The organism is Parabacteroides distasonis (assembly GCF_004793765.1).
Taxonomy (GTDB): Bacteria; Bacteroidota; Bacteroidia; order Bacteroidales; family Tannerellaceae; genus Parabacteroides; species Parabacteroides distasonis_A.
In genome coordinates this window covers 1-57,671 of record NZ_SRYM01000023.1, presented here as the reverse complement: position 1 = coordinate 57,671, position 57,671 = coordinate 1, and the positions used below count along the sequence as shown (strand labels likewise).

Annotated in this window: 37 protein-coding genes (1 of these 37 running past the window's edge); 21 read left to right on the top strand and 16 right to left on the bottom strand. The window is 47.3% G+C overall.

Features of this window, described 5'->3' with window-relative positions:
• From E5342_RS09780 to E5342_RS09745, 8 genes are all read right to left on the bottom strand, one after another.
• Positions 1 to 636: the 5' portion of a hypothetical protein gene (locus E5342_RS09780; RefSeq protein ID WP_135959302.1), read on the bottom strand. 321 nt of this gene lie to the left of the window's left edge; only the first 636 of its 957 coding nucleotides appear in the window; the start codon lies at positions 634 to 636; the stop codon falls past the left edge of the window.
• Between the two features lie 162 nt (positions 637 to 798).
• Positions 799 to 6,738, bottom strand: a complete 5,940-nt coding sequence (locus tag E5342_RS09775; RefSeq protein ID WP_135959301.1) for a hypothetical protein — start codon at positions 6,736 to 6,738, stop codon at positions 799 to 801.
• Positions 6,739 to 6,784: 46 nt separating this feature from the next.
• Positions 6,785 to 8,416: a hypothetical protein gene (locus E5342_RS09770; RefSeq protein WP_210434965.1), complete on the bottom strand. Its 1,632-nt coding sequence runs from the start codon at positions 8,414 to 8,416 to the stop codon at positions 6,785 to 6,787.
• 24 nt (positions 8,417 to 8,440) lie between these two features.
• The gene (locus E5342_RS09765) at positions 8,441 to 9,568 is read right to left on the bottom strand and encodes a FimB/Mfa2 family fimbrial subunit (protein WP_135959300.1); all 1,128 of its coding nucleotides are present in this window, start codon (positions 9,566 to 9,568) and stop codon (positions 8,441 to 8,443) included.
• Positions 9,569 to 9,689: 121 nt separating this feature from the next.
• Entirely contained in the window at positions 9,690 to 11,777 is a 2,088-nt protein-coding gene (locus tag E5342_RS09760; protein ID WP_135959299.1) for an Mfa1 family fimbria major subunit, read from the bottom strand.
• Between the two features lie 37 nt (positions 11,778 to 11,814).
• Positions 11,815 to 13,275 (bottom strand): DUF3868 domain-containing protein, encoded by a 1,461-nt coding sequence (locus E5342_RS09755; protein WP_135959298.1) that lies wholly within the window; start codon positions 13,273 to 13,275, stop codon positions 11,815 to 11,817.
• A 19-nt stretch (positions 13,276 to 13,294) separates the two neighbouring features.
• Complete coding sequence (locus tag E5342_RS09750) at positions 13,295 to 13,885, bottom strand: DUF3575 domain-containing protein (RefSeq protein ID WP_135959297.1); 591 nt, start codon at positions 13,883 to 13,885, stop codon at positions 13,295 to 13,297.
• A gap of 666 nt (positions 13,886 to 14,551) precedes the next feature.
• On the bottom strand, positions 14,552 to 15,511 hold the full coding sequence (locus tag E5342_RS09745; protein WP_121736577.1) for a tyrosine-type recombinase/integrase: 960 nt from the start codon (positions 15,509 to 15,511) through the stop codon (positions 14,552 to 14,554).
• A gap of 118 nt (positions 15,512 to 15,629) precedes the next feature.
• On the opposite strand from E5342_RS09745, the gene E5342_RS09740 reads away from it, so the two are divergent.
• The 8 genes from E5342_RS09740 (at position 15,630) to E5342_RS09705 (ending at position 28,861) form a co-directional block, all read left to right on the top strand.
• A complete protein-coding gene (locus tag E5342_RS09740) occupies positions 15,630 to 16,994 on the top strand; it encodes a sodium-dependent transporter (protein WP_121736578.1) in 1,365 nt (454 codons plus the stop codon).
• Positions 16,995 to 17,071: 77 nt separating this feature from the next.
• Positions 17,072 to 17,800, top strand: coding sequence for a ComEA family DNA-binding protein (locus E5342_RS09735; RefSeq protein ID WP_135959296.1), 729 nt, complete (start codon positions 17,072 to 17,074; stop codon positions 17,798 to 17,800).
• Between the two features lie 35 nt (positions 17,801 to 17,835).
• A complete protein-coding gene (locus E5342_RS09730; RefSeq protein ID WP_135959295.1) occupies positions 17,836 to 18,081 on the top strand; it encodes a hypothetical protein in 246 nt (81 codons plus the stop codon).
• A gap of 67 nt (positions 18,082 to 18,148) precedes the next feature.
• A complete protein-coding gene (locus E5342_RS09725; protein ID WP_160217494.1) occupies positions 18,149 to 19,783 on the top strand; it encodes a helix-turn-helix domain-containing protein in 1,635 nt (544 codons plus the stop codon).
• 137 nt (positions 19,784 to 19,920) lie between these two features.
• Positions 19,921 to 22,896, top strand: coding sequence for a hypothetical protein (locus E5342_RS09720; RefSeq protein WP_121736582.1), 2,976 nt, complete (start codon positions 19,921 to 19,923; stop codon positions 22,894 to 22,896).
• Between the two features lie 29 nt (positions 22,897 to 22,925).
• The gene (locus tag E5342_RS09715; RefSeq protein ID WP_135959294.1) at positions 22,926 to 25,892 is read left to right on the top strand and encodes a hypothetical protein; all 2,967 of its coding nucleotides are present in this window, start codon (positions 22,926 to 22,928) and stop codon (positions 25,890 to 25,892) included.
• A gap of 8 nt (positions 25,893 to 25,900) precedes the next feature.
• Positions 25,901 to 27,202: a hypothetical protein gene (locus E5342_RS19680; RefSeq protein WP_168354474.1), complete on the top strand. Its 1,302-nt coding sequence runs from the start codon at positions 25,901 to 25,903 to the stop codon at positions 27,200 to 27,202.
• 12 nt (positions 27,203 to 27,214) lie between these two features.
• Positions 27,215 to 28,861, top strand: coding sequence for a hypothetical protein (locus tag E5342_RS09705; protein ID WP_121736584.1), 1,647 nt, complete (start codon positions 27,215 to 27,217; stop codon positions 28,859 to 28,861).
• Positions 28,862 to 28,884: 23 nt separating this feature from the next.
• On the opposite strand, the gene E5342_RS09700 is transcribed toward E5342_RS09705, so the two are convergent.
• Together E5342_RS09700 and E5342_RS09695 are read right to left on the bottom strand one after the other, a co-directional pair.
• Positions 28,885 to 29,391, bottom strand: coding sequence for a flavin reductase family protein (locus tag E5342_RS09700; protein WP_121736585.1), 507 nt, complete (start codon positions 29,389 to 29,391; stop codon positions 28,885 to 28,887).
• Between the two features lie 39 nt (positions 29,392 to 29,430).
• Positions 29,431 to 31,758, bottom strand: coding sequence for a TonB-dependent receptor (locus E5342_RS09695; protein ID WP_135959293.1), 2,328 nt, complete (start codon positions 31,756 to 31,758; stop codon positions 29,431 to 29,433).
• A gap of 175 nt (positions 31,759 to 31,933) precedes the next feature.
• Here E5342_RS09695 and E5342_RS09690 point away from each other — a divergent pair, with 175 nt between their 5' ends.
• Together E5342_RS09690 and E5342_RS09685 are read left to right on the top strand one after the other, a co-directional pair.
• Positions 31,934 to 33,334, top strand: coding sequence for an alanine/glycine:cation symporter family protein (locus tag E5342_RS09690; protein WP_135959292.1), 1,401 nt, complete (start codon positions 31,934 to 31,936; stop codon positions 33,332 to 33,334).
• Between the two features lie 20 nt (positions 33,335 to 33,354).
• Positions 33,355 to 34,566 carry an acyloxyacyl hydrolase gene (locus E5342_RS09685; protein WP_135959291.1) on the top strand — a complete coding sequence of 404 codons (1,212 nt, stop codon included), beginning with the start codon at positions 33,355 to 33,357 and terminating at the stop codon, positions 34,564 to 34,566.
• A gap of 224 nt (positions 34,567 to 34,790) precedes the next feature.
• Here E5342_RS09685 and E5342_RS09680 read toward each other — a convergent pair whose 3' ends face one another.
• The gene (locus tag E5342_RS09680) at positions 34,791 to 36,179 is read right to left on the bottom strand and encodes an outer membrane beta-barrel protein (RefSeq protein ID WP_135959290.1); all 1,389 of its coding nucleotides are present in this window, start codon (positions 36,177 to 36,179) and stop codon (positions 34,791 to 34,793) included.
• A 42-nt stretch (positions 36,180 to 36,221) separates the two neighbouring features.
• On the opposite strand from E5342_RS09680, the gene E5342_RS09675 reads away from it, so the two are divergent.
• Positions 36,222 to 36,917, top strand: a complete 696-nt coding sequence (locus tag E5342_RS09675) for a response regulator transcription factor (RefSeq protein ID WP_121736589.1) — start codon at positions 36,222 to 36,224, stop codon at positions 36,915 to 36,917.
• Positions 36,918 to 37,101: 184 nt separating this feature from the next.
• On the opposite strand, the gene E5342_RS09670 is transcribed toward E5342_RS09675, so the two are convergent.
• Positions 37,102 to 38,322 (bottom strand): M16 family metallopeptidase, encoded by a 1,221-nt coding sequence (locus E5342_RS09670; RefSeq protein WP_135959289.1) that lies wholly within the window; start codon positions 38,320 to 38,322, stop codon positions 37,102 to 37,104.
• A gap of 174 nt (positions 38,323 to 38,496) precedes the next feature.
• On the opposite strand from E5342_RS09670, the gene E5342_RS20335 reads away from it, so the two are divergent.
• The 8 genes from E5342_RS20335 to E5342_RS09630 all read left to right on the top strand — a co-directional run bounded on the left by E5342_RS20335 (position 38,497) and on the right by E5342_RS09630 (position 48,239).
• Positions 38,497 to 38,967 (top strand): AAA family ATPase, encoded by a 471-nt coding sequence (locus tag E5342_RS20335; RefSeq protein ID WP_135959288.1) that lies wholly within the window; start codon positions 38,497 to 38,499, stop codon positions 38,965 to 38,967.
• Between the two features lie 4 nt (positions 38,968 to 38,971).
• Complete coding sequence (locus E5342_RS09660) at positions 38,972 to 40,618, top strand: M20/M25/M40 family metallo-hydrolase (RefSeq protein WP_135959287.1); 1,647 nt, start codon at positions 38,972 to 38,974, stop codon at positions 40,616 to 40,618.
• An 89-nt stretch (positions 40,619 to 40,707) separates the two neighbouring features.
• The gene (locus E5342_RS09655; RefSeq protein ID WP_121736593.1) at positions 40,708 to 41,319 is read left to right on the top strand and encodes an SIS domain-containing protein; all 612 of its coding nucleotides are present in this window, start codon (positions 40,708 to 40,710) and stop codon (positions 41,317 to 41,319) included.
• 18 nt (positions 41,320 to 41,337) lie between these two features.
• On the top strand, positions 41,338 to 42,267 hold the full coding sequence (locus E5342_RS09650; RefSeq protein ID WP_121736594.1) for a carbohydrate kinase family protein: 930 nt from the start codon (positions 41,338 to 41,340) through the stop codon (positions 42,265 to 42,267).
• Positions 42,268 to 42,340: 73 nt separating this feature from the next.
• On the top strand, positions 42,341 to 43,396 hold the full coding sequence (locus E5342_RS09645) for a tyrosine-protein phosphatase (protein WP_121736595.1): 1,056 nt from the start codon (positions 42,341 to 42,343) through the stop codon (positions 43,394 to 43,396).
• 123 nt (positions 43,397 to 43,519) lie between these two features.
• Positions 43,520 to 45,274, top strand: a complete 1,755-nt coding sequence (locus E5342_RS09640; RefSeq protein ID WP_121736596.1) for a DEAD/DEAH box helicase — start codon at positions 43,520 to 43,522, stop codon at positions 45,272 to 45,274.
• Positions 45,275 to 45,383: 109 nt separating this feature from the next.
• Positions 45,384 to 46,994: a dipeptidase gene (locus E5342_RS09635; protein ID WP_135959286.1), complete on the top strand. Its 1,611-nt coding sequence runs from the start codon at positions 45,384 to 45,386 to the stop codon at positions 46,992 to 46,994.
• A 75-nt stretch (positions 46,995 to 47,069) separates the two neighbouring features.
• On the top strand, positions 47,070 to 48,239 hold the full coding sequence (locus E5342_RS09630; protein ID WP_121736598.1) for an aminopeptidase C: 1,170 nt from the start codon (positions 47,070 to 47,072) through the stop codon (positions 48,237 to 48,239).
• 139 nt (positions 48,240 to 48,378) lie between these two features.
• On the opposite strand, the gene E5342_RS09625 is transcribed toward E5342_RS09630, so the two are convergent.
• Genes E5342_RS09625 through ruvB form a run of 4 tightly spaced genes read right to left on the bottom strand, consistent with a single transcriptional unit; the run spans position 48,379 to position 54,474 of the window.
• Positions 48,379 to 50,511, bottom strand: coding sequence for a S46 family peptidase (locus E5342_RS09625; protein WP_349237387.1), 2,133 nt, complete (start codon positions 50,509 to 50,511; stop codon positions 48,379 to 48,381).
• A gap of 29 nt (positions 50,512 to 50,540) precedes the next feature.
• A complete protein-coding gene (locus E5342_RS09620; protein ID WP_135959285.1) occupies positions 50,541 to 51,899 on the bottom strand; it encodes a TIGR00341 family protein in 1,359 nt (452 codons plus the stop codon).
• A gap of 41 nt (positions 51,900 to 51,940) precedes the next feature.
• On the bottom strand, positions 51,941 to 53,437 hold the full coding sequence (locus tag E5342_RS09615; protein ID WP_135959284.1) for a lipopolysaccharide biosynthesis protein: 1,497 nt from the start codon (positions 53,435 to 53,437) through the stop codon (positions 51,941 to 51,943).
• 11 nt (positions 53,438 to 53,448) lie between these two features.
• Complete coding sequence (ruvB, locus tag E5342_RS09610) at positions 53,449 to 54,474, bottom strand: Holliday junction branch migration DNA helicase RuvB (RefSeq protein ID WP_011967062.1); 1,026 nt, start codon at positions 54,472 to 54,474, stop codon at positions 53,449 to 53,451.
• A 128-nt stretch (positions 54,475 to 54,602) separates the two neighbouring features.
• Here ruvB and E5342_RS09605 point away from each other — a divergent pair, with 128 nt between their 5' ends.
• Positions 54,603 to 55,778, top strand: coding sequence for a 6-bladed beta-propeller (locus tag E5342_RS09605; protein ID WP_135959283.1), 1,176 nt, complete (start codon positions 54,603 to 54,605; stop codon positions 55,776 to 55,778).
• Between the two features lie 282 nt (positions 55,779 to 56,060).
• Positions 56,061 to 57,650 (top strand): ATP-binding protein, encoded by a 1,590-nt coding sequence (locus E5342_RS09600; RefSeq protein WP_135959282.1) that lies wholly within the window; start codon positions 56,061 to 56,063, stop codon positions 57,648 to 57,650.
• Positions 57,651 to 57,671 lie beyond the last annotated feature (21 nt).

The following is a 57,671-nucleotide window of genomic DNA, read 5'->3' as shown; positions in this document are numbered from 1 at the left end:
CTCTTCCAACTCCATCTTCCCCTCATCTATATTAAGCAAATGATCGTCGGACGACATACGCAAGCCCTGGTCGAAAATAGCAAGGATACGTTCAAGATGATTCCGGGCATTCTTTTTCAGATACGGTATTTGCACGATGATACTGTCATGGGTAAGGCTCTCGATAAACGGGTCGGGAACCCCCTTACAGATTTCATTATCGTCATAATCCAAGTAACGACGACGCACGTAAACCACCGGTTGCTCCAAATCACCTACCTTGTGACCCAAAATATAGATGGAGATGATCGGCAAGCCAAAACCGCCCGGGGTACTCTCTTCCACGATATTCTCCTTACTCAGATACTGGGTTCCCAAGTATTGACGGAAACGAAGTGTCTCGGTGGCAAGCCACGTCTTTTGCAACTCGATCAAGACAAGACGCTCCGTACCGGAGGTATCCACGATTTTCGCCGAGAAATCGACCCGGAAAAGAGATATACGGGTCTGTTGTAAATTGGTGTATTCGTTCCGGCGCATTTTCAAATCGCGGACTTCCTGCCTCAACAAGGCGGAGAGCAGGATCTTGGCGGCACGTTCATCCTCCAAGAGAAACTTGAACACGGAGTCGTAAATCGGATTGGCTATCAGTGTCATGACGATATGTTTTATGTAATGTCTCGTTTCGGGCAAAGGTAGGGATTTATATCAGATTGCCAAAAAAGATGGAACAAATAAGAAACGTTCCTATTACATACGATCTGTCTAAGGTCATTCGGCAGCACTGTCTAAGGTCGTACGACAGTGCTGCCGGATGTGTTATTGAACCCGTAGTTTCACCGTCTTCTGGTCGCGGGCGATCTCCGCGCGGATGATGTAGATGCCTGCCGGGAGATCGAACGTATAAGTCGGACGGGCGGGATATAAGGTACGTACCAAACGACCCATCGGCGTAAACACCTGTATCCGCTTCAATGCCTCGCTTGCGCTGGCCACTACCCTACCCGATACGGCGGAATAGACAGAGATAGATTCTACGTTGTCTACCCCCTCATTGCCGGTAGGCGAGCCTGCGCTTAGGAAGTAACGTCCATGGCTGCTGCCGTCCAGACGCAGGGTGTAGGTATCGCCCGACAGCTCCGTACTTTTACGGGTCACGGCATCGTACAGGTAAAGCGTCTCCGCCCAATCGCCAATACCCTCTATCGTCAGCGTAACCTCGCCCTTACCCTCGCCGGCATATACGCCAAGGGGCACTTGGTCGATCCGTCGTACTACGTTCACGCCTACGGCACGAGTCCCGGCAATGGTGTACACTTGCGGGATCTCCTCCAGTTCCGTATCCAGCAAGATTACGGCATCCTTATCTGCCTCATAACTATTCGCAGCATCATCCTGCCGCGTCAGCAAGGCCGTGCTGCGATATGCATCTCGCTCCGCTGTCAGCCTCAATACCGGGTTCTTGGCCGTAGCGGTACGCAAGGAAGAAGAGACCTTCTCCGGCTCTCCTTGCATCATGGAGGGATCGAAATGAACCACCTTCAGATCGGTACCGGTTGCCGTACCTTCCGCTTTTGTTTGAGCCGCATCTTTCAGCTCTACGAAGAAGGCTTGCATGGGGGCGATAACGGCTCCGGATGTAGCATCAGTAACATTTCCACCTTCCCATTCCACATCAGGTGTACCGACAACAAGCCCCTCCTTCACATCCAATGTCCAATATTTTTGCGCTAAGATAGCCTCATTCTCTTTCAAGAAACGAACGATATCCAACGGATACATATACGGATTACCCAACAGGAAGTGCTTACCGTCACCATCGGCGATGACACGGACGGTTCCATTATCCGTATTCCACCATTCTTCCGTTCCATTCGTATCTGTCAATACCACCTCGATCGGCTTCTCATCCGCCAGCTTGCCGGCATTGATCCGTTCCGCCAAAGTCGGGGCTTTGGTCATGGCTTTGGTCAATGGCTCGTATTTGTACTCCGTATCCGCTTTCGGTAAGCGTACCAATACTTTCTCGCCCAAGCCGGTCGCATTCTTCTTTTCTACGCTGGCATAGAATCCCTTTCCCAAAGCGTAGGGGACGTTCACATCATTGTATTCACGGCTCCAATTGGATTGGACTATCTCGTAATTCTTCTTGTCTAATTCATCGTTCCCCAAAATCAGATTGAGATCTACCGGATCGACCTCACTCTTCGGCACGTACATCGTGATCGCCTTGTCCCAGGCTTTCTGGTAGAAGGCAGGGGCTTGGCGGTCGTTGTTGGCCGTGCGGTAAGTGATATCGTCGAAAGCATAGGTGTTCTGACGGCCCGTGTTCTTTACGGTGTACATATCGCCGGCGAATACGCTTTGCAGGGGCGATGCCATCCAATATTTCGCGTCAGGTGTCATCTCGAATTCCACACGGGCGGTGTCGTACGTCAGGAATTGCTGACGGCGTAACTGCGCCTCGGGTTTGAAATAGATAGCCTTTACCTTATTTATATAGTACGGAGCTACGATCGTATTATCTTCCTTTTTGTCTACCGCCATATCGTATTGGATATATTGGGTAGCCTTTGTTTCAGATGTCGTATCAATTCCTTGCAGTAAATTCTTATCCTCTTTCAAGTCTTCCAATTCCAGTGTCTGCCCTCCCGGGATCGTGATACGGGTGAAATGAAGCGGGGCGAAGGCGGCGGTCACATCATCGTTACCATTGGCATCCTCATCGCTTGCTCCCGTTTGAATGTACAATTCCCCTTTCGTAGACTGCTGCCAGTTCGCATCATTATACCATGCCGCAGCATCCTCACCGATGTTCTTACCCGTCCAAGTCAAGTATTCCGGCACGATCTTGATAAGTAAGGTAGCATATCCCTCGCAAGAGCCTGCTACGAAATTTCCATCCTTATATTCACCGAATGGGATATAAAGTGAATAGATTTGGCCTTCGGCAAATTCTTTATAGGCATCCTTCTTAAAGGTCATCGAGAATAACCCGCCGCCATTATCAGTTTCAGTTTCAGTTTTAGCTTTCGCAAACAAAGCCGTCAAATCACCTACCTCTATATAAGTCTGCCCTTGCCGCAAGAATATAGTCTTAGCATTACCATCAGGCAGACCCAATTGGTTAGATTCTTTCATACCCATCGTCAAACCTTTTCCTTGAATAGGAATATTCTCTATGCTTCCTTCTACGATATTCGGCAAGCCGATACGCAGGGGAACATTGGGATAGTGCTCCATTCCTTCCGGATACTCCACATCCGGGAAACCAACAAGTAGTTTCGGGGCGGGAGCAGCTTCCAATACTTTTTCCTGAGGTTTGTCGCAGAAGAGCCATTTGCGTTGTTCACCCTCAAGAATACTCTCCGGTAGATAAGGAATCGCTACCACTTTTTTTACCCAACGGAATTCCGCATATCCAAACTTCCCGCCAATCACTAATTTCGGCTCTGTGTCCACATCACCTAAGAGCAATGTCTTCAATTCCTCAATTAAATCAAGAGCCTTATATTCGTCATTGTTTTTACAATACTCAATCAAAGCTTCTGCTTGGAAAGGCAAAGCATTATTTCCATTAGAAAGTTGATTTCTATAAGAGCTCAATATCTCTTCTAATGATACCCCATGCCTCTCATGGAACGCCGCAAATTCCAGCGAGTCGCCCAAGAACCAATCGAACGTATATGAATGATCTTTGAAAGCGTCTATCTTTTCAAACTCCGTCAGTTCCCCGGTTGGATTTTGGTCACCATCCAACTGTTCAACCCATACGGTCGCTTTCTCGATCTGACTGATCCGTCCCTCGCAAGCGATCATGCCCTCCGGCAAATCACTTTTGGTATTCGCTACGACCGTGAAGGAAGGGAGTACGGTGAAAGGGGTAGTCAGCAAGCAAGGATCTTGGAAACTATCTCCCGCAGAGGCATTCGGGAAATCCACCCCTTGATTACTAGTAACTGTCGCGGTCGCACTAAAGATTACCACATCATACTTACCGGAGGCAGGCTCTACCTTCGTCCCGCTTCCGTAAGGTTTCTCACCTTTATATCTCAACTCAGTCTTGTCCACATCAATGGCACTCAAATGGATGGTATTGCTATTTTCTTCATCCCACCAAGGCACACGAGGACGAGAAATACCCACCACGGAACATACGGCTCGTATCAGTTCTTCATATCTATTGTCATATCCATTCATTATTTGATCTATCTGATTCTCCAGGTCTTTCGGATCAGGAATCTTATAGTCCCACTCTGATTTGTCACAAAGATCTCTCAAATGTTGTTTCAAATATGCGATATACTCTTCTTTCGGGAACGATTCCCCATTTGTTTGTTGGGCATGTGCGGTTATGTCTTCATCCCAAACTCCTCGCTTAGCTGCATCATATAAGAAATCATTGACCATACGCAGGTTTACGACAATTTGTCGTCGCATCGCAGTTTCATAATTTGTCAGATCCTCAAATCCTTGATGCTTCAACCCTTCTTTAGTCGGAACGATAATACGATACACCTTGCTTCGGTTGTTATAGCGCTCATTACTATAATCCTTCAAATCCGTATTTAATGTAATCCAATCTTCAGGATCCTTTATATTCCCTTTTTCCTTTTTATCGGTAGCTCCAATATAAACGTTTCCGATCGTTTTATTAAGATTATCTTTTCTTTTCGTTGGATCTCCACCCATCAAACCATAGCGGTATTTCCATATATGCTTTGAATCTTCCGTTATTTCATTCCCCATATTCAGATCGGACAATACATCCGGATTAATGCTCCAACCCATATTCTTGAGCAGAAGTTCGTAATCCGTGGCAACGGTCAGGTTGGCAGAAGAACACACGTCTACTCGCTTCACGTCGATCTGCGGCTTGGTACGATAGATACGCAAGCCGTCGATAGCGTAATCGGAACCATTCGCATGAATGGTGTTGTTTTGTACCTCTAAATAGAACTCTTTATAGTTACTCAAATCCCCTAATAGGTTGAAAGAATAAACCAACTGTTGCCATTTGCCGATGTATTCATTGGTCTCATACGAATGAGGCTGATTATCTGAAATATTAGTCGTAACATTATAGGGATCCTTCATCGAATAGTACGTAAGCGCATCTCCTGAAGTAAAACGGTGCAAGACAACATCATTTCCTTGATTATCCCGTCCAATGAAATTCATATTGATATTTGGAGGAAGAGGCTTACCTCCTTTTGAACCTGAATGAGTCTCATTCGCTCTTGTTGTCATATCATTTACCCAAAAGTTTACTAGGATACCCGTATGAGCGCACATAATACCATCCAATTTAATCTTCACCAAACGTCCCGGCAAATTTGCCGCATCCACATAAAAGAAATACCCTAATGATTTTTTATCCGTATTATAATAAGTCCGGTCATATATTTCTGGCGAGTTTTTGAAATCGTTATTAGTATATTTTTTGGCTACAAACCAATAATACTTATTTGTATTGCCAAACGATAGACCATCCCTAGAACAATCTTTCAAATTGGCCGTACGGAACAATCCATATTGGTTCTGCAGTGTTTGTATACGAGAATATTGTTCATATTGTGTATTATAATTATACGGTGCATAACCCGTAACTTCCGGATCCAACCATTTGCTTTTATCTGATGCATTTTCTGCGAAACTGCAGGATACGATATTCTTTGATTTATCAGCCATTAATTCGCTAAGGGTTATCGAATCATTCCTATCGAAATTAATATAACCAATCATTTCATATACATCCTTATGTTTATCCGGTTCCCGCCTCATATCCAGCCGATTCTCTTGTTGCTGTACCAACATGCTATCTTCCAGCATAAAGCCTGAACCACTGATTGGAGCAAGTGTATACTTATAAAGCAAAGGGCTTATTTCCGTATCATTAATAGCCCAAATTTGCAATGTCGTTTCATTCGTAATCTTTAAAGAATCTATTATCTGCTCCCAAGATTTCAGAGTCTGATACGATCCTCCATTTATCTGATATCGATAAGAGTCTCCTACCACAATTTGAGTAGTTCCATCTTTATACCACGCATAATTATTAGCAGTCATTCCCAATTGTACGTTAATATTCTCATCACCCTCACTAGTCCATATATTTTCCTCAATAAAAGGAGAGCCACTCATTGCCGCTATTCGCTTAGCTATATTTTCTGCACGCTGAATGACAAATTTGTAACGCATGGAAATCACTGGTTCTGTAATTGTAGATCCTGAAACGTTCACCTTATTTAAACTAACATCACATACAACAATGTCACCATCTTCCACTTTAGATGAGAAGTATGAAACCGTAGATGCTCCTGTTGCGGTGGATGTAAACTCCTTGTAAAATCCATCATACCAAAATAACGATTTACCATTATTTGCTAATTTTAATGAAGCATTATGGAATCCTACTTTTGCAGTACCTCCTTTCACTAGTTTATCGGTGGTAACGTCAACCGGTGTTGATTTTAGTGAAGAGCTTACATCCTTTCCATTTCCCAAATACCAACGTACATACCATTTATAACGTGAATCGACATTACCCCCATCATTATTCCTCAACTCCGGCACAAACAACTCCCTCTCTACCCCATCTTTTACATACACTGTATCCACACGTTCAGTGACTTTAGTTTGTGTACTAGGAATAATCGTGTACTGTTGCCCCCACGCCGGCGCAACCGCACCGGCGGACAGGATCAGCAAGCAAGTTAATAACAGGGATTTATATCGTAGGTTGATTGATGGTCTCATCCGTCAGGTCCTCCTTTTTTAGTTTATTGTTGTTATATTATGGTTGTTATTTGTAGTTTCTTATCTTGATGGTGTAGGGGATTTGCATCTCTTGCTTCTCCTGACCCACATAATAGTTTATAATGAGCGTGAGGATGACTGTAGCATCCACGTTTCCACCCAGTTCCCGAGTGCGGATCGTGAAGGAACCTTTCTTTCCTTCCTTGACCGAAGCCTCGGGAAGGTAGAAACGCTGTTTCTTGTCACAATCCTCTCCGTTTACGGCCGTAATGAGACGTTTCTCGTCGCTTTTTACTTGGATCGAACTAATTTTCGCTGTTTCCGTAACCGTTTCATCCTGCGGGAGACCTTTGATCGTGAAATCTCCTGTCACGCCTTCTATGCTAGATATCTCGAAACGGATCGACAAGTCGCCGGCGGCTTGCAGGGTATGCTCAACAGGCGTCAGTATTTGCACGCCCGTCTTCTCACCATAGACCAAGGCGGTCGGGTAGACCCCGATGGGGAGGCGTTGCTCGGCTACTTCCAATTTCGTCGTGATGTTGGTTATCACGACAGGGATGACCAGCAGGTCATTGCGGCGTACGAAGTCGAAGCCCGTGAGGTGTTCCGTACGAGGGCGGCCTTCGATCTCTACACCGAGGTGGATGCCACCGCCGTTCTCTCCGACGGCCGCGTTGGTCTCGGGGATATAGCGGGTGTAAACTTTTACATTACCATCCGCACTACCGTCCGTTTTACCCGGTATTTGTTTTTCATCTGCCCCAGGCAAGATCTCTTCTGCAAAAAGATCCTTCGAGTTTACCGTCGGAGGAGTCGCGTCATTCGGAAAATTGGGCGCCAAAGGCTGCTCCAAGTCCACGTCGCCCTCAAATTCCAAATACTTATCCGCTCCCCAAGGCAAGAGCCAGATCGGCAGGCTTCCCTTGCGGAGGTTCATGATGTCCAGTTTGCTTACGATTATCGCTTGGGGCAAGTTATTCGTTATCTCTACTCGTACCTTGCCGATCATGCGGATCAAGGGGATCCCGAATGTGTTCTCTGCCGGAGCGGGTCGCAGCGTATGCTCTTGGGCATAGCTGCTCATGGGGATACGCAATCTATTTCCGATACCATCCGCTCCACCGAACTTGCCCGGTGTACCATTCCGCCCATCTATGCTGCTATTGCCCGAGGCCAGGATGTTCACCGCCCTTACCAAAGCCTTTTCCGACAAGCCCAGATCTCCCGAGGCGGGGTTCGTGTTTTTGATCTGTTCAAGAAGCGCTTCGCCACCTTCCAACGACTCCAAGTTGGCGAACGCATAAAAACGGTACGTGCCGACCGGCAACCTCATATCCACCGACGTGCAGGAATCAACATCATCCTTATTATAGGTACCTTCGCTGGAGGTATATCCCGCCAATACGCCACTCTCATCATACGCCACCACCAGCCAGTTCGTGATGTCTCGCTCGTATTCATCATCATTTTCCCAAGTAATTGTCTCGCCGGCCTTCGTCTGCGGCGGTCGTACCGAGCGGGAAGTCCGCAAAGTGATGGTTACGACACAATGGTTCGGGTCGTCATCCGGGAAATCGCCACCCCGGTCTTCGCCGCAGGCCGTAAAAAGCCCACAGAGGCAAAGGCCGGAGACGACCGCCGTCAATAAGTTATATATGGTATAGCGTCTCATCATTAGCGATATTTAATAAATCTCAGTTTACAATATGCCATCGTTGATACGAATCACCCAATCCTTCACCTGTATCTTGAAGCAGGCGTACCCCACGATCGTAGGATCTTCCGGATCAGGGCCATCGGGGTTATCCGGGTTATTCGGATTGTCAGGGTTGTCAGGATTATCCGGTCCCGGTGGGTCCGGAGGCGTAGGCTTATCCGGACAATCGGGGCATACCTTCGGCGTAAGGAAAAAGATGATAGAGTACTCATCCTGCCGATCCAGATACTCTTGCGCAGAGATACGATGTCCCTCCATCTTGGTGAGGAGGAGGTAATCGTTAAGGTTCACGTTCAGCACGTCTTTCTCCCATCCGTGGTGACGGATGATAAGACGGTAATTGCGTCCCGCCATCAGGCGCATGGTGTTCATCTCGGCCACGGCCACGTATTGCCCGCCCACGGTAGCTCCCGGGGTAGGATCCGCCCCGATCTCCACGTTCTCCGTATAATAGGGCAGGTAGTGGATGGTGGGATCTTGCAGCAAGGAGTTGTCGAAATCCATATACCCGTTGTCGGCCACGATCCGGAAGGAGAAGTTATTCACGTCCATGTCCTCGCCCATCACGTTTTGCAGCACGACCCGCAGCTTGTTGGTATTCTTGGCGAGTGAGATGGTGTCGGCCTCGGGCCTATCGCGCGTCACGGTGAAGGTATCAAGGCTATGCCAAAGCGGGTGCAGCTCGTTGGGCTGTGTCGTATTGGCCTCGCGCAAGGTACGTACCTTGACGTCTTGCGCCCTCCCGACAGCCTGCGACGTCTCGGCAGGGTCGTTCCATGCGTAACTGCCCTTGTCCAGCCCGGCCCAAGTGACTACCTGATAGGTACCCGGCTCCATGTCGAGGGCGATGGAGTTCCGCTCGTCCAGCTCGCTCTTCTCGATCCGCCGCTGGAAAAGGAAGTTTCCTTCTTGGTCGCAGAAGAAGAGCGTAACGAAGTCTACCTCATGCTGGAAAGCGTCGGCGAATTTCATATTATAGTCGTACTTGAAATACAGGCGGAACTCGCAAAGCGGCAGCGAGTCGTCGTGTATCCAATCGCAAGCGTATAGCCCCACGGACAAGGCAGCTATGCCAATCAACTGTTTGCAGGTATGAAATAAACGGTTCATAATCATTTTATTAAAATACACAGTAATCCTCCGCCCGTACTACCGGGGATGGAGGTAAACCATGATGCCCATTATAAGGTTCTTAGAATGGGCATCGTAAGAATCCCCCGAAGGGGTAGGGTTATAGGATAATGTCTTTGTTCGTACGTTTTACCCAATCCTTCACGTAGATAGTGACGTCGATGGTGACATCATCACTCTCATCCGGCGTACCGGGATCATCCTTACCCGGGGTATAAGGTAACGGATCGCCCAAGCCGCGAATACCTTTCACATACAACTGGTACACGTTATTGCGTACGATACAGAATTCCATCACGCCCATCAGACCATCGTTTCCGTTATCATCATGACGGATCCAAAACTTGTGATAGCTTCTTCCGCTTTTGTATAGGGAAACATTATAGAATTGGTATAAATTGCCGATCTGCTCTGAGCTGAATTGAGATACAGGGGTAACATTAGAAGGAAGATGATCAGCTTGTCTCCTAAAAGCCGCATAAGTCAATTTCTGTTTAAGATCCTCATCAAGAGTAGCGTTATCAGCCAAAGCCTTCTCCAAATATTCCTTAAACGCACTTTCTAATCCATTTTGGGAAGACATACCTTGAATCGCATTCTTCATAGCATCGACATTCACAGTCATACCATCCCAACCATCCATAAAGCCTTTCAACAAATTTGCCTTGTCGTTTTCCAAATTGAACGCACGGGCGGCAACGCTCTTCACATCTTTATAAACAAGACGTGACACAGAACCATTACTATTATAATGAGCCGCGGAAAGAAACGTTTTATCACCATTAGGCAAATTCACAGACTTGATCTCCCCATTTTCATAGGAACTCACCTTAAAGTTGTTACTCGGAGTAAATTCAGACTCGAAGATTACACCGGTAGTATAGCCATGTACCTGCGAGTTCAGATCCAACGTATTTTCCTTGGTATAAACAACCGGGTAATATGTCCGACTATCACCACTTACTTCCTGTGTATAGCTTAATCCGGAAGTAGGCATAGACACCATCTTATCCAAGTTATTCAAATCAGTTGAATTGCTCGGATTAAAATAATTGACATATGAATCTTTAAATTGATCCCAAGAAGAACTTTCCCCTTCCGGCAATTTCTTTTCCCGGATATTCGGATCTAACACATAATTGTACGATCCGGCACCAGTGTCATTATTCCTCCATATCCATTTCTCATCACCTAAATATCGAACAGGATCGTTGGTACCATCTGCCGGCAATACCGCATTAGCACCATAGTTATACTGTACCGTAGGAGAAACTTGCTTAAAAAGATAACTCTCGCCCTTCCACTGATTCACTACCTTATACCTCTTCAACGTGAACGTACCCTTATTCTTTACAGGAGAAGTTCCCGGTATATTAGTCAGATCTAAATTCGAGGAGTATGCCAAATCAATACGAGCGGCTAAACGTTCTACGAACACCGTTGTCTGAGCCGGATTTGTCTCATCCATATTCGCAGCAGAAAGTTCAACGATAGAACTGCCGTTAGAAGGAATAGCACCACTTATCATCTTATGTGTAGACATTACAAAATGATGGTACTCCGCCATATTACTAGCAGGAGTCCACAATGCCCTATCGTTTGCGGCAACTCTATCGCGCAAGTCTGCCAACGTAATAATACCGGTCAACCTTCCTCCCGCATTAATAACGGCAAATACCTGATAATTGCTCTTATCTTGTGTCAGAGGATTCTTCATGGTTACTTTCATCGTAACCTTTCCGTCACCATGACCAGGCTCACTTCCACCTAGACTCGCATCAATACCTTCCAGATTCGAATAATAACCTTGGCCTGCGATCTGTATACTACTACCATTGTTAGTATTCAGTAACTCCAGCTGATTGTTAGCCTCCAAAACCTCTTCTTTTGTTGGCACCAAGAATATATTAACATCATATACCATACCCTCTTTAGAGCCAGAAAGCTCACCAAGAGAACCATTACCATCTTCGCCCCAACCGGCTCCCCCCGAATTAGGATTAGAAGGAGTAGGATCTGCTTTCGTTAGCGTTCCTTGCGAAACCGTAGAGACGTTCACCGTCATATAGACCTTCTCGCCATCCTCTTCCGCCCCGGTGTTATTTTTCCCGTTGTCGAGATCATCGGAACAACCGGCCGCCAATAAAAGCGCCGTTGCCATCGCTACGTACCATTTTTTCTTTTTCATAATATTAAAATTTATGTCTGTTATCTTATTCCTATTTTTACTCTTGCCGTTTCTCAGCGATCTGCCTCAAGTTCTCCTCCACCTGTGAGGCTACGGAAGGATCACCGGACAGCTTGCCCAGCAGGGCCTCCGCCTCGTCCAAGCGGTTCTCCAGCATGGCGATGGCCGCCTCTGCCAAGGTACGCTCCGCAGAATCGGAAGTCTTCGCCAAATAACGGCGAGCCGATTCCAAGCGACCTGCGTCGATCGCCGTAAGGGCGGCGTTCAGATTCGACACCGGATCGTCCGGATACATACGCACAGCGATCTCGAAGACCTCGCGGTAAGCGTCGCTACCCGGTTCCATCGTCTGCGCCACCTGAAACATCTCGTTCAGGCTCAACTGCCTGGGGTCCTTGTAGATCAAGTCTTGCGCCTCCTCCACCGTGAACGAACGGATCGTATAGCGCACCGCGTAATCCGAATGGCGCAAGGCGGGATAAATATCACGCAAGAGTACCCGATACGAGGCTCCTCCGTTCAACGCCTTCAGCTTCGCCTCGCGGCGGTCGTAATCCTTCGGCTCGTCCGCACGGATGATGGCCAGCAGCTCCTCCTTGTCCGCAAGCGAGGAGTTCTCCACCCGTTTCTCCAATCCGGCCCAGTCCTCCGGCTCGAAATCCACCGTGAAACGGGCCTGCTCGAAGTGGTAAAGGCCCTTCACGTATTCGATCAACGCCTTGGCGCGATGCTCGGCCAAATAAGTGTTATGCTTATAGGTACCTTCCGGCGATGCGAAACCCTTGATATATACCTCCGTGATGGTAGCGTAAGGATCCTCCTTCACCGACGACACGGTCTCGAGGATCTTACGTAACTCCGAGGGATTGTCGCGATACTCGGGATATATCTCCGTGCGGTTTACCGGGAAGTCGAGGAAGGCGCTTCCTTCCTTCACACGCTCTTTCACACGTTCCGCCTCCGGCGTGACGTAGGCCAAAAGCGGACGCAATACCACAGGCTCCGCGATTCGGATCGGGAAAAGCGGCGACTTATCATTACTCAACGCCTCCCAGCCGCAACCGCAAAAATCGGCTACCAGCGACACCTCCGAACGCTCCATCCACTTGACGAAAGGAATGGAGGCATGGTAATCGAACGTCTGCTCCTTCCCGTTGTAACGGCGTAAGACAAACTCTTCGTTCGCCATCGCATCACGCTTGGATCGCTCGTACTGGATCTGGCGGTTGCGCCCGTTCACGATCACAGGAGGCAAAGCCCTTACGCTATCGTCCCGCTCGATCAGCGGCGTACAAACCAAACTCCGGTTGGCAGGTAGCGACAACTCGTCCAACGCTAGTTTCATATCAATTATCAAGCGATCGCCCACATGTTCCACCAACCGCTCCTTCACGACGATGGCGGTAGCCGCCTGCTGCGCCTGTACGGGAATCGTAGAGCCAACACAACCGGCCAAACAGGCGATCCCAAGTATCATCCATCCTTGTAGATTCTTCATTTTTCAGTCCTCCATCGATTTAAAATTGGTAAATGAGATTGATCGCCGCCTGCGTAGGCCCGAAGTAATGCTTCTTGATCCCTTCTTGCTTGCGGCCGCAATTCGCACAGGGATACTTATCCGACTTCAAGAACAGATAGCCTACGCCCACCGTGGCCTCCAAGTTCCAATGGCGAGACAGCAGCCAAGAGTATCCATAACTGACACCAGCTCCCGCGCCCCATCCCTGATGACGCTCGCCCTCTGTACCCAGCCATTTGATATCGGCTACATTATATAATAGGTACGGCGTATGCACACCGAGGAAATGGCCGTTAAACGTCTCGCAAAACCAATACCTCAACTCCGGGTGCAGACGCAAATGCTTCAGTGAGCGGCCATAACTCCCATCATCGTTCTTGCCGCTGAACGGATTCAAGCCTGCCTCCAACTCAAGTGTCCAATGACGGGCGAGATAAACCTCGGCCCCCAAATTAAACGTGGCAGTAGCCCAATAAGGAATATTGCTCTTGATCCCAATCATAGAGCCTTTCCCTTCGACCGGCACCCCCTGCGCTCTCGAAAGAAACGGGACTGCCAACAAGAATAGCATGAAAATCGTCTTCTTCATTCTTTCTTATTCATTATGGTTGTTAATCTTAATATCTTCTCACCCTTCTGCCCCTCAAGGCCCAACCTCCTAAAATCAACTAACGGCAAGAATGGCCCGTGGACTTATTTATGGAATAAGGAGCCTCATAGAACTTATTTATGGAATAAGGAGTTTTTAGCGTTAAAGTTATAGCTTCCTCCTCATTAGTTTACAAAAGTACATAATAAATATTTTATTGTCACAACTTTTTTGTGTTAAAATTGTTAAGTCCCTTCCACTGAATAAGGGATTTAGGGGAAGATATGCCTCTAAAACTAGCCATGTCTACCCTCGTGATTCACATTCTAAACTAAGATAGAATTTCTACACTTTAATATACTCATCTTGAATATCAAAAATAAATAATACAATAAGTTCGTTTGGGCAGGTCTATATTTAAGCCATTGATTGATAACTGTGTAGAGACACGATACTATTTACTGGATTTCATATACGTGTTTTTCAAAAAACATGTACGTCTTTTCAGAAAAACACGTACATGTTTTTCCAATACGTTTCGTATGATCTATGATATACTATAAAAATGACAATAAGATGCCGCTTAATGTTTATTCTTCACTAACATTAATGCTAAACCTTATTCCATAAATAAGTTCTATGAGGCTCCTTATTCCATAAATAAGTTCACAAACCATCCATCCTTTTCTCTAGAATCCGATTTACAGAACCTATCACCTTCATGTTCGCATGAGCCAAACGTGATATATCCAGTTCTTCCAGATAAAAACGAGTCGTCTTCTCCGAAGAATGCCCCAACGCTTGGCTGATCAAGGCCATCGGCATATCGCAACGTAAAGCTTCCGATGCCCAGCTATGGCGAACAACATACGACGTAAACGGATTCGGTAACCGTAAAGCTTGCCCGATCCGTTTCAGCCGGGCATTATGTCGAGCCAAGCTACGCTTATACCTCAAATGGTCCGGATTCCTGGGCGGAAGAATCGGGAACAAATACGGCGATCCGGTCGTTCGTTGCCGATCTGCGTATTTCCGGATCAGCTGCCACATACTACTGGTTATCTCCAATCGGATCATACGTCCTGTCTTATGACGGTGATATACCAACTCATTACCCCGGATATTCTGCCTCGTCAAGTACGCTATATCCACAAAAGGCATCCCGCAAGCCATAAAACTGAATAGGGAAAGATCTATCGATAATTCCACTTGCGGGTCATCCGCCACCTTGATCTGGGCGATTTGCTGGAACAAAGATGCGGGAATCGCACGCCTCGCCGTCATCGCACGCCGGAGTTTCAAATTCTCAAACGGATAATACGACGCAGGAATCAACGACTCTTGGCATGCCGTATTATAAAGTGCCCGCAAACTACTGATATACGTATTTACCGTATTAGTAGCCAATCCTTTTCCCTGAAGATACGTGATGAAATCTATCACCAACGCACGATTCAAATCGGCCAAACAGAACCCCGGGTTCTTCACGAATCTTAAAAAATGCCTTACGGCCACCTCATACAACTCGGCCGTCCCTTCTTTCTTTAACTGCCGTTTCATGTCTCTTCGTTTTCCCATATAATCCATCAATGAGATTGCTAACTTTTTCTTACGTCCTCGTTTCATACTCCTTTCACTAAATTATTTATACTTTGCATGAACAAATTAATTCAAATTATTACTTTTGTCCCCGAAAATAAGAAAATAGGTAACAATTAAAAGCATAAAAGCAACAATAAATAATATGGCAAACAATCGAGTCACATTCGGTAGTAAATTGGGCGTAGTACTAGCTACCGTAGGATGCGCCGTCGGACTGGGAAGCGTATGGCGCTTTCCCTATATGCTAGGAGCTAATGGAGGTGCGGCATTCCTACTGGTCTACATACTTTTCATGATATTTCTAGGTATTCCTGTAATGATAACCGAGTTTTTCATCGGTCGGTATTCCCGTAGTAATACGGTGGGTTCTTTCAAGAAGATGGCTCCCGGTACAAAATGGTGCTGGATCGGATACAATGGAATCTTGGCCGCGTTTTTGATCTTAAGTTATTACTCGGTTGTCTCCGGTTGGACGCTCGAATATGTTTGGCAAACGCTAAGTGGCCGTTTGTATGGACAGCCGGATATAGACTATACGGCCGATTTTCAAGATTTCGCTTCCAATGTCTTCCGTCCGATCTTTTGGATGGGGACTTTTATCGGATTGACTCACTTCGTGATTATTTCGGGTGTAGAGAAAGGTATCGAGCGAGCCTCTAAGATCATGATGCCGCTTCTATTCTTGATCTTATTGGTAATGTGCGTACGTTCCGTGACCTTACCAAACGCTGAGGCTGGATTACTTTTCCTTTTCAAGCCGGATTTTAGCAAATTGACTTCCTCGGTAGTCTTGAGCGCACTCGGACAGGCGTTCTTCTCATTGAGTTTGGGCATGGGCTGCCTGATCACTTATTCCTCTTACTTCGGGAAAGATACGGATATGCAAGCCACCGCTTGGCAGGTGACAATCATTAATACGTTTGTCGCCGTATTGGCCGGTATCATGATATTCCCGGCGGTATTCAGTTTCGGTATCACCCCTTCCGCCGGTGCGGAACTCGTGTTTATCACGTTACCGAACGTATTCGGGCAATTACCGTTAAGTGGCTTATGGTCTTGTATTTTCTATATTTTACTGGCGATGGCGGCACTGACTTCCACGATCTCCCTGCATGAGGTGGCTACGGCCTACGTTCTCGAGGAGTTTCATATGACACGGAAGAAAGCGGCTTGGATCGTTTCCTTAGGAGTCTTTTTCTTAGGTATTTTCAGTTCACTCTCATTCGGGGTGATGAAAGGGTTCACGATCGGAGGCTTGCCCTTTTTCGACGCGCTGGATTATCTGACCGCTAAGATCATGCTGCCGCTGGGAGGTATGCTCACTTGTATCTTCGTAGGTACACGTGTCGATAAAAAAGTATTGAAAGCCGAGTTGACCAATGAGGGAACTCTTAAGTTCCGTCTTTTCGGCGCTTACGTATTCTTTATGAAATATGTGGCCCCAATCGCCATCGGTATCGTATTCCTGAACGAATTAGGGGTCCTGAGATGGATTACCAGTAAATAATACCGACAATCCCTTGCTTATAAAAACGGAACTTCTACCTTTGCCGGCAGAAGTTCCACAAATCAAAACATAAGACTATGAAATGGCGTGATTTACTTTATTTTTCCAAGGGGGAAAGACAAGCTCTTACCCTACTCCTTTCCTTGATAACGATGGCATGGATCGCAATTATCGGGACGGATTTTTACCGTTCCCAAATTCAAACAGTCCCATTGGCAAACACCGGAATCAAACAAGATTCCACACGGATCTATCCGAATAAAACAACTTCAAATTCCATTCGGAAAGAAAACGAATCCCACTCGAAAGAAACTAAAATCCCTTCCGAATGGAAATCCAAACGCATCCGAAGGGAGTCAAAGTCCGATTCCCCCCCTTATCCCAAGGTAGAAAAATGGCCGCAAGGAACGGTTGTCGAACTAAATTCGGCCGATACCACCACCCTTAAGAAAGTTCCGGGAATTGGTAGTGTTTTTGCTAAGCGGATCATTAAATACAGAGACTTATTAGGAGGCTTTTATTCCGTGGAACAACTGGGAGAAGTATATGGCATCGACGAGGAACGCTATGAAGCGATGAAATCGTGGTTTTCCGTAGATCTGTCAGCTATCCGTCAGCTACTTGTCAACCAACTGTCAGCTAAAGAACTGGCCAGTCACCCATATATCAGCTATAAACAAGCTAGGATCATCGAGAAAATGATCCGGAAAAAAGGAAAATTACAGGGCTGGGAGGATTTATCCCTATTGGAAGAGTTTCCGGAGCATGAACAACAACGATTACAATATTATCTTTTATTCCATTGATATTTTCATTATGTTTGCAACAAAACATATCCTGTATGATCTATCTGAAGCAAGTAAAATTACTAGACCCGGACTTGGTAACCGGTAATCCCGAGGAGTTAAAGCATCCTTATAAAGCTCCGGCTGTACGTTTCGCAGAATCGAAGCATACAAGATTTACGCCAATGTCTTACCCGAAATTTCCTCACGCATATGGAGCAAATGATGAAGGAACAGCTTGGATAACTTCAACGGGTTTGCCCCAGACAAATTATTCTTATATTCGTATTAGGAAATCATGAACTTCATTTCGTCATGCCATATTATATATATGTAAAACATTGCCTTTCCATCATAGTCCTTTTATTCATGGGGCTTTCATGTATAAAAGCACAACGTGTAGAGACCAATCAACGTGACTCTTTTGAGATACTGAAGAAAAAGGCCCAGGAAAGCGAAGCATTCGAAGATTGGAAAAAAGTGATCCATAATGCGGAATCGCGAAAAGACACTGCTGATATAGGCTACGCCTACATCTTGTATGCCCAAGCTTTCGCAAACAAGTGTCCGACCGGAGACTTGGATAAAGAGTTACGCCCAATCTTATCCTTCCTGTATGAAACCCGGCAATACGATTACTATTTCGCTTCTTACAACTTGCTCATAAGCCGGTTATTCTCAAACCAAGCCTACCGGAAGGCAGAACAAGAGGCGGCACGAATGTATTCGCAAGCTAAACAGTTAGACTTGCCGATTTGCGTAGCCATGGCCCTTCGGGTACAAGGACAGATCTTCTATAAACTCAACCTATACGAGAAGGCGTATGCCACCTTGCAAGAAAGTCTGGAAACCTGTCCTCCTTATCAAGAAAATCTTAACGCATTCTCTACGGCGCAAAGTGTATGTGAATGGTTAATGATGACTTGCATAAAGCGAGAAGCGTACAATGAGATACTTCCCCTTGCCGACCTATACGGAGAGATGCTGGACTACTGGAACGGACAAGGCTGGAAGGATCCCAGCGGACATTATCCCGTTACTCATCTTTCTTTCCGTGCTATCGGCTTACTGAAAACCGGCCGGACCGGAGAAGCAAGCGACTGCCTGAATAAGGCACTCTCCTATATGCGCCCCGACTTTCCCGCCCGAGCCTATGAGCATTTCTACGAGGCACGTTATATGCTCCGATACGACGAAGGAAAATACAAAGAAGCGATCGCTGATATCGATACGTTATTGAATACACATCAATACTATTTCTCCTTTTATCTACAAGATTTACTCTCCAAAGCCGAATTATTGTCATTAAGCGGTCAATCCCAACAAAGTATAGGGCTTTACCGCACTTATATCCATGCGAACGATTCCATCGCCAAAGAGGAGATCGCCCGCCAGCTAAACGAATTACAAGTCCAATACCAAGTGGAGAAGACACAACAAGAGAACCTGCGAAAAACACGTTATCTGCAATTCGCCTTTATCATCATTGCCCTTATTACCCTTCTATTATCTTTATATATCATATATGCCCATACATTGAATGCCAAAAACCACTTACTCGTCACTCGGCTGGAGGAACGTGATAAATGGGCCCAGTATTTTTTGCCTTTGGAACAAAACGATCAAGAACAACCGGCAGATAGTACCTCGGCAAAATCAGTATCCCTTGAAATTATACAGCGTTTAAATACGTTCATGATCAACGAGCAACCTTACCGAAACCCGGCCTTAGACCGCAAGGAACTGGCCAAAGCCCTGCAATTGAACGAACGTGCCTTAGCGAATGCACTACGGGAAGTGAACAATCAAACTGTATTAGAGTATATCACCATGTACCGCCTCGAGAATGCCCGACACCTGATTTCACTGAGAAACACCGATACGTTAAAGGAAATTGCCGAGCGAAGCGGATTCGGAACCTTACGTACTTTCCAACGTTATTTTCGGGAAAGATATGGAATGCCTCCTTCACGATACCGGGAGATCATTGCTGGAAAAGAATAAAAAAGAACGAATCCATCGCACTTTTCGCAAAGAATCAAATTTGTCGCTTGCTTCCGTCAGAATTGTCGCCACCCTTTCCTTGTGCGAATTTCCCATCCCAAATATCTTTGACCCACAAAAATAAATTCTTCTTAATCATGAGAAAAACAAACTGGCCGTTTTACCTCTATAGCTTATGCGCTATTTTATTGTTCGCTTGTCAAAACGATAACGATCCAAAAATCACGCCTTCGGAAAACGAGGACACATTCGTAGGTGACCAGCATGTCATCACCTTACGGGATGAGACGGAGGATTTCCGTTATTCCAACTTCACTTGCACAATGAGTACCGAGGATGGTACAATCATCTCCCGCAAAGGAGAACATATACGCATAGAAGGCAAGTCTATCTTAACACTCGATACCGGCTTGAAAAAAGGTATTTACCGGCTACTTTACCTCATGGCCCCAATCATGCCGGAAACCGGGGCAGACACGACTTGGATCGAATACGGGTTGGGATGCCGGGTAGAAATCTCGGAGATAGATACGGCAAAAATACTTGATCTATACAGCAAGGCCATGAAACTGTCCGGGAGCGGGACAGAAGAGGATCCTTTTATCGTATCCAGTTCCGATCACCTGAAACGAATCCGAAACGTGACAAACGACCAAACGAAAAATAATCTCCTACTGCCCAAGACCCATTTCTTGCAAACCGCAGATATCGACATGGACAAAGCATCTTGGGATAGTGACCACGAGTTTGGCTGGCTATCGATCGGTAATCTCCCGAACAATCCGTTCCGCGGTATCTACAACGGCAACGGACACATGATTAAGAACCTTTGGGCCAAACGGAAAAACTCCGCCGGCATCGCCCTGTTCGGCTATACGGAAAAAGCGATTCTTAAAAATATCCAGATAGAGAATCCCCGGATGGAAGGCAATTTCGCCGTAGGGGCATTAGTAGGAGGAGCGGTATCGGCCGGAGATAACCGAGATAAAACCTCCCTTTTCAACTGCACGACCCGGGAAGGCTACATCGCCGCAAGCGACGGGAGTGTAGGAGCCGGAGGATTGGTCGGCGAGGTAGACACCTATGGTATGATCTTACTGGATAGTTGCGTAAACGTTAGCACCACCGTATCCGGAGCCTACGGTATAGGCGGGTTACTCGGAGTCGGATCGCTTTATTCCCAGTCCTATTTGCAACGATGTGAAAACCACGCCACCGTAACGTCCGACTATACGGGAGCAGGCGGGCTGGTAGGCTCGGTCGATTCCCTTTTCGTATTAGGATGCTTGAATACCGGCTACATCACCGGAGCGAGAGCTTATAGCGGAACGGATGAGAGTCAGGGAGGCTTCGGCACTGGAGGCATCGCCGGAGGAACGGGAATATCTTACATCTACGCAAGTTACAACCGGGGGAACATCAGCGGGCATACCGGTGTAGGAGGTCTTATCGGAAGTACCCGACTGGGGTCGGATGAATTGCTTTTCAATAACACGTTGGTAAAATCATGCGGCAATACCGGCCATGTCGAAGGAGAATCGGCTGTAGGCGGCATATGCGGCGAGGCGCAGTTCGGATGCTATGCCGTGTACAACACCGGGGAAGTAACTGCCCATGCCCATAACTCATACATAGGGGGTATTGTAGGCAACTCCTCGATCGCCGTAGTCCACAACGCATTGAACACGGGAAAGATGTATGGACAAAACGCCGAGAGTGCCGGCGGGGTGGTAGGAAAGACCACATGGGGCGCTATCTTCGCCACCCAAAACTTCGGAGACATGAACGCAAATGCCAATTACGCCGGTGGTATCATCGGACTAGCGGGTAATTATACAATGATCAATTATTGTTGCAACACGGGTTTCATACAAAACGGTGGTAAAGGGCCGACAGGAGGATTGGTCGGCGAGATCGGTGATCCGAGAGAATGGTCGGCGATGAACATCGTGAGTTGCGTTTTGGGTAGCGTAGAATGCGTATTGGGACTCTTAGGTCCTGTGATAGCCGTAACGGGAGAAGCGTTGGAGAAAGCGACCACGACCGCAGGAAAAGCCTTCGGGAAACTCGTTCACGTCTTACATATAGCGGAAACCGGGGTAGACTGGTCGCTTATGATTACTGACAAAGTCATCCTCCGGGAAGGGATCGTAGAGATGCTAACCGAGAAGGAGACCGAACTCTTACAAGCGTCCCTCGACGCGAAAGTATCGGAGATCGACACATCCGTCAAGGCCGAAATGGAAAGCCTACGAGGAGGCTTCAGCCTAGCCGCCGGGCTGTTACCCCCCGGACTGGATGCGGGGACGCTCCCAGCCTACATGGGCAATCTCGGCAAGGTACTCACCTTTTACGAGACCTCGGACGACAATAACGCAACGATCAATTACAATATCAACCATAAGCGAGAAGAGCGTTACGAGCATATCGAGCATAGCAAGCACATACAGGAGATCATCCAAAAAGTAATCGCCGGAGCCTGTATCTGCGTAGCCGCAACCACCGCCGTAGCCTCGGGATTCGTAACAGGGGGCACCTCGACAGCCATCGCACTCACCGCCATCGGATCCATGGCCACGATCATCGGGGGAGCGAACGCCATTGTAGAAGGAGCGACTGATTACCAGAATAACGCAGTCATCATCTCCCAATGCGTCAACATGGGAAAAGTGAAGGCCGACAACTCCGACCGTGTCGGAGGCATAGCGGGCCACTTGCAACAATATTGCCTCATCAAGGACTGCCTCAACGCCGGATCTTATGAAGGCAACTCCAGCAAGACTGGAGGAATCATCGGACGAGGGGACTCACGATTCGGGATGGAGCGCTGCCTAAGTGTAGGAAATAGATGGGGAGATCCTATGAAACATAGCAGCGGTGATTTCCCGGAGCATTCCGATCTCTATTATTACGATACGCTTTATCCGGGGATAGACGATAACAGTGTCAATTACTTACGAGGCCTTTCCATTGACGAGCTCAAGAACCCCGGAAGCTATAGGAACTGGGATATAAACGGTACAAATTCCCGCTGGCACGTAACGGAGAGTGCCGGACACTTCCCGGTTCCCCACCACTCGGAGATGGAGGAAGCTATTGACGAAGAAAATTAGATTTTAATCATTAACACGACATATTTATAATGAAAAGAACAGCAATATATATACTAGGGCTATCCATGGTCCTGTCAACCTTTCTCTGGACAGGTTGCGCTGACGATGAGCTATATCGCTCGAACCATTTAGGCTCCCTGCTCACGGAAAATAACAATTTTAAGCTAAGTACCTTCCCGCTGACCAAAGGTATCTGGGTAATTCCCGATACAGACCGGCTAATCAAGATCCGCTTGCAATCGCATACGGATAATTCCGTACAGGAATATGACGCCTCCGTGGAAAATAGGGACAACGCTCTCTCGATCTGCCTCTATATTCCCAAAAACCGGGAAATACCCAACAGCGATTACGACCTGACCGCCTTCCTCTCGAACGGCAAGGGATTAGGCACCAAGCTAAAGGTAACCTTCCGGGATGAGATGTTGCACAGGATCATATCTTCCGCCATCGAGTTTTCCCTACAAGGAGAAGGTACGGCAGAAAACCCTTACCTGATCGGCTCGAAAGAGGACTTCGATATCTTCGAGTATGACCTCAGCCGCGACTCCATCGCACATGGAGTGGGGCTTTATTTCCGGCAAACCGCCGATTTCGAGGCACCACCCCGCAGCGACGCATACGAGGGGCGTTATTACGCAGGATGCCGATTCGCAGGATACTACGATGGGACAGGTCACAGCATCACGCTCCCCTACATCGGATCCCGGGAAGAAAGCGACAACTCGATCGGCCTTTTCAAAAAATTGTACAACGGGGCAGTGATCAAGGATCTTATCCTTAAACCCCGTATGCAAGGCATCAAGTCCAATGGCGGGGCGTTAGCCGGTATCTCGCAAGACTCCGTATCGATCAGCAACGTCACCGTAGACGGCAGCATCACCGGTTCCGGTGAGCGTATCGGCGGTTTCATCGGCTACGCTACAGGTTATCTCTCCATCAGCGGATGCCGACTCTTCGCCGAGATAAACGGCGAGAGATACGTAGGTGGACTCGTCGGCTTTATGGAGAACGGGCAACTGAAAGTGAACGATTTCTCCAACCTACGCAACGACTACTCTCCTTCCCTCTTCACGATCAATGCAAGTGCGCAAGGAGCTGGAGGCATAGCCGGAGCAATCATCAATAGCGGTTGCGAACTTAGCGATATCACGCTCCAGCACGCTATTTCCGAGGAAGAGGTCAATCTGCGAGTCATCTATTCCGGCTCCGGCCTAGCGGGAGGCATCGCTGGCGAGGCGAGAATCAGCCAACCCAGCTCCCTGCGTAACATCAAGATACTCGCCCCAGTCCGGTCGGAGCAAAACGAGGTCGGAGGGCTTATGGGAAAAACTGATTTATCCGCTGACCTAACTATACAAATCTGCACCGTAGGTTCCTTGGTCAAAGGAAAAGATAATATCGGCGGATTCTTCGGTAATCTTAACAGTCGGAATCATTTGGTTCTGAATGGGAGAGATAAGGCAAACCGCATCGTGCAAATAGACAATGGCTATATCGCCATAGAGGGTACGAAATACGTAGGAGGTATGTTCGGCCTTCTGGAAGGCGACATACAGGCAAAGTCGATTAGCCTCATCAACGCAAATGTCACCGCCAACGAGAATTTCGGTGGAGGCGTGATAGGGAAACAACAGAATAATACGTTGGAAGGAAAATCCTTCGAGATCGATGCGAACATGCGTGTGCAAGGAGCGGATGCCATCGGGGGATTAGTCGGTTTTGCCGAGTCGAGTACCATTCGGGGAAGCGTGGTGAAGGCGATAGATCTCTCCTCCATCCCATCTCCCGATAGCTTTAAGAGCGATTTCGCTGGTACGGTCTGCTCCGGGAAGACGAAAGACAACGACGGAAACGCCGAGGCGGAGAATGGGACTTCCATGGGAGGTATCGTAGGATACGCCCTAGATACCTACTTAGAGAACCTTTGCGTAACCGGAAAGGTATTCGGTCGCGAGAAAGTAGGCGGAATCGTGGGACACCTGCGGAACAAGAGCCGGGGCCACGTGAAGAACTGCGTGGGCAACACGGCTGCCGTAAAGAACCTGCAAGGTATCTACACGGGGGGTGTCATAGGGCGACTCAGCATGTCGACCGGCTCATATGAGGGTATCATCAATTACGGAAATGTAGATGGCGGCAACCTCACTGGCGGCATCGTAGGCTATATAGAGTTCGAGAGCGCTCCCTCCGACTTCAAGCTGGAGTTTGCCGTGAACGTAGGGGATATTACCGGCGGACAGGTCGTAGGAGGCTGTGTCGGGCTTCTAAGGCATGACAAGAGCATCAAGCATACGATCGCCTATTCCGCCAATTATGGGAAAGTAACCAACTCTGGTGACGATGGTAACATCGGCGGTATTATCGGGCAAGGAGACGCTTCCCGCATGGCCGTCATGTATTGCGCCAACCACGGCGAGATAGCCGGAAGCAACGGAGCATCTAAAGTGGGCGGTATCGCCGGAAGGCTGGGCAAAGACCCGGGAGGGGTCGGCTTCACGATCGGTGAAAACATGGAACTGGCTTATTGTTGTAACCGGGGAACAATCTCTTCGGGCAACAAAGACTCACACGTAGGGGGACTCTTGGGCTATCAGGAAGAGGGAAACGATTACGACGACCAGCGCTGGATGACCCATGATTGCTACAATACCGGAACTGTCACTTCCGACCAGAACGCAGACAACGGGGGAATCCTCGGCTGCGTAGACCATTACGGGGAAGTGGTTCGATGCATTAATATCGGCAAGGTATCATACGGGAACGGAGTAGTAGGCACCCACCACGGGACTATCTGGCACCATCACGACCTGTACTATCTGGAAAATTCCGGAAAAGGCTGGTGCGCCGACTCCTTCCCGGAAAGCAAGAAGAAAGATAAGAGCACGTTCCACGGCTTCAACTTCAACGACGATTGGGTCACCGACGATACGAACAGCATAAACAACGGCTATCCCTATCTAAGGAATTGCCCGTTCCAATCCATCTATAAATGAAATTTTCCATGAAACAAAAAAGAATGAAATCAATCTTATTCACGGCTCTCTTATGTGCGGCTTTCGCCGCTTGTTCCGATGACGCTAAAGAGAACAAAGAAATTATCAACCCCAAAGAGCAATGGAGCGCCACCTTGCGAGGGGATGGCGAAATCTTGGGAGCGTATCCGGATCTGTTCAGTAACTATTGGGAATATACGTATAACATGACCGAATATCCGGATGTCGCCCTACGTATCGAAGGACACTTCCCCCACGCCCGCTATTTCAGTTTCTCATTTTACGATGACGAGACCGGCTCCGCCATCGGCGGTATCAATGATTACGAGATCCAGCCGGACGATACCGACGAGAATCCTTTCGTGGTGACCTCGGCGAAAGAGAACCGCTTTACCCTATATGTCGTACCCGCTTCTATGGATGAGTCGCAGGTAGCAAAACTCCCCTCGGGAAACGTTCGCAGGGTGGCTGCCGGTGTCAATCGGCTTGCCATTTGCATCCGGCATTATCTCGGAACGGACATGAACGGGGAGAAAGATGAATATGGAGGTGTCGAGCTACCCGTAATAAAAGGCATCGATATCCATTCTCTGGAAGAGATAGAAGCTCCGGAACGTACTCAATCGAATATAGACAAAGTGACGGGCAAATCCTTCACGCAAAAGTCTGACGACAACCGCAACGTTCCCTTTCTTCTTGCGCCACGCAGTGAATACTACCCCAATAACTCCACCAGCTATCTCTATGCACGTACTCGCCTCGCTGCCGACTCGGTATTGATATTCAGTTTTATCCCGGTGCCGATCCCTCAAAAAGTGGAAGCGTATGAGAACGCCAAAGCTCGCTATTGGTCGATCTGCCTCGGCGCTGCCTCTAACACACGTTCTTACTACTCCGTTTACGACCAAGCGGCGAATACGCAGGAGAATGAAAAAACCTCTTTCATAATCTGTCGAAAACAGAACTCCAGACTAGAGGCGATAAAGAGCAAGGTGGATTCTTTAAACAAATTAGGCGGTCATTGGAATCTTTTTATCTGGGATAGCGAGAAAACAGACATAGACGGGAAGCCGATCGGAGATGTCATTGCGATCATGTATCGCAATATCTTGCCGGACAAAGACTGGGAACATTCCATTGCCCGGATGACACCCACGAATTACGCAGACGAAGAAGGCGAGCCGCTGGAGAAAGTGACAGACCCGGACAAGCAATTGGCGCACCAAGCGCTCGGCGATTACGGTCCCCACGGGTTCAAGTACGCCGCAAACGATTTTCTGGATGAGAAATTCAAGGAGAAAACTTATTAATTCAAATGACATATGACACTACGACAAAAAGAAAGTAAATGGAGAATGGCACTTTGCCTGTTCGCGGCCTATGCCCTATCCGCTTGTTCAGACGACAACGATGTTCCGAAGATAGATGACGAGGAACCTCCGGTAACGGAAATCTCCGTCCCGACTCCCAATCCCTATTTGGCAGCCGAGCATTACAGCATCACCCACTTCAACTCGGCGCAAACAGACGCTTTCCCCTATGCGGTAAAAAGCGGCACTTACCCTATAAATCCGGATGAATGCGACGGGATATGGAGCGGCCCCGTCAACCTGATGACGCTCTCCTCCACCGACCCCGATTATATGTGGGGAATGTGTAGCGACCGGGTATCTTATATCCGGATCGCAGACGGCGGTTTCAAGCGGGTAGCCGAAGCGGCATTACCCAATGGAATCCAGATGAACTCGGAAGAGGGTCTAAAGAAACTAGTGAACACGCAGTACACCTCGACAGAGCAATTATACGCTGACGCCACGGAAATCTTGGGGCGTTATCCGCAAATGGCCATGTCCAACGGAAATTACGTACTTTGCGACAAGGACAACTACGCATACACGAATGCCCGGACAGTCATTTGCCGTTATAAGCTAAAAGAGGCGGGAAATCCTGCGGCAGGCATCATCCTTGATAAACAAATCGATATGTCTCCCTACATGGAGAACCCTCAGACATTGGTCGGAATGGTAATGACATACGATGGCTATCTCGTGGTAGCGGCAGGAAACGGTATCGCTATAATCGATCGAGAGTTCAGCAAAACTCCCGTCGTCAAGCTACTTCCCGACGATCAAGTGATCACCAACTCGGCCTCTGTCGACGAACAGAATGGCATCTACATCGCCAGCAACAGCCGTACGCCCGGGGGCAAAGGCATTATGCACAAATATATCTGGAAAGACGGCAAGCTGTCTGAAGACGAGAACGACGGGGCATGGACGGCACACTACGACGGAGGTCCCGAGGCTCCCGCCATCAAGATGGGATACGGTACGGGGTCGACCCCTACCTTAATGGGGTTTGGCGACGACGAGGATAAGCTAGTCGTGATCACCGACGGCTCCAAACGAATGAAGCTAGTCGCTTTCTGGCGGGACGAGATTCCGGAAGACGCCGTCAGCGTCGATGCTGGGAATCCGCGTATCGCCGGGCAACTGGAAATTTCTTGCGGACTGCCCTCGTCAACCGAATGGGTCCAGTCCGAGCAGTCCGTGGCAGTCTCCGGCTATGGCGCTTTTGTCGTGAACAACGTGATCCCGAATACCGTAGCCGATAAGATCGTTGCCGTATTATCCATCGGCCCGCTCGTAACACCCCCTTACGGAGTGGAACGAGTCCAATGGGATACGGAAAAGAACCAATGGAACTCAGTATGGACACGGCCAGACGTAAGCTCGATCAGCATGATACCTTCCGTAAGCTCGATATCCAATATGGTATTCGTAAACGGCTATACAACAGCCAACGGCTGGGAAGTAAGCGGCTTGGATTGGGATACGGGCGCCACTATCCACCGGGTGGTCTTCGGACAGGGCAACCGTGGAAACGGCGCCTACGCCATCATCCAATACTTAGAAGACGGGGATTTGTTATTCAACTCCGTGGGAGGTCCTTTCCGCGTGAAATTATAACCGGATGAACGGCTTGGGAGATATCATTTCTCCCAAGCGTTCACGATCTCGGCGATATATACGAGATGCGCGTTACCGTTCTTCTCATCATACCAACGAGGGAAAACGCTAGGATCTAAAAACTTGGCCTCCTCGATCTCGGACTTATAGACCACTTTGCATTCCAACGTAAGGCGAGCTTCTTCGAATACAGGATTACCAGCCTCCGTAAAGAACGGTGTCAATCCCGTGGCGGCTACCTTATCAATCTCCCTGCCGGATTTAGAGCCACAAATGCTATGGGCTTTCCGGTGCTCCGGTCCTAGGAAAGTAATCGTGAACTCATTCCTAGCGTCGATAAACTCACGGGTATAACGCTCCGGACGAATAAAAGCAAACACTACCGGACGGTTCCACAAAACGCCCATGCCGCCCCAACTGGCGGTCATCATATTGAACTTCTCCTTGTCGCCGGCACTTACCAGCATCCATTCCTTACCGATAAGTTCGATAAAGTTGTCTTTGATCTCATTCGGATTAATCGCTTTCATATCTCATTTTATTTTTCCTCAAAGATATAAAATATTCCCTTACTTACCGGTACTCATCACACCGGAGTCATTATCAGCGTTATTCACCTTCTTCTGGCCGGCGCTGAACTTACGGCCGAAGGAGAAATTATAGGAGATCGTCGCGATGAATAAGCGAGAACTTTCCTTGATATAATTCGAACGGCGGAAAGAGGCGTATTGGTTCCAGTTCTCCGTCTCTTGCTTATAATTATCCGTAAACGGATTGATGACACGCAGGCCAACCATCAAGTCCTTATGCCGATAACCGAGTTGAATTCCTTGGATATTCTCACCCCCACTCATCGTCTCGCCCTTAAACCAGTTCCAATTTGTCATTACCATATACCAAAGCGACCATTTCTTCCATGTAGCGGAAACATTCGCCTCGCACCACCAATTCGTATATCGATGCGTGTAGGTATTGCCGTTACTCATATAATGGTTCATACCACCATTGACAGAAAATTGCAAGATGTCCTTGATCGGACCGACCCGCAAGTTGACGGAAGCGACAACCCGTTGCCAGTTTTTCTGATTATCCCAAGTCTGGATGATCTTATTTCCTTCCAAATATTTCTCGTCCATGATAGCGTCCGGCTGATACTCATAAGCACCCAAGGCATTCACGTAAAACAGACCTTTGCGAAACTCGTAATTCAATTCCGTATAATAACTCATATAAGACTTCAAATTAGGATTACCCCGCTGTATTTGCAAGGAATCGATCACTTGGTCGATAGCGCTCAACTCACCCAAAGAAGGAGTCACATTCCCCATCGTTGATTTCAAACGGATGGAAGATTCCCCGGGCAAAGCATAAAACAAGGTCAACCGAGGACTCACCGTATAACGTTCATAATCCGCATCCTCACCCCGTTGGCTATAAGACGATCGATTCACGGTCACACCCAACGAGTAATCCAGTTTTTTCACCTTTCCCTTGAATTCCGCATATACGGAACTCTCCATCTGTTCCATATGCGTCTTATAGTTATGCCCATTGATATAACTGTTATCCGAGAAAGATTGGTTATGGCGTAAACCGCCGCTCAACCGATTACCGTTCGTTAATTTCTTCTCGTAGATAGCCTCGCCGATAATCGAGTATTTATCACCATCCACTATATTATTTACGTCGGTCAACAATTGTTCTTGCTTACTCTCTTGATAGATACGGGTAGATTTCGTTTGGTTGTAAGTTCCAACCACGTTAAATACCAAGATTTGATTATGCTTCAAATCCCGTTGGTAATACAAATCCAGCGCAGGAGCTTGATAAGCGGATCCCGATAAGTCAATCATATCCACCTTGTCCTCCGGATTCGCCTTATTCATCAAGACCCCTTGATAATCCCAATGCGGTTGGTGATTATTCCGGTAGCGGAACGTAGCGTTAAACAGATACTTATCCGGCTTTTGATAGCTATAGTTCACATTCAGGTTATGCATGAATAAACGAGCGCGCGAAGGTTCGCCTACTTCCACACGGTTCAAGGTCGTTCCATTCGCTAAATGAAACTCCTCCTCATTATTCCGTTTCATTCCATAAAAATCACGAGGACCGATCCGATAAGAAGCACCCCATTCCGAATTCTTATGATTGATCTTTCCCCGGACATTATGTTCGCCCCACATAGAATTGATACCTTGCGCCATATCCAGGCCGAAGCTACCCCCCGTATCCGGACGGCGAACGATATAATCCAGCACGATATCGGCATTGCCATAACGTAAACCCGGATTATCATGATATTCTATACGGATGATATCCGAAGGATTCAAAGCCTTGACCTCATCCTGTTCCACCTTCACGCCGTTGATACGTACCTGAACGACTCCATTTCCAGCCATCTTGATCTCGCTGTTCAACAAGTCCACCTGCACTCTCGGCAGCATCATCTGTTGCAACAAATCCATACCGTTTCCCGAAGCCTTCACCTGACGATCCGAAGGGAAGACCACTTTTTTATCGGCATGGCTCGTCTGGGCAGAGGCACTAACCGTTACGCCTTCTAAAGATACCGCATCATCATGTAAGGATATTTCTCCCAAAGAAGTATTCTCGGACAAGCCTTCCAAGAAAATATACTCTGTCTTAAAGCCTAAACTAGAGACAGATAGAATATAGCTCCCTTTTCTAATCTTATTTAATAAAAAATGGCCCTTCATATCCGTAGTCGTGCCTGCCACAAAGGAAGAATCCATCGTTTGTAATACCACATTCGCGAATTCCAGGATTTCCTTGTTGCGAGCATCCCGCACCATTCCTTTTATCTCCAAGTTTTGAGCAAAAGCTCCCTGTATCATACCACCTAGTAGTATGATCCAAATCATCATCCGTTTCATTTTTATCGTATTTTTTCCGAATATAGCAGGGTGGCCTTTCCCGCTTATCATTTGTTTCTATCTATAAGACGAAAGTAGTTTGGAAAACGTTACAAGAAAATAATAAAAAAATAATATTTCGATGATTTTGCCTCGTAGATACGTATCTTTGTAACCAAACAACATATTATAAGTCATGGAGCTATTGAATAATTGGATCAGCGGAATCAACGATATATTATGGTCATACATCCTTATCATCATGCTATTGGGATGCGCCGTATGGTTTACGATACGGAGCAGGTTCGTACAATTCCGCATGATTGGTGAGATGATCCGGTTATTAGGCGATTCTGCCGGAAAAGGGGAAAAAGGGGAAAAGCATATCTCCTCTTTCCAAGCCTTCGCCGTATCTTTAGCCAGCCGTGTAGGGACCGGGAACTTGGCAGGAGTAGCGACAGCTGTAGCGATTGGCGGACCGGGGTCCGTATTTTGGATGTGGCTGATCGCTTTACTTGGTTCCTCCAGCGCATTCGTGGAGTCTACGTTAGCGCAATTATATAAGGTAAAAGGGAAAGATTCGTTCATCGGTGGTCCCGCTTACTATATGTTACACGGTTTAGGATTACGATGGATGGGGATTTTGTTTGCCGCATTGATCTCCATCACTTTTGGTTTCGCTTTCAATTCCGTGCAGAGTAATACGATCTGCGCCGCATGGGAAGGTGCTTTCGGTATCGATCATGCCTGGATCGGAGCGATTCTTACGGTACTAACACTGATCGTCATATTCGGAGGCATTCATCGTATCGCAAGAGTAAGTAGTATTGTCGTACCAGTCATGGCATTAGGATATATAGCATTGGCGGTGGGAATTGTACTGTTTAATATTACCCGCCTACCTGCTGTTATAGAAACCATTCTGTCAAACGCATTCGGTTGGGAACAGGCGATAGGCGGCAGTGTCGGAGCGGCGTTGATGCAAGGGATTAAACGAGGTTTGTTCAGTAACGAGGCGGGTATGGGATCGGCACCGAACGTAGCGGCTACCGCACATGTCTCCCACCCGGTCAAACAAGGGTTGATCCAAGCGTTAGGCGTATTTACCGACACGTTGATTATCTGTACCTGTACGGCGTTTATTATTTTATTTAGCGGAGTGCCATTAGACGGCTCCATCAATGGAGTCCAGCTCACACAACAAGCTTTAAGCAACGAGGTGGGCAGCACTGGCAGTACGTTTGTCGCTTTAGCGATCCTTTTGTTCGCATTCAGCAGTATTATCGGCAATTACTATTACGGGGAAGCGAACATTCGTTTTATCACATCCAAAAGAAGCGTCTTGTTTATTTATCGTATATTAGTCGGTGGAATGGTCATGTTCGGTGCGTTGGCTAGTTTAGACTTGGCTTGGAGCCTAGCGGACGTGACTATGGGACTTATGACGATCTGCAATTTGATTGCGATCTCATTGTTGAGCCGTCAGGCATTCCTATTATTACAGGATTACGTAGCCCAAAAGAAAGCGGGTATCAAAAGCCCTGTATTCGATAAGAACAAGATACCCGAGTTGAAAGACAAAGCGCAGTGTTGGTGATCAGACAAACGTATTGAAGTATGATAAAAAGCAAGATGATAAGCTTTTACATAACGGTCCTGATGATATGGGCCTGTACGGTAAAAGCTCAAGATGACGATAAATCCCTAGTCCACAAAATAGGATTCGACATACGTCCCTCGTATGTCGCCCCTACTAGCAAATTCCTCAAAGATGACGGCTATGGAAACAGGCTTACTTTACGAAAGGCGGCTTCATTCCATTTGAAATACGGGTTCCAACAGAATCCGAACTCTAAGGAGGGCCTGCTCTATCCGCACACGTACCAAGGAATAGGCGTTTCTTATAATACCTTTGGGAACCGGCAGGAAGTAGGTAATCCTTGGGCGGCGTATGTTTTCCAAAGCTCCCGCATCGCCCAAATATCTTCCCGGCTATCTTTCGATTATGAATGGAATTTCGGAGCCTCATTCAGGTGGCATCCGTATGATGAAAACAATAATTACCGTAATAAGATCATCGGTTCTAAGATCAATGCCTATATCAATCTGGGATTTTTCCTCAACGCGAAACTATCTCGTTATTGCAACCTGCTCGTCGGGGCGGATTTAACGCACTACTCAAACGGAAATACTCATCTTCCGAATGCGGGATTGAATACGATTGGTGGCCGGATCGGACTCGTCTACACGCTCAATCCGATCGAGGAAAGCCATCATGAGATAGGTACCGCACGTTCCTTACCGGCAAATCAATTATACCTCTCCAGCTTTTGGCAACGTGTCAGTTACGATGTCATCCTATACGGTGCGACCCGTGCTAAGGGGGTTATGCTAGGTGATGAGGCCCATATTTTTCCAGGTCAGTTCGGCATCCTTGGATTCAACCTCAACCCAATGTACAGATTCAACCGATTCCTAAAAGCAGGTATCTCTCTAGACGGCCAATATGACGAAAGTGCCAATATTTATTCCGACGAGATCATCCAAATCGGCGAAGAACCCCGATTCTACCGTCCGCCCCTACACGAGCAAATCGGTATCGGTCTCTCTGCCCGTGGCGAATTCACCATGCCCTTCTTCTCGATCAATATAGGAGTCGGACATAATTTATTTTACAACAAGGGCGACCTGAAAGGATTATACCAGATCCTAGCCCTCAAGGTATCGGTCACACGAAATTTATTCCTGCATGTCGGATACCAACTGCACAAATTCCATAATCCGAATAACTTGATGCTGGGAGTTGGGTATAGGTTCCATAATAAATAGCTCACTCGCTTATAGAAAACAGGTAAAATTTGCCTTCCGCACAAAATAAGATCCTGTCCCCCGCTTGTAGTATCTCATCCACATGGTTATTACGGACAGGAAGTTCCGGAATCTCAAAACTCCCTACATACTCACCAGTAGCCATGGAATACTTATCCAACACTACGTTATCCCAATCATCGGAACGATAAGAAAGAACATATATAAAATCATTGATATATATCCTATTTCGTTATAATATCCGAATTGTCGATCACGGAACCAGTTGAGCCATTATTACTGAATTTCTTGCCAAACAAGTAACGTACAGAAAAGGTGAAATTCATGACCTTATTCCTCGTGACCGCATCTTGCTCAAACGACTCCCCGCATACCGACGAGCGAGTCGTGGTTGACCAGCCGCCCAAATCCATGCAATACAGCCCCAACTTCAATTTATCTTTCAACAGACTGGCCTCAACATTGAGGTTCACCATCGGACGCATCTTCACGGTACTTACCAATTGATACATACGGGAGTTATGGCTATAGTCTAGATCAATGGTCAGGAAGTCCTTGATCGTAGTACCCACACCCAAATAACTCATAAATGACCAACCCCCGTTCTCACGCACCAACGCAGTCCCTGACGGTGCCGCATACTTATGATGGCTGGGTCCCAACATCACATTCAGATAAAACGATTTGGGCAACGAGGCGAACCAGCTCAAACTCACGCCGCTCACGCACATCTTGCCGATATTGTCATAGCTGTAAAACGTACGGTCGCCCTCTTCACAGATTACCTCGCCTATCACTTTGTTGTTGAAAAGATGATAACCGTTCAACGAGAGTGTATGCTGATGGGGAAGGCTACGACTTACCCGCAACGACACCTCATTATTTACCTGCGTATCCAACCCCGGATTACCAGTCCGGATATAAAGCGGACTGAAAACATAGGCCTCCGGATTCAGATAATCGATGCTAGGACGGGTGATCTTGCGAGAATAATTCGCACTTAAGTCGAACAACGTGGGATTCTTATAGAGCAATGAGGCCACCGGAAGGACGGAATGACGATCGATCGAGGTTCCCCCCTCCAACTTTTGATGCATGTAATCATACGAGAGGGAGAGGTACCCCGACAGGTTACCTACCCCATACGAGGCCGAGGCGTTGACGGCATGGATCCATTGCGTGGAGAGCCACTCTCGCTCCTTGCCCGTAAAATTCTTACGATAGATGCCCTTATAGTCGAAAGTCAAGTCCAGCGGATTTTCCCAAAGGTCGATAGCACGCCGTTGATACAGGATCTCGCCACTCCCCTCACGCATCTTCGAGCGTGAATCAATCTCGCTCTTATAATCCGAAGAATAATCGAAGTAACGAGCCTTCACGTCAAGCAGGGAGGTTTTCGAGAAGGAATGCCGATAGAGTAAATTGCCCCGATACTTGCCCAACCGCTCAATATTATCATAGCTCAATGGCGTGACACGATCGTCTGTACGGAGCATACCGTTATAATGGTGATCAAACTTATAATGCGTGGCAGATCCGGAGAGGTACAGCCAGTTAGCGTCATCGAAATCAATAAAGGTAAGCAGCGAGGAAAATAAAGGTAGCCTATTCACCTTTACGGTCCCACTTCAATAAATCAAGAAAAACAATCGATCATGGGAAAAATAAAAGTCTTATTCATCGATGATGATATAGCATTGGGAAATGTCGTTACGGTAGCATTGAATAGCCTTGGTTATGAGACTTATTACCAGACATCCCTTGTAGCCATCCAATCTGTCATTAAAGAATTATGTCCGGATATCCTCATACTGGATGTAGAGATCGGGCAAAAGAATGGTATCGAAGCTACGTCCGAATTGAGACTTATCCTACCGGATATACCCGTCCTTTTCGTATCGTCGCATACCGAAAGCTCTTTTGTGACACAGGCATTGGATGCCGGTGGGATCGCATACCTGAAGAAACCTTTCGAGATCGATGAGTTAGTGGCTTATATCAAGAGACATACGAATACCTCATCACAGGCGTCCTATCTACAGGTAGGACAGCTCACTCTATATACGCAAGACCATATCCTGATGAAGGGAGAACAGATCGTAAAGAAGCTCTCCCTATCCGAGGGTAAATTATTGACACTCCTCGCCAATCATCCGGATGAAACCATCAGCCGACAAGAAATGGAACAGGAACTCTGGGACGATGGCTATACGAATGAACAGAGCTTGAATAACTTTATAGCGAAACTTCGCAAGTACCTGTCCGAAGACGATACCCTGGAACTAACCACGATTCCCAAGGTAGGTTATAGGCTGACAACCAAAGAATTTCCGTATACCACCGATATATAAAGTCGATCACAACCTAATCTATTCTATATTCGACGCCGCCGAATGATCGTTCAGTACCGTTGAATGATCGTTCGCCGGCGTTGAATGATCGTTCGGTGCCAGCGAACGAAGGATATATACTTATCCGACAGAGAATAAGAGGGTTACAAAAGATGTATATACATAAAGGAACGGACTTTTAGCCTCACTCATAAATCAAGCAAAACAACTGTTCCGGAGCGAACACCTCATTCGCTACGTCTAGGATTTGCTCGGCGGTCAGTTTCTCGATCTGGGCAAAAACCTCGGGGAGAGTATCGTAACGGTTGTAATGGAGATAGCTTTTTCCTAAGCCAAGGAAAAGGCCCTCCCGGTTATCGCCCGACACGCCCAGCTGACCGGTTACCTGCTTCTTGGCGGCGGCTAATTGAGTGGAGGAAAGCTTTACGTCGCGTAAACGGGCCAGTTCCTTATGCACCAAACGCATCGCTTTCTCTCGGTTCTTCGGATCTGTACCGAAATAGATACTGGCTAGTCCGGTATCGGTATAAGAGGTTATGCTGGATTCTACGTTATAGACCAAGCCATGCTTTTCCCGCAAGGAGACATTCAAGCGGTTGTTCATTCCCGGGCCGCCTAAGATATTGTTCAACAAGAATAAAGGGATGCGCTTTTTGTCGTGCATACTGAAAGCCCGGCCACCGATCAGTACGTGGGCTTGATGGGTATCTTTAGGAATCTGGCGTACGCGAGCCTCGATGGGGTCCGGAGCTCTCCGGTTCCGTTCGGCCATCGGGAAAGAGATATCGCTTAAAACGGCTTCCGCCAATTTCAGGATCTTCTTGAAGTCCTTTCGTCCCATCGAGAAGAACACCATATTCTCCGGAGCGTAAAAACGACGCATGAAAGAACGACCGGACTCAGAGTCAAAACGAAGGAGAGATTGCTCATCCCCTAAAATATTATGCCCGAGGGCATGACCCTTATAAAGCAAGTTCTCAAACTCGTCGAATATAAGTTCCGAGGGGCTATCCTCATACGAATTGATCTCGTCCAAGATAACGTCTACCTCCTTCTCGATCTCCTGCTTCGGAAACTGGGAATGGAAAACCAAATCGGTCAATAGCTCAAACGCCCGGCCGAAATCCTCCTCCATAAAAATGGAATAAACAAAAGTCTCTTCCTTCGTAGTATAGGCATTCAACTCCCCTCCTACGTTCTCCATACGGTTCAGGATATGCCACGCTTTCCGTTTCTCCGTACCTTTGAAGATCATGTGCTCAACGAAATGCGCCAAGCCAAATTCATCCTCGTTCTCATCCCGTGTACCGGCGTTCACAGCGAAACCGCAGTAAGAGACCGGGGAATTAACCGGGAGATGTACCATGCGAAGTCCATTCGGCAATGTATGAGCGATATAATCCATTTTCCTTCTTGTTTGTATCAGCCCGCAAAGGTACGAAAGACTTTCCGGAAAAACATGTACGTCTTTTTCAAAAAACATGTACGTGTTTCCGGAAAAAGACGTACGTGTTTTTTTCGATCTATTTGCCTCCTTGGAAAAAATACCTACATTTGTGTAAATTAAACAGATAAGGCTATGGGATATATCGTCCGGAAATTACCGATCGGCATACAGAGTTTTGACAAACTACGTACAGAGAATTATTTGTATGTTGACAAGACCGAGTTCATTTATCAAATGGCATACCAAGGTGTCCCTTATTTCCTAAGCCGCCCCCGGCGATTCGGGAAAAGCTTGCTGCTATCGACATTCAAGGCTCATTTCGAGGGGAAGAAAGAATTGTTCCGGGGATTAGCCATAGAGAAACTAGAGGCCGAGGTACGTTCGGCCCAAGGACGTGCCGAGGCCATCGTAAAAACTCCTCGCTACATCTACGTATTCGAGTTTAAGCTGAGAGGTACGGCGGAAGAGGCGATCCGGCAAATCGACGATCGAGGCTATCTGATTCCTTATACGGCCGACGAACGGGAAGTAGTCAAAGTGGGGGTCGCTTTCGACGCAGCCACTCGCAACTTAGGTGAATGGCTGATTGAAAAAACATTGTAATTCTATGAGAAACATGAAAATAGCAACCTGTTTACTAACGATCACCTCCTTGGTTCTTTCCGCCTGTGGAGGAGGAGGCAACGATATAGAGAAAGCGAAAAGCCTTGCGACCACGGAACATCTAAAGCAATACACCGAGGCCATCTCGCATGACTCCTGCCAAGGCCGTAAACCATTCTCGGAAGGGGCCGACCGTGCGGTGAACTATATCGCTCGCCAGATGAAAGAGGTTGGGCTGAAACCCATAGACGGCGATTCTTATTTCCAACAGGTTAATATCATATCCTCACGCACACGATGCCCGAACCCGATGGTCCTAAAGACCCCGAAAGGGAAAATCCCCTTAGATTGGTTGGAAGGTTACACCGCTTTCTCCGCACGGATCGAGCCGGAGATCGATATAGACAACGCGGAACTGGTATTCGCCGGCTATGGGATCGTAGCCCCCGAGTATGGGAAAAATGATTTCGAGGGAATCGAGAACCCGCGGGATAAAGTAGCGGTCGTTATCGTTAACGATCCGGGGCTCGGAAGCGACAACACGGATTATTTCAACGGTGATATCATGACCTATTACGGACGTTGGATGTATAAATTCGAGGAAGGAGCCCGGCAGGGATTGAAAGGAGTCTTGATCATCCATGAAGACCGGGGAGCGGGCTACCCTTGGTCGGTCGTACGAGCTTCCGCCCAATCTAAGATGTATGTGGACAGCGATAGCGATGCTTATCATTGCCCGCTAAACGGCTGGATCCAATTCAATGCCGCCAAGCAATTGCTAGCCGATAATGGCTACGACATTGACCAACTGATCGAGCAATCTAAATCGCCAGACTTCAAGCCCATCTCCTTGAAATCTACGGTAACCGTCTCGATGAGGAACACCTTCGACCGCCAACAAAGCCCCAACGTAATCGGTTATATTCCCGGTAGCGGGAACACGGATGAGAGTGTTATTTATCTAGGCCATTGGGACCATCTAGGCTATGGAGTACCGATCAACGGCGACAGTATCATCAACGGCGCTACCGATAACGCCGTAGCCATCGCATGGATGCTCGAGATGGCACGTTGTTTCAATGCCTTGAAAGAGAAACCCCGCCGGAATATCGTCTTCCTCTCCCCTACTTGCGAGGAGACCGGATTCCTCGGTACGAAATACTATGTGGAGCACCCGTTGTTCCCGATCGATAAGATAGCCGCCGTAATCAATCTGGATGTCTTCCCGCTATGGGGCGAGAACAACGATGTCACGATCACCGGATACGGCAACTCCGAGCTGGATGATACCTTAGCCGAGCTAGCGAAGAAATACAACCGTTACATCATGCCCGACCCCGACGCTTACAACGGGATGTTCTACCGCTCCGACCATTTCCCTTTCGTACAAAAAGGCATCCCGGCCATGTTCGCCAAAGGTTGGAACGACAACCGCAAACAGGGCAAGGAGTGGGCCAAAGAGCATATCGCACGCTATTGGGCGGAAACTTACCACAAACCGACCGACCAGACCTATCCCGACACGGATGATTACAGTGGTCTGTTACAAGAAGTACAATTATTCTTCGACCTCGGTTATAAACTGGCACAAGATACCGGATACCCGAAATGGAAGCCGAAGTCAGAGTTCGCAAACGTCTTAAAAAGATAAATTGTCTGAAATAGATGATGCCAATATCAGTAAATATAAATACTTTCGCGATCGTTATTCAGGCAGGAATGCCGTAAACAATCAACAATATGGTAAACGAAAATATCACCTCTTTATTGGAGCAGGAAGCGGAAGCGGTTCGCAACATACCCGTTACGCCCGGATATGAGGAAGCGGTATCGCTTATAGTGAAACATGTACACGACCTAGGTGGAAAACTGATCATGAGTGGAATGGGGAAAGCCGGGCAAATCGCCTTGAATATAGCTACCACCTTTAGCTCGACCGGTACGCCTGCCTTCTTCTTGCACCCTAGCGAGGCACAACACGGAGATCTGGGAATCGTACGCGAAAACGATATCATGTTATTGATCTCCAACTCAGGAAAGACACGCGAGCTGGTGGAACTGGTAGATCTCACGAGAGGTTTGGTGCCGGACATGAAATTTATCGTCATCACCAGCAACCCCGATAGTCCCCTAGCTGCTGAGGCAAACGTATGCCTGTTGACCGGCGCCCCCAAGGAAGTTTGTCCGCTGGGCCTTACGCCCACTACCTCCACGACCGTCATGACGGTAATAGGTGATATCCTCGTGGTCGGAACCATGAAGCGTATCCATTTCACCAACAAGGATTACGCCAAGCGCCATCACGGGGGCTACTTAGGCTCCAAGAGCCGTGAGCAAAGCAAGAATGAATAATAAACCAGTGTATAGATCATGAGAAAAGTCTTTGGTATAGGAGAAACCATCCTCGATATCATTTTCAGGAACGACCAACCACAGAAGGCCGTTCCCGGTGGCTCCGTCTTCAACGGATTGATATCATTAGGTCGATTGAATGTCCCCGTGTCTTTTATCAGCGAGCTGGGCAACGACCGGGTGGGCGACATGATTCGGGATTTCATGGAGGATAACCACATCACGACCGAGTTTGTAGACCGTTTTCCCGATGGGAAAAGTCCTATATCACTCGCTTTCCTAGACGATGATAAAAACGCCAATTATATCTTCTACAAGGATTACCCGGCGCAACGGCTGGAAGTGCCCCTGCCAAAGATCGAGAAAGACGATATTTTCGTATTCGGCTCCTATTATTCCCTGAATCCGGTCTTACGGGCCCGTATGGTAGAATTTCTGCAATACGCCCAAGAACGGAAAGCGATCATCTATTACGACCCCAATTTCCGCAAGGCGCACGCTCATGAGGCGATCCGCCTCATGCCTACCGTACTGGAAAACCTGGAATTCGCCGACATCGTCCGAGGCTCGGACGAGGACTTCCAGAACCTCTATGGCAAGACCGACGCAGAGAAGATCTACAAGGAGCATATCCAGTTTTATTGTGATCGTTTCTTAACAACTCACGGGGCGAACGGAGTCAATCTCCACACCCGTAATTTCACACGGCATTTCGATTCCCCGCAAATCCAGCCGCTTAGTACCATCGGCGCCGGCGACAATTTTAACGCGGGTATTGTCTATGGACTTCTAAAGTATGACGTACGCCATGCGGACCTTCCGTCTTTGGATCAGGAAACTTGGGAAAAAATCATCCGTTGCGGAATGGACCTCGCCTCCGAGGTTTGCCAAAGCTATGATAATTATATATCCAAGGAGTTCGCAGCGAAGTATGTTAGCCAGTCTTAAATATCATTAATGAGGAAGCGGGGAAAACTTGTTTTACTATCTTTGTAAGGAAAGCTTATTATCATAGAAGACAATGTTAGGAAAGATTCTCTCTCTATTCGCCAGTGTAACCATGTTGGTGGGTTGTTCCTCTAACGCACCCGACATACGAGCTATTTGCCTACGCGATGACATCGGAAATTACGTGATAAAATGGGAAACCGATCCGGTAACGGAGGGGATTGTCAAGATGACCGTGTCCGACAACCCGGATCTTTTCACCAACGAGTCCCCGATCATTTACGCCAACATCAAGGATGGTGTGGCTACTTACATCACGAACGATAATATATCACGTAAGTATTTCCGCCTTTCTTTTAATGATAAATACGCACGGATTATCGGGGCACGCTCGGCGGTTATGGATAGCGTACAGAATTTCCGGGATCTAGGCGGTTATACCTCTACAAACGGGAAGACGGTGAAATGGGGCAAGGTATTTCGCTCCGGCGAGTTAAGCAGTTTAAGCGAATGGGACTCCATCCGATTGGATAACCTAGGGATCAAGACCATCATCGACCTCCGCACGAACCAAGAAACTCTCACTGCCCCTATCAAATATACAAAAGCAAATATCCTGCAAATCCCCATCCCGGTCGGCAAGATCGCCGATGCCCCCCAACGTGTTATCGAGGGACGAATGCGGAAAGGAGACGCCGGGGTATATATGGAAGACGAGTACCTGCAATTCGTGACAGATAATACCGATCAGTTCGCCAAGGTACTGGAACAGTTCCAGAACGAGGATAATTACCCCATTCTCATCAGTTGTTCCTACGGAAAGGATCGTACCGGGTTTCTCACCGCCATGTTACTCGCCGCCTTGGATATTCCCCGGGATGCCATCATGGAAGACTACTTGACTTCCAATCAATATATCGATACGAGTCATTTAGCTGATATCGTGAAACATCTCTCCACAGACGCCCAAGAAAGCATTACGGTATTCCTTACGGCCAACGAGGGGCTCATGGACCTAGCTTTCCATAAAATCAAGAAAGAGTACGGTTCCACCGAGAAATATTTGTCGAAAGGATTACGTCTTACTGATAAGAAACGTGAAAGGCTAAAAGATATATTACTTTATTGATATGAATCCGAATTATTTACGTACCTTTGCGGCCACTGAATATTATCATATATACACAATCGCATTTTGAAAACATTTGAAGAATTAGGAGTTGCCGCACCGATATTAAAGGCAATTCAAGAGATGGGCTACGAATCGCCCATGCCCGTACAGGAAGAAGTGATTCCTTTCTTACTGGGAGAAGATAACGACGTAATCGCATTGGCACAAACAGGAACCGGCAAGACAGCCGCTTACGGCCTGCCGATCCTGCAAAAGATCAATGTCTCTCAATATCAGCCTCAAGCGCTTATCCTTTGTCCGACACGCGAGCTTTGCCTACAAATAGCGGACGATTTGAACGATTATTCTAAATACATCGATAACCTGAAGGTTCTCCCTGTATACGGAGGTTCTAGTATAGAGAGTCAGATCAAGACACTGAAGAGAGGCGTACACGTGGTAGTGGCTACCCCGGGACGTCTGATCGACTTGATGAACCGCAAGACGGTTGATCTGGGGAACGTGAAGAACGTCATTCTCGATGAGGCGGACGAAATGTTGAACATGGGTTTCACCGACAGTATCAACGAGATCTTGGCAGCTGTACCTGAGAACCGCAATATGCTGCTCTTCTCTGCAACCATGCCGAAAGAGATCGCCTCTATCACCAAGAAATACATGAAGGATCCGAAAGAGATCGTCATTGGCAGGAAGAACGAGGGAAACAAGAATATCCGCGACATTTATTATATGGTTCGTGCGCAGGATAAATATCTCGCCTTAAAACGTCTAGCCGATTATTACCCGAACATCTACGGTATCATCTTCTGCCGTACCCGTAAGGAGACACAAGAGATTGCCGATAAATTGATTCAAGACGGCTATAACGCCGATTCCTTGCACGGCGAGCTGAGCCAAGCGCAACGTGATTACGTGATGCAGAAGTTCCGTATCAAGAATATCCAGTTATTGGTCGCTACGGACGTAGCCGCACGTGGTTTGGACGTGGATGACTTAACCCATGTAATCAATTACGGTCTGCCGGATGAGGTAGAATCTTATACCCACCGCCGCGGACGTACGGGCCGTGCGGGAAAAACGGGTATCGCTATCTCTATCTGCCACGTAAGGGAAAAAGGCAAGATTCGCGAGATCGAACGGATCATCAACAAGAAATTCGACAGGGGCGAGATGCCTACCGGTGAGCAAATCTGTGAGAAGCAATTGTTCAACTTGGTAGACCAAATCGAGAAAGTGAAAGTGAACGAGGAGGAAATCGCCAGTTTGATGCCTTCTATCTACCGTAAATTGGAATGGCTGGATAAGGAAGATATCATCAAACGTGTCGTATCCTTGGAGTTCAACCGGATGATCGACTATTATAAAGATAACGATGATATCGAGGTCGTAGACGAGAACGCTCCCCGAGAGAGAGGCAAACGGGGCGGCAAAGGCGAAGCGGAAGAAGGTTACACCCGTTTCTTTATCAACTTTGGAAAGACAGACGAACTTACGCCTCCTCAACTCATCGAGTTAGTCAACAAGTGCGTACCGGGCAAGATTCGTATCGGTCGTATCGACTTACGTGATAATTTCTCATTCTTCGAGGTAGAAGAGAGAGAAGCCAACCGTGTCATGGACTTGATGAACGGCTTCGAGATAGACGGACGACGTATCTCCGTGGAACCGGCGCAAGCGAAAGGTGAAGGCGGCAAAGGCGGTCGTGGAGGTAGCCGTAGCGGAAACGGTTTCAGAGATAGACGGGATAGCGGTAGAAGAGGCAAAAATAGCCGTCGGGAAAGAGACCGTGGCGGCAAACGTTCCGACCGTGGCGATGATAAACCGAAGCGTAAATTCTACGAGGACGTTCCTCGCAATAAGAAGAAACGTAAGTAACATACAACTTATACATACATTTATCAAAGAAGCGTGGTTCGTTTATTACGGATCACGCTTCTTTTATTGTATATTTACAGCCGAAAAACATCTAGATAACACAAGAAATATGAAGAAACTTTTTACCTATGTTCTTATGCTTTGCGCCAGCCTATCCGTTTCCGTGGCGCAACAGATCCAGTATCCGGAGCCGGTGTTGAACCCGGAGAGTTGTACAAGTATCATGGTCGGGAAAAAAGCCTCGACGGATGGCTCCGTGATGACCAGCCACACCTGCGATAGTAATTACCGTACTTGGATGGATATAGTACCTTCCACCTCGTACGATCACGATACGACAACAACGGTCTATACCGGGCGTATGCACACCGAATACGCCGAGGGAACCCGGGGGATGATCGCGAAAGGAACGCTGCCCGAAGCCCGGTCTACGTATCAATTCCTAAACACCGCTTATCCTTGCCTGAACGAGAAGCAACTGGGTATCGGCGAGACTACGATCACCGGACGGAAAGCCCTCGTCAATAAGAAAGGAATGTTCATGATCGAAGAACTTCAGCGAATCGTCTTACAACGTTGCACAACCGCCCGTGATGCCATCCGTTTGATGGGCGAGTTGATCGAGAAATACGGATATGGCGACTGGGGCGAGTGCCTTACGATAGCGGATCCGAAAGAGGTATGGCATTTCGAGGTCTTCGGCGAGGGTCCGGATAAGATCGGTGGCGTATGGGCGGCGATCCGTATCCCCGACGATCATGTAGGCGTATCGGCGAATATCCCGCGTATCTCTAAGGTCGATCCGAAAGATACGGACAATTGCATGGCTTCCGCCAACGTATTCGAGGTAGCCAAGCGCATAGGCTTCTGGGACGGAAAGAAACCGTTCCGCTTTTGGGAAGCGTATGGAGGCGGAAATTATTCCGGTGAGATGAAATCCTTCAGTATCCGTGAATTCTTTATATTGAATAAATTAGCTCCTTCTTTACATTTATCGTATGACGCGGAAGAACTTCCCATCAGCGTAAAACCGGATCAGCAAGTATCCGTAACGGATGTGATGGCTCTCCTCTCCGAAACGTACGAGGGTACGGAATACGACATGACCCGAAACTTGAAAGTAGCCGTAAAGAAAAAAGATAGTAACGAGACTGATACGGTTATCAGTCCGGTAGCCAATCCTTGGATGACCCGGGATATGGTAAACATGTTGAATGGGTTAAAACCGGATGCCGTAAAAAGCTACCGTTTGGTTGCCGTGCCACAATGCTCCTACTCTACCGTGATCCAGTTACGTGACTGGTTACCCGACGCGATAGGCGGTGTGGTTTGGATGGCCTATGATAATCCCGGACAAAGCCCCCGTATCCCTATCTTCTGTGGCACGAAAGACCTCCCGGCCTGTTTCAAGGTTTGCGGACAGCACCGTTATCGGGAAGATGCCGCCGTATGGACTTTCCGTCGTGCCAACAAACTCGCTACCGTACGTTGGGGAGCGACTAAAGATCGTATGAAAACATCTATCGCTCACTTTACAGAGAAAGGGCAGACAGAGCTTCCTTTCATAGAGAGCCGTTACAAAGAGATTCTTACCCAACAAGGTGAGGAGGCCGCAAAAGAATACCTGACCGGATATACCGCCGATTTCGCCGGAGCCACGATGCTACGCTGGAGAGAAATGGGAGACTCATTCTGGACCCAATTCGAAAGAGGCTTTTAACCACCCATCCGATAGTAGAGGCAGGGCATGCCCCGTCTCTATAACAATAATAATATAAACTTAAATTCATATACGATGAGAACATTCATTCTATCATGCGCCTTAGCGTTAGGTTCTTTGAGCGCATTCGCACAAGGTTACCAATTTACGGATGTAGTAAAGGTACCTGCCACGCCAGTCAAGAATCAAGCATCCACGGGAACCTGTTGGTGCTTTGCCACGACCTCTTTCATGGAGTCGGAATTACTCCGTATGGGAAAAGGGACGTACGATCTCTCCGAGATGTTTATCGTCCGCCAAAAATACATGAACCAGTTACAGGATAATTACATCCGCCACGGTAGAGGTAATATCGGCCAAGGAAGTCTCTCCCACACCTTCATGAACGCTTTCAATCAAGTGGGTATTGTTCCGGAAGAAGTGTACTCGGGTATCAACTACGATTCTGACCGACATAACCACGCCGAGATGGTAAAATATATTAAGGCGATCGCCACAACCGCCGTGGATATGAAGAAACGGAGCCCGGAATATTACAAACTGATCGATAACCTATTCGATACTTATCTAGGCAAGTTCCCGGAGAAATTCACCTATCAAGGCAAGGAGTATACTCCGAAGACATTCGCCGCCTCCCTTGGACTGAATATGGATGATTATATCGAGCTGACGAGCTTCACGCATCATCCGTATTACCAGAAATTCGAGGTAGAGGTTCCCGATAACTGGGAGCATGCGCAAATGTATAACCTCCCGTTGGATGAGCTGATGCAGGTTGCGGATTACGCTTTAAATAATGGTTACACGGTATGTTGGGATGGCGACGTGAGCGAGAAAGGTTTCTCTTTCAAGAACGGTGTAGCGATCAACCCGGAGGTAAAGAAGGTGGAAGATTACTCGACTACCGACCGTGCCCGCTTCGAGAAAATGGACGAGAAGGAACGTCTGGAGGAAGTCTACAAATTCGAGAAACCTTTCCCGGAAGTAAACGTCACCCCGCAGGTCCGTCAAGAGGGCTTCGAGGCATTCGTCACGACCGACGATCACCTGATGCACCTTACCGGTATCGCCAAGGACCAGAACGGCACGAAATATTATATCACGAAGAATTCTTGGGGAACTGAGCGTAATACTTTCGGAGGTTACTTGAACATGTCCGATAGTTTTGTCCGTGCCAAGACGATCTATATCATGGTACATAAGGATGCGATACCAAAGGCAATCAAGTCTAAATTAGGCATTTAGAACTTTCCTATCGTATAGGATATTACAATGCCCATCGTAAGGTTGTTAGAATAGGCATTCAAAGCACCTTACAATGGGCATTATTAGCTCCTTAGAATGGGCATCCGCGGAAATCACGGATGCCCATCTCTTTTTTCTCTCATCGAACCAGCTTCAACTCTTCAATCAACCTCGGGCATTTACCCCATTTATCGATCATGAAAAGGACATAGCGGATATCTACGCCGATGCAACGTTGCAAATCCGGTTCAAAAGCGATATCACCACTCATCGCCTCCCAGTTACCGTCGAAAGCAAGTCCGATCAAACGGGCGTTCTTATCGAATACCGGGCTACCGGAATTACCCCCGGTGATATCATTGTTCGAGAGGAAGCACAGCTGCAATTCCCCTTTTTCATTCGCGTAAGGTCCGAAATCACGGCTACGAACCAGATCCAGTATCTCCGGTTGTACCCAGAACTCATCGCTCGTCGGGTCCTCTTTCTCTAGGATACCTTTATCCGTTGAGTAATAATTGTACCATGCGGCATCATAAGGACGATACCCTCCGATAGAACCATAACTCAAACGCATCGTGAAATTAGCGTCGGAAGACAAAGCTTTCTCCGGATACATCTCCTTCAAGCCCGCGAAATACAAACGTTCTCCCTTAGCGATATCATACTCCGCATCGCCCATCAACTGCTGTAACTGGAAGATAGATACCAATACGGACAAGCTCAATTCCGCCGCCGGGTCTTTTCTCAATTTCTCATATTGCTTCGGATTTCTCAGCATCCCGGCGATCTTGTCGTACGACAATAAGGAAGTCTTCTTAAATACATCCGCCGCATATTTCTCATAATTCCCTTTATATCTCTTATCAACGCTCGTATAAATATCCGGCAAGAACTCCGGAGATACACGTTCTTTCGCGATCTTCATCATTGCGGCCAGTACCTTCTGATCCAAAGACGGTTCGTAATCCTTGAAGAACGGTTGGATACGATCCTCTAAAAAGACAGTAATCTCTTCCGGAGTAGCTCCGTTTATATCCACCGATTGCACCATACGGGCCAAACGAATAATCTCCGCTCCACTGGAAAACGCCTCATTCAAATAGGTCAACGCCTCCCTATACTTATTGGTCGAGGTATATCCTTTTTCCAACAAATTCAAGACCTCGCCATATTTAGCTCCCCGGGCCTGATCTTTCGCTACCCAATCAGCAAAAGCCGTCTCTTCCGCACGTTTACGTTCGATCACGTTTAGATTCGCCAATCCTTTATTCATACCGATCGAGTTCTTCCAATAATTGGAGCTTCCCGCATACTTAGAGGCATATTTGATACGTACAGCATCGCTAGCCAACATCGCCTCTTTCCAGATGCCCTGCTTGATGCCACGCACCTCGATACGGGGCTTATTACTATTCTCGATACGCTGTTGCACGCCCCAAGAACACAAATAACGATCCGTGCTTCCCGGAAAACCGATTGTCATAGCATAATCCTTTTCTTGATAGCCTTGCATAGACACCTCCGCTACATATCTCGGGGTATAAGGCTTATTATCCACATTGTATTCCGCCGGTTTATTATCCGCGTTGGCGTACACACGGAATACGGAAAAATCACCGGTATGACGGGGCCACATCCAGTTATCCGTATCGCCACCAAACTTACCAATAGAACTAGGTGGAGCGAAAACCATACGCACATCACGATAAACATCGTACACCACCAAGAAGTATTTGTTATTACTATAGAAAGGAACGACATCAGCCGCTAGGAACTCATTATTTCCCACGGAATCACAAATCACACGACCGATAGAATCAGCCGCCGACAAACGCTGGAACTCATCCTCGATACCGAAGATCTGGCTGTTGATACGATCGCTCACGTCTACGGTCTCTTTCAGGTAACGTACCGTCAAGCCCGGAACCGGAAGTTCTTCCTGTTTACTTTGAGAGACAAAACCATCTTTCAGATAGTCGTGCTCCACACTACTCAACTGCTGGATGGCTCCGAAACCACAATGGTGATTCGTGAAGATCAACCCCTCGTTAGAGACCGTAATACCGGTACATCCCCCACCGAAGATTACCACTGCGTTCGCCACGCAAGGCTCCGTCTCACTATACAACTGATCATAGGATGGGGTAAAACCCAACTCGGCCATTCTTGCCAAATTCTGCTTATTTAATTCCTTCAGCACCCACATGCCCTCATCGGCATATAACTGGCCGGAAGCGGCTAAAAGCAACAAAACCGCCCACACTCTTTTCATCAACTTCATTCTACTCTTATTAGTCTAAATTATTCGATTAGTAATTTAATATTTTTCATTTCCACACGAGCCGATAGCCATTCCTTGATCTTCTTACGTTCCGCTTCTTTAATGATCGTCTTACTTTTCAGATAAACCAGCATAACCGTATCCGGCTTCGCCGTCTCCGTATTTACGATATACGTATTCGAGCAAGAAGCCTCAACTACATAGGGGAAAAGAACCTTCATCTCCGGGATCAACTCGGATGTCAAACGCCTATAACTCTGATATTTGTCAACTTGTCGTTTTAACGAATCTATCTGGATGGTCTGCGCACGTAGTACCTCCTCGCTATTCTTATATAAATCCTGCATCAAGAGGCTTTTCAACTCATTGATATCCGTGGCCTCTTGTCCAAAACCTTGTTGTACGACTAAATGCACATCTTTCAATCCATACTTAGGCAATTTAGCCCGGGCGTTAGCGATCATCTCATCTGGTACTGTCTGGCCGATCAAGACTACTTTCACCTCCCTTTTCTCGCTCGTATCCGTAACGACCTTATTCAAGATTTGCGTATTCGGGAAAGTCAACTCCTCCGATACGAAGTTACGTACCCGTTCATTGAAATAACTACTCCGAATCAAGTTATAACTCAAGAAAAGGCTCGGCACGATCGTGAAAAAAACAATGATACCCACGTAACGAGTCACGATCTTTTCCCGTTGTTTATCCAAGAAAACTTTCTTCGGATATTTCAGCAAGCGAACAACGACAAACGTAGCCAAACTAATAAAAACCGTATTGATAAAATACAGATAAAAAGCACCGAAAAAGTAATACAAATTGCCACTCGCCAACCCAAATCCAGCTGTACAAAGCGGAGGCATCAAAGCCGTAGCGATAGCTACACCCGGAATCACGTTACCCTTACTCTTTGTCGAGCTCGCCACGATTCCGGCCAGACCGCCGAAAATAGCGATCAATACATCGTATACCGTAGGTTGCGTACGGGCGAGTAACTCGCTTTGTGCCTCGCTGATCGGAGAAATCAAAAAATATAAGGTGGAGGTAATTACGCTAAAAATAGTAGCGGTAGCAAAATTACGAAACGAACGCTTGATCAACTCAAAATCGGAGATTCCCAATCCCAAACCGAAGCCCATGATCGGTCCCATCAACGGCGAAATCAACATAGCACCGATAATCACGGCTGTAGAGTTCGTATTCAATCCGAGAGAGGCCACAAACGTAGCGAAAATAAGTACCCATAAATTTGTCCTCTTAAATTCGACTCCCTTCTCAATAGATTCTATCGTGTCCAGTTCATCCTCTTTGTCCTGCCTGACATCGAAATTACGGACAAAAAAATCCATAATCTGTTTATGTAGCAATCCTTTTTCCATACGATAACATAATTAATTCTGTCTCGCAAAGATATTCCAATTTATTGAAAATAACGTCCTATGTAAGGGATTTCCCGTAAGGGTAAATCCCTTTTAACCATAAATGAGATGAATACGCCTAATAAGATCGTGCGGTATCCCAACCGGAGCCATTCAGATTGTATCGGCAATGCCATGCCAGCCACATATAACACCGCCGCCACCCCAAAATAAAGAAACGCGGATTTTAAGTCGTACTCAATCGGGAACTTCTTTTGTCCCACAAAATAAGACAGAAGCATCATCAATAAATTACAAAAGAACGATGCCCACGCACAAGCCATATAACCCTGCGAGGGACCAAACAGCAAGATGATAGAGACCGTGGCCACACATCCGATCGTGGAGAAATAGGCGCCCCATCGTGTCTGGTCGATCAGCTTATACCATAAGGAGAGGTTGAAATAAATACCGAAGAACAACTCGCCCAGCATCACGATCGGCACTACCCGTAATCCGGGATAATAAGCCGGCCCGACAAAGTACTTCAAGATATCGATATAGAACATTACCCCGAGGAAGATAAACAAGGCGAATATGATGAAATATTTCATCGCTTCCGAGTAGGCTTTCTTATTATCATCGCTCTTGTTTTTAGCGAAAATAAACGGCTCATAGGCATACCGGAAAGCCTGCGTGAACATCACCATCACCACGGCGATCTTGAAGCATGCGCCGTATATACCCAATTGCTCGTTCGCGTACTCCTTATCATCAAACAAGAATGGAAACAGGATCTTATCTGCCGTCTGGTTAAAGATACCGGCAATACCTAGAATGAGGATCGGGAAGGAATAACGCAAGATTTGTTTCAATACCGTTCCGTCTACTTTCGCCCGTATGCCCGGCAAGATATCCGGGATCAAAAGCAATAAGGTTATCAGTGTCGTAAATACGTTCGCCACGAATACATAGCCTACCCCATAATTCGGACGATAGAACCAGCTTATCGCCTCCGGATAGTGCGAATGCAACCACGGACAAGTGATCAAGAAGAATATATTCAAGATAATATTCAAGAAAATACTCAGCAACTTAATCCCGGCGAAACGCCATGCTTTCCCCTTATACCGAAGATAAGCGAACGGAATGCAACAAAAAGCGTCTACCGCCACGATACCCGCCATCATCCCGATATACTCCGGATGGTCACCATATCCCAAGCCGGCACTAATAGATGGTAACAAGGCGAAAACCGCTACGCTAAACAGCGCCGAACTTCCCAGCAGGCAATACAGCACGGAAGCGTACACCCGCATCGGCTCTTGCTCCTCTTTCTTATTGATGAAACGGAAGAACCCCGTCTCCATGCCATAAGTAAGCAAGACCAGCAACAGGGCTGTCCAACCATATAAATTCGTCACGATCCCATAATCCCCTGTTCCGGCCAACACACGTGTGTACATCGGCACCAACATCCAATTCAAGAAACGCCCCACTATACTACTCAATCCATAAACGGCTGTCTCTTTAGCGAGCCGCTTCATTCCTCCTGCCATATCGTATCTGTCTAATCAAATAAAAAACCTTGTTCCCCCACCCGGCTACGTCCCAGATGGGTATAAGCTAAATCGGTGACCTCACGGCCACGGGGCGTGCGTTTGATAAAGCCCTCTTTGATCAAGAAAGGCTCGTACACTTCTTCTAGCGTTCCGGGGTCCTCGCCCAAAGCCGTGGCGATCGTCGTTAATCCGACCGGGCCTCCCTTGAATTTATCAATGATCGTCGTCAGCAACTTATTATCGATCTGATCCAAGCCATACCGGTCTATATTCAACGCCTCCAGAGAGAAGCAAGCGATCGCCTTATCGATATCTCCGTTCCCCTTCACTTGAGCGAAATCACGCACACGGCGCAATAAAGCGTTGGCGATACGAGGCGTACCCCGGCTACGGGAAGCGATCTCCCTTGCGGCGTTCAACTCACATTTTACATTCAAGATATTAGCACTACGGAGCACGATCTTCGTCAGCGTCTCCATATCATAATACTCCAAGTGCATATTGATACCGAAACGGGCACGCAGCGGACTAGTCAGCAAGCCGCTACGGGTCGTAGCGCCAATCAATGTAAACGGAGCCAAATCGATCTGTATCGAGCGGGCGCTCGGTCCTTTATCGATCACGATATCGATCCGGTAATCCTCCATAGCGGAATACAGGTATTCCTCCACGATCGGGCTCAACCGGTGAATCTCATCGATAAAAAGCACGTCGTTCTTCTCCAGCGAGGTCAATACCCCGGCCAGATCTCCCGGCTTATCCAGCACCGGCCCCGACGTGACCTTGAAACCAACCCCCAACTCGTTCGCTATAATATTCGACAACGTCGTCTTTCCCAACCCGGGAGGTCCATGCAAAAGCACATGATCCAGCGCCTCCTTACGCATGCGGGCAGCCATGACGAACACCTTCAGGTTCTCCACCACCTTCGCCTGTCCGCTGAAGTCACGGAGCGAAAGCGGCCGAAGCACGTTCTCGTACTCTCGCTCGTTTTCCGGCATCCGGGCATCCCTTATATCAAAATCATCTTCCATATTCACGTTCATTGTCTTGCAAAGATAATGTTAAACAACACATTCACGAAAATAGATGTATAAAATATTTTTCTGACAGTGAGAAAAGCATATGTTTGCTAAAGGGACACCTTTAAAAACATACTACCATGAAACTTATACTCACAATCTCTGCGATGATCCTGTTCCTGATAACGGGATGCGAAAGTGGCAAGCAACCGGCTAACGACTTTTTAACCGTGGATATCACGGCAAATTATCCGAAGAAGGAACTGATTCTTCAAGACTTTTTGGATGTGGAATACATCCCATTAGAAACGAATGAGGAATTCATAACCTCAGCCAGCATGCAAGCCATCGGCAAAAATCTCATAATCCTTAGAAACAAGAACGGACAAGACGGAGATATATTTATCTTCGACCGGACCGGAAAAGGCCAGAGAAAAATCAACCGCAGCGGCCAAGGTAGCCAAGAATACACGAATATCGGGTCTATTGCCCTCGATGAGAAGAAAGGTGAGCTGTTTATCAACAACTACTATTCGAGCGAGTTTATCGTATACGATCTGTCCGGAAACTTTAAGCGAACTTTAAAGTACGATAAAGATTTTAATTTCAATAGCGGGAAGATATACAATTTCGATCAAGACAACTTAATCTGCTACGATGAGATTGGCAATTATAAAAAGTTGAGAAAAAGCGCATTTTGGCTCCTGTCCAAACAAGACGGAAGCATTGTCAAGGAAATCGAACTCCCTTATGAGCATAAGATATCACCGTTTTTATCGAAAGGAGGTTGGGCCGCGGGACCTCGTAATACCGAATTAATTTCCCAAAATGGAAGTTGGGTCTTAGTAGAGCCATCTACAGATACGATTTATAGTTATTCGCAAGATCACTCTATCAAACCCTTTATCGTAAGGACTCCACCTATCCGCACTATGGCCCCGGAAGTATTTCTTTATCCAAGTATTCTTACCGACCGGTATTATTTCATGCAAACAACAAAGAAACAATGGGATTTTGAGAAAGAAACCGGATTCCCCAGAACCGACTTGGTATATGATAAACAAGAGGACGCTATCTTTGAGTGTGTCGTGTATAATAACGATTTCGTAGATCAGACACCCGTTAATATGTGGTACGAACATGGAATACTAAAGATCATCAATAACGATGGGATCGCTTTCATAAAGAAACTAGAAGCCAATGAGTTGGTGGAAGCCTACGGGAAAGGTAAGCTGAAAGGCCGCTTGAATGAGATCGCAGCGGGATTGAATGAGGAATCCAACCCCGTGATTATGGTGGCTAAGTATAAGGAATAAAAACTTCTTACTTATTGTCTATTTTTCCAGACTTGTTTTTTATTCGTACATGTTTTTCGGAAAACACGTACGTGAATCCCCAAAAACACGTACGTGAATCCGTGAAAACATGTACGTGTTTTTACGGAAATCCGACAAGCATATTTATCCATCTTACTATCAGCGAGTTATAAATCGACTTCATAGTAAGATATTATTGTTGAAAATTTACTTCTAAAGATACGGTTCCTCTCCTATATTTTATGTAACTTTGCTTATAAGTCGCATAAAATATAGGACGATATGAACCAGACAATTTATCCCATCGGCATACAGAACTTCGAGAGCCTTCGCAAAGATGGTTATCTCTATATTGATAAGACCGCCCTAATCTACCAATTAGTAACAACCGGACGATATTATTTCCTCAGCCGCCCCCGACGCTTCGGGAAAAGCTTGCTGCTGTCCACGCTGGAGGCCTATTTCCAAGGAAAGAAGGAGCTGTTCGAGGGACTGGCAATGGAGAAATTGGAAAAAGACTGGATAAGATACCCCATCTTACATTTGGATTTAAATGCGGAGAGATATTCTGACCCTGGGGCATTAGAGAGTATATTACGACGTTATCTGAACCTTTGGGAAGACCTGTGGGGGAAAGACGAGAGAGAGATAACACCATCCGATCGTTTCACCGGCGTGATACGCCGTGCCTATGAGAGAACAGGACGGAGAGTGGTCATACTGGTAGACGAGTATGACAAGCCTTTGCTACAGGCGATCGGGAATCCGGAGTTACAGGAGGCCTACCGCTCTATACTGAAAGCGTTTTACGGCGTTCTGAAGAGCATGGACGGATATATCCGCCTAGCGTTCCTGACCGGCGTGACCAAGTTCGGCAAGGTAAGCGTATTCAGCGACCTCAACAACCTCATGGACCTGTCGATGGATAATCGGTACGTCGAGATATGCGGCATCACAGAAAAAGAGATACATGCCTATCTGGAAGACGAAGTGAAGGAACTGGCTGATACCCAAATGACGACCTACGAGGAAACCTGCCTAAAACTCAAGCAACGCTATGACGGATACCATTTCACCGCCAAGTCCGAGGGTATATACAATCCATTCAGCCTATTGAATACCTTCGCTAAGATGGAATTCGGAGACTACTGGTTCGAGACCGGAACACCCTCCTACCTCGTGGAGCTGCTCAAGCACACCCATTACGACCTCTACGAGATGGCCAACACGGAGACCGACGCCGATGTGCTGAACAGCATCGACTCCGCCTCGAACAATCCCATACCCGTCATCTACCAAAGCGGGTATCTGACCATCAAGGGCTATGATCCTGAGTTTGGCATTTATCGACTGGGTTTCCCGAACAAGGAGGTGGAAGAAGGTTTCGTCAAATACCTACTTCCTTTCTATACGAGCATACAAGCCTCTAAGGCCCCCTTCGAGATCGGACAGTTCGTTCGGGAGATACGGTCTGGCAATTACGACGCCTTCTTCCACCGCCTCCAAAGCTTCTTCGCCGACACACCCTACGAGGTGATCGCCGGGCAAAAGCCGGAGCGAGACACGGAGCTGCATTACCGGAACGTCCTCTTCATCGTCTTCAAGCTGGTCGGCCTGTACACGCAAGTGGAGTACCATACCTCGAACGGGCGTATAGACCTCGTATTGCAAACCAACCAATACATCTATATCATGGAGTTCAAGCTCAACGGAACCGCCGAGGAGGCCCTGCGGCAGATCGAGGAGAAAGGCTACGCCCTACCCTTCGCCGGAGACGACCGGGAAGTCTTCAAGATCGGCGTGAACTTCTCTTCCGAGACCCGCAATATCGAGAAGTGTGACATGATACAGATTTACTTCACACGCAATTAACAATTAAAAGAACGTGTGTAA

Coding starts and splice junctions, on each gene's coding strand:
- E5342_RS09775 (WP_135959301.1), bottom strand. CDS start 6,738: ATGAGACCATCAATCAACCTACGATATAAATCCCTGTTATTAACTTGC.
- E5342_RS09770 (WP_210434965.1), bottom strand. CDS start 8,416: ATGATGAGACGCTATACCATATATAACTTATTGACGGCGGTCGTCTCC.
- E5342_RS09765 (WP_135959300.1), bottom strand. CDS start 9,568: ATGAACCGTTTATTTCATACCTGCAAACAGTTGATTGGCATAGCTGCC.
- E5342_RS09760 (WP_135959299.1), bottom strand. CDS start 11,777: ATGAAAAAGAAAAAATGGTACGTAGCGATGGCAACGGCGCTTTTATTG.
- E5342_RS09755 (WP_135959298.1), bottom strand. CDS start 13,275: ATGAAGAATCTACAAGGATGGATGATACTTGGGATCGCCTGTTTGGCC.
- E5342_RS09750 (WP_135959297.1), bottom strand. CDS start 13,885: ATGAAGAAGACGATTTTCATGCTATTCTTGTTGGCAGTCCCGTTTCTT.
- E5342_RS09745 (WP_121736577.1), bottom strand. CDS start 15,511: ATGAAACGAGGACGTAAGAAAAAGTTAGCAATCTCATTGATGGATTAT.
- E5342_RS09740 (WP_121736578.1), top strand. CDS start 15,630: ATGGCAAACAATCGAGTCACATTCGGTAGTAAATTGGGCGTAGTACTA.
- E5342_RS09735 (WP_135959296.1), top strand. CDS start 17,072: ATGAAATGGCGTGATTTACTTTATTTTTCCAAGGGGGAAAGACAAGCT.
- E5342_RS09730 (WP_135959295.1), top strand. CDS start 17,836: ATGATCTATCTGAAGCAAGTAAAATTACTAGACCCGGACTTGGTAACC.
- E5342_RS09725 (WP_160217494.1), top strand. CDS start 18,149: ATGGGGCTTTCATGTATAAAAGCACAACGTGTAGAGACCAATCAACGT.
- E5342_RS09720 (WP_121736582.1), top strand. CDS start 19,921: ATGAGAAAAACAAACTGGCCGTTTTACCTCTATAGCTTATGCGCTATT.
- E5342_RS09715 (WP_135959294.1), top strand. CDS start 22,926: ATGAAAAGAACAGCAATATATATACTAGGGCTATCCATGGTCCTGTCA.
- E5342_RS19680 (WP_168354474.1), top strand. CDS start 25,901: ATGAAACAAAAAAGAATGAAATCAATCTTATTCACGGCTCTCTTATGT.
- E5342_RS09705 (WP_121736584.1), top strand. CDS start 27,215: ATGACACTACGACAAAAAGAAAGTAAATGGAGAATGGCACTTTGCCTG.
- E5342_RS09700 (WP_121736585.1), bottom strand. CDS start 29,391: ATGAAAGCGATTAATCCGAATGAGATCAAAGACAACTTTATCGAACTT.
- E5342_RS09695 (WP_135959293.1), bottom strand. CDS start 31,758: ATGAAACGGATGATGATTTGGATCATACTACTAGGTGGTATGATACAG.
- E5342_RS09690 (WP_135959292.1), top strand. CDS start 31,934: ATGGAGCTATTGAATAATTGGATCAGCGGAATCAACGATATATTATGG.
- E5342_RS09685 (WP_135959291.1), top strand. CDS start 33,355: ATGATAAAAAGCAAGATGATAAGCTTTTACATAACGGTCCTGATGATA.
- E5342_RS09675 (WP_121736589.1), top strand. CDS start 36,222: ATGGGAAAAATAAAAGTCTTATTCATCGATGATGATATAGCATTGGGA.
- E5342_RS09670 (WP_135959289.1), bottom strand. CDS start 38,322: ATGGATTATATCGCTCATACATTGCCGAATGGACTTCGCATGGTACAT.
- E5342_RS20335 (WP_135959288.1), top strand. CDS start 38,497: ATGGGATATATCGTCCGGAAATTACCGATCGGCATACAGAGTTTTGAC.
- E5342_RS09660 (WP_135959287.1), top strand. CDS start 38,972: ATGAGAAACATGAAAATAGCAACCTGTTTACTAACGATCACCTCCTTG.
- E5342_RS09655 (WP_121736593.1), top strand. CDS start 40,708: ATGGTAAACGAAAATATCACCTCTTTATTGGAGCAGGAAGCGGAAGCG.
- E5342_RS09650 (WP_121736594.1), top strand. CDS start 41,338: ATGAGAAAAGTCTTTGGTATAGGAGAAACCATCCTCGATATCATTTTC.
- E5342_RS09645 (WP_121736595.1), top strand. CDS start 42,341: ATGTTAGGAAAGATTCTCTCTCTATTCGCCAGTGTAACCATGTTGGTG.
- E5342_RS09640 (WP_121736596.1), top strand. CDS start 43,520: ATGGGCTACGAATCGCCCATGCCCGTACAGGAAGAAGTGATTCCTTTC.
- E5342_RS09635 (WP_135959286.1), top strand. CDS start 45,384: ATGAAGAAACTTTTTACCTATGTTCTTATGCTTTGCGCCAGCCTATCC.
- E5342_RS09630 (WP_121736598.1), top strand. CDS start 47,070: ATGAGAACATTCATTCTATCATGCGCCTTAGCGTTAGGTTCTTTGAGC.
- E5342_RS09625 (WP_349237387.1), bottom strand. CDS start 50,511: ATGAAAAGAGTGTGGGCGGTTTTGTTGCTTTTAGCCGCTTCCGGCCAG.
- E5342_RS09620 (WP_135959285.1), bottom strand. CDS start 51,899: ATGGAAAAAGGATTGCTACATAAACAGATTATGGATTTTTTTGTCCGT.
- E5342_RS09615 (WP_135959284.1), bottom strand. CDS start 53,437: ATGGCAGGAGGAATGAAGCGGCTCGCTAAAGAGACAGCCGTTTATGGA.
- ruvB (WP_011967062.1), bottom strand. CDS start 54,474: ATGGAAGATGATTTTGATATAAGGGATGCCCGGATGCCGGAAAACGAG.
- E5342_RS09605 (WP_135959283.1), top strand. CDS start 54,603: ATGAAACTTATACTCACAATCTCTGCGATGATCCTGTTCCTGATAACG.
- E5342_RS09600 (WP_135959282.1), top strand. CDS start 56,061: ATGAACCAGACAATTTATCCCATCGGCATACAGAACTTCGAGAGCCTT.